The following is a 57,671-nucleotide window of genomic DNA, read 5'->3' as shown; positions in this document are numbered from 1 at the left end:
GCACTAATATACCAGTGAAGATTGCCGGCAGTTAACTTTGAGGTGAAAATACTATATGCTGCTGTATTTGTATCCAGGATATAATATGTATCAAATGCATCTTTTTTCAACTTTTTATAAAGCACAGACGACATGTCAGAATAAATCACATCTCCATGTTCATCATATAGTACGTATCCTTCATTTTGACGATTTTTCATACTGTTGTTTTGTTGCAGGTAATACTTAAAACGCTCATTCATTTTATCTGAATCATTTCCCTTATCTGTTAAATGATCTAAACTGTCCTGTACCAGTTTTGATTCTAATGCATTTACTTCGATTTCATGGGCTGAAAGCTTTTGTTTTAAGGTTTCATCCAGCAGATGTCTCTGATTTTGATATAGCATGATCGTAGAACCAAGAGAAAAGACGATGGCAATGGTAGTAATACAGCTAAAAACAATTTTAGAAGAAAGCTTCATTACTTCACCTCCAGTAGATAACCGATTTTATATACCGTTTGAATATAATTATGCCAGTTTAGTTTCTTACGCAGTCGTTGAATATGTAAATCTAGTGTCCTGGTTTCCTCCACGCCTTCCTGTTCCCAAACCTTTTCATAAAGGGTTTCTCGATATAAAGCAATATTACGGTTCTGTACAAGATATAATAATAAATCATATTCTTTATTTGTTAAAGAGATGACTTTGCCATTTTGTTTGACAACATGGGATGATGTATAGATTACAATATCCAACACATGAATTTCTTCCAATCCTTTATGATATCTTCTTAGTACACTTTCTACACGTGCCAATAATTCATCAATAGCAAAGGGTTTTACCAGATAATCATCAGCCCCCATATGAAGCCCTTTTACTTTATCTTTTACACAGCCTTTGGCTGTAATGAAAATCACAGGAATTTTAAGAGGCTCCACATAGCTCATAAATTCATAACCATCAACTTTTGGCAGCATAATATCTAAAAGAATCAGATCAAAAGAGTGTTGCTCCACAAGATCAGCAGCAATCTCACCATCTTGTGCATAGGTGCAGGTATAGCCTGCTCTGGTTAAATTTAAAATCATCAAATCCGCAATTGCGCGTTCATCTTCTACGATTAATATTTTCATGTTTATCACCCTGTCATAGTATTTACGATGAATGTATCAAAGTTGTATCATTTCTATTTTACCATGATATGTGTATAAAAACACAAAAGGCGTGCATCTTAACAACAGGTGATAAGATGAACTATCAAAATAAAATACAAATGATCAATGAACAAATGCATATCAAAGAAAACTTTGATATCGTCAGAAAACCATTAAAGGTACAAGATACTTCTATGAGTTTATACTTTGTGGATGGATTTGCGAAAGATGAAATTCTAGAAAAGATGATGGAGTTTTTATTAAAGGCAGATATCAAAGATACCATACAAAAAGAAAGTGTACAAAGCTTCTGCGACCGCTTTTTATCCTACTTGGAAGTGGATGTACAACCTGATATGAAAACATGTATTACAGCTGTATTGAGTGGTTCCATTTTACTTGTTGTGGAAGGTTATGAAGAAGGAATCATCATTGATGCCAGAACGTATCCAACCCGCAGTATGCAGGAACCGGAAGAAGATAAAGTATTAAGGGGTAGCCGGGATGGGTTTGTGGAAACCCTGATATTTAATACTGCACTTATCAGACGAAGAATAAGGGATACTCGTTTACATATGGAATATACAAGTGTGGGAAGTGAAAGTAAAACAGATATTGTTTTATGTTATATGGAGCATCTGGTGGATCAAAAGATGTTAGCAGATATCCGTGAAAAATTAGCCAATATTCATGTAGAAGCTTTAACCATGGCACAGGAAAGCATTGCGGAAGCACTTGTTCCTCATAAATGGCTGAATCCTTTTCCAAAAGTACGATACACAGAACGCCCAGATGCTGCCAGCTCCAATATTCTGGAAGGAAAAATCGTTTTAATGATTGATAACAGTCCAAGTGTACTGCTGCTTCCAACCAGTTTCTTTGATTTTATCCAAGAAGCACAGGACTATTACTTACCGCCAGTGACTGGAAGTTATATGCGCATCATACGTATTCTGGTCTTTTTATTGACCCTGTTTGTGACACCTATCTGGTATTATTTCAACTGCAATCCAGATCTATGTCCTGCATGGTTTCGCTTTACACTCATTCAGGATACCATGAATCTGCCTGTAATCGTGCAGATGCTGGTGTTGGAATTTGGTATCACCGCTTTAAAAATGGCAAGCTTAAATACACCAAGCTCCCTTAACAGCTCCTTTAGTATTATCGGTGCATTGATCTTAGGTGATTTTGCGATAGACTCTGGCTGGTTGGCACCAGAAATCATTTTATATATGGCGTTTGTGGCGCTTGCTAACTTTACCCAGCCCAGTGTGGAATTAGGCTATGCTATCAAATTTATGCGTATCTTAATGTTACTATGTATCGCAATTGTACCACGTTTTGGATTATGGATTGGATTGATAGTTGTCCTCATTATTTTATGCAGTACTAAAACAATCACAAATACATCCTATCTGTATCCTTTGATTCCTTTTCATCCACATGATTTTAAGATGATTTTTGCGAGAAAGAAATTACGCAGTCGATATAAAAAGTAAGAAGAAATAATATTGACATTTGTTCGTTGCATATCTATAATATATTTACATAAGTTCGATGTATAACGAACAACTGTTGAGGGATAGATATATGAAAATAATGATGTATGCAATGAGAAAAACATTTCGTGCTATGATGAAATGGAAAAAAAGCTTGTTTATAATGATATTTTTTATGTGGGTAAGTGGTGTGCTTACTCCTTTTCTTCAGGTTTTGATGCCTAGTTTTTTATTATATCTAATAGAAACAGAAAGCTCTATTATCATGTTGCTATGGTTCGCATTACTATTTGGTCTTGTGACAGCATTTTTAGATAGTGTTTCCACATACTTAACACAGTTATATGATCCTAAGATGTATATTGTAAAATGTAAGCTGACGTTGGCTCTTTATGATAAAGCGATGAATACTCCTTATGCGCAAATGGAAGATATGGGATATCGGCAAAAATTAAATCGTGCGCAGAAAAATGGGATAGAATCAAATAATGTGGGCTTTGAATGTTTTATAAGAAATTTGATATTTCTATCAATTGCATTAACAGGATTTATATTATATGCTGCAGTATTTGGTTCTATTCAGATATGGCTGTGTTTTGTGGTGGTTTTATTATCTGTTTTCAGTATTTTTTTGATTAGCCGTGCACAAGCATATGAACATCAAAAGAAAAGTGAATATGCTATTGCCGATCAACAATTACAGTATTATCACCATAATGTAAAACTTCCTAAAAATGGTAAAGATATTCGGATTTTCCATATGCAGGATTATTTGATTCATAGAATAAAGAAATATCAGATAAAACGAATTCGTACCTTAAGTGATGTAGAACGAAAATATTTATATGCAAAACTTGGCACAACATTGTTATCTACAATACGCACGTTATTGGTATTTGGATATTTTATTTATCAGTTAATGCATGGTATGAGTATCTCAGCTTTTGTATTCTACACAAGTGCAGCTACAGCATTCTCTGGATGGATCAATCAAATTGTATCTTATTATAATGAAACCAAACGAGGAGCATTAGGAATTATTGATTATGAAGATTTTATGAATGAAGTGATACAAGATGACGAACAATGTATGAGTTTACCACAAGATGATTTAGAAATATGTTTTGATCACGTATATTTTTGTTATCCCGGGGCTAAAAAAGACACATTAAAAGATGTCAGTTTTACTGTCCATAAGAAAGAAAAAATTGGTTTAGTTGGCAGTAATGGAGCAGGTAAGACAACTTTAATGAAGTTACTATGTGGATTATATACACCAACGAAAGGACATATCTATATCAATGGAATCGATATACGTTATATCAAAAAAGAAGATTTATATTCTCATATCGCAGCAATCTTTCAAGATTCCAGTGTTATGGCATATTCTTTTAAAAAGAATGTGGCGTGTCTTCCCAAAAAACAAATTCAAATAGATAAAGTATTCGCATGTCTTGAAAAATGTGGATTAAAAGATAAAGTGGAAGCTTGTCTTCAAAAGGAAAATACGTATGTATCAAATATAATAAGTGAAGAAGGTACGATGTTAAGTGGTGGAGAACAGCAAAAATTAATGATGGCAAGAGCTCTGTATAAGGAAGCTAAAATATTAGTATTGGATGAGCCAAGCGCTGCTTTAGATGCACTTGCAGAAGCCTCACTATATGAAACGTATGAACAGGCAGCAAAAGAATGTACTTCAATTTTTATTTCTCATCGATTAGCTTCAACAAGGTTTGCAAATCGTATTTTATTGTTTGATGATGGAATTTTAAAAGAAGAAGGCAGGCATGAAGAATTACTTCAGAAGGATGGCTTATATAAAAAGATGTTTGATGCACAGGCCAGCTATTATCAAAAGGAGGAAAAGGAAGATGAAAGAACATATTAGAAGTATCATGACCATTTTAAAATTGATACATCAACAGCGTCCTTATACCTTATTACTTGGATTATCCTCTTCTTTTTTCAAATCTTTAGTAGCATATATACCTTTATGGTTTACATCATGGATAATCAATGTATTTACAGTACATGGTGTAAGTCAACAGCTGTGGGAACTTGTGTTCGTGTTAGCTGTTAGTATACTATGTTGTGAAGGTTTGCAATATATATTAGAATTTCGTCTGCATATTGCTGTAAAAGAACTTGAATTGCAATTAGAAAAAAATATTAGTGAGAAGGTTATGTATTTAGCCTATGATCGATTAGAAGATAAAGATAGTTTAGATATGATTGAAAGGGCAAAAGATGGATTATCACAAAGTGGTGGTGTCATTGCCATGATGTCACAATTTTCATCTTTGCTGGAAACTTTATTTACAATTATAATGTCATTGGCTTTGTTACTATATCTATTACAATGTCATAGTTCTAACATAAGTGGTATCTTTGCTTTCTTTGATTCTATATGGGCTGGGGCAATTATATTATTGATGTTGCTTGGTTATATTTGCTTTGGAAATTATCTATCTCGGAGTTTTGAAAAGGCTGGTCAAACATTTTTTGTTCAAAATACGAAATTAAGTCGTGAAAATGATTATTATTGCAATGAGGTTGCATTGAATTCAGCTATGGCAAAAGATATTCGTATTTTTCAAATGCAAGAAGCGGTTTTAGAAGAGATGGAACAACGTCAAAAGAAATCCTTAAAATACTTTACGATTTTTATTAAGCGCATTGCAGGATTGTTTACGGAAAGTGTTTTCTTTGGAAATATGATCAACACAATCTTTTATATGCTTATTATCATAAAGGTTTATTTTCATTCCATACCCATTGGCGATTTTGTAACATATGCAGGATCTATGGCAAAATTAAATAATGCAATTTCAACTTTTCCCATTATATATACAGATTTACACATGAAGGTTATCTATATGATGTATTATGATGAATTCTTAAAGTTGCCAGATCAAAGGATGCAGGATAAAAAGGCGATTCAATTAAATGAAGAATCCATTATTACATTTAATCACGTAAGCTATCGCTATCCACATAGTGAATCTGATATTTTAAAGGATATCAGCTTTACACTACAACCAAGAAAGAAAACAGCAATTGTAGGACAAAATGGTGCTGGCAAGACAACCTTAATCAAATTGCTATGTGGGCTATATAAACCAACAAGCGGGCAGATTCTGATTGATGGAACACCTGTTAATAGTTCTCAATTATCAGCCTTGCAAAATAATTTTGGCGTTGTATTTCAAGATTTTACACTATTTGATGGAATGTTAAAAGATATCATCACAAATCAAACAGCAGAAAATGAAGAGAAAATTCTTGCCGTTTTAAAACAAAGCGGTTTTGAAAAAAGTTTTCAAAAACTATCAGTTGGAATATATACAAACATTGGAATTCAGGAAAATGGTGTGCAACTATCAGGTGGAGAAGCACAAAAGGTAGCAATTGCTAGAGCACTTTATGCAAATCGCCCATGGGTTATTTTAGATGAACCAACAGCAGCTTTAGACCCTCTTTCAGAAATTGAAATCTATACACATTTGAATGATTTGATAAAGGACAAGTCCGCAATTTATATTTCCCATAGAATGAGCAGTTGTCAGTTTTGTGACGACATTATTGTATTAGATAAGGGGAAAATCATACAAAGAGGAACTCATGAAATGTTATATAAAGAGCAGGGGTTATATCAGAAATTATGGAATGCTCAAGCAGACTACTTTAAATAAGCGAATCAGAATGATTAAAAATAAAGTTAAACTAGGAGGATATAAAAAATGAATGAGGTAACCATCGCTTCACCTAATCTGTTTTATGAAAGTCTGTCATTTTTAGAACGTGCGTATCATAAAGAAATAGAGTATGATGGAAATGATTATGAACAATTGTATAAGAGTTTATCAGCGAAGCAATTATTTGATGAAAGAAAACTGCATCGTAAAATAAAAGCTGCCAAAGCATTACAAAAAAAAGTGTGTAAATCAGTAAATCTTACACAGGAAGAGATACAGTTATATTTCAGTAGTGAAGGAGGGGGAACACGTAGCATTGCCAAGGCCCTGGCAGCTGCATATATAGATTATCAATGTACAGATCTAGAATATATGAAAAAACAAGCATACGCATTATGTGATACATATGGCTATTCATTATTCTTGTTTGCATTTTGTAAAGAGGATATGCTGGAACAGGAAGAAATAGAAAATAAAGATGTTAATTTTATGACATTTTTAAAACAAAAAAAAGATATCAGTGATAGCGATAAATGGAAGTTGGCGATGATATGTCAAGATATTAAAGGATATCTACGCACCTTATTTGATTTATTGGAACCAGCTGTTCATATGATGGAAAAAGAAATCCAACTATATACTTCCCTCATAATAGATTTTCAAGCATATTTACAAACAATAGTTGATAAAGAAATGGAAGCAGGCAAAGAGATTTCTATCCAAAGTTTTTGTGATGATGCATTCATGGATAAAGAAAGTATTGATAAAAAAATTATAATTTCGCCATCGATTGCAGAATTAAATGCGATTACTTGGGTAAAAAATAATAAAATAGATCAGGACTCCTGTATTTATTTTATCGGAATACTGATGGATGACTCATATCATCGGGAAAACCATGTATTATCAAGAGAAGCATTGCTTCAAAATCTCAAATTACTATCTGATCATAGTAAATTTGAAATATTAAAGTTATTACGTCATAAATCAATGTATGGTCAGGAGATTTGTGAACAGTTAAATTTATCTAAAGCAACTATTTCGCATCACATGGCAGCATTGAGTAGCGCAAATTTCATTACAATACGAGAAGAAAAGAATAGATTATATTATGATATAAATGAAACCTTTATCAATGATTTGTTACAGCATTTGTCAAAAGAACTTCTTTGAAATTCATACGAAAAAGACTATATCTGACTAATTATCAGATATAGCTTTTTTATGAAGCCGTTGTGCCATCTTCACAGATAACATCGTTTTTTTAGAGATTTCTTCAAAAGTCATTCCCTGATCATAAAAACGTTTTACTACTGCACTTAATGGTTCAGAAACTTCAATAATATGAAAATCAGGATCATAAAAGCGAAGTCCTCTTTGGCCCCATGCATGTTCTTTGATACCATGTACATATACAATATCATTACGAGCATCTAAAAGTTTCACAAATTCATCCAAATCTTCAGTTTCAAAATACAATTCATGATCATTTCCTTTATAAATGATGTGATCATTTGTTTTTTGAATAAAATCTTTCCAACTATCCTTTGTTTGAAAAGAAATACCACCTGTCATTACAAAATTCGCATTAAAATCTTGAATTACCCGCAGACCAAAAACTTCTTTGTAAAACGCTTTGGTTTTCTCTGCATCATTTACAACATATAAGCAACCACAAAATTTCATAATATCGCCTCCTTGCTTTTATACTAACATTTTAAATGATTTGAAAATTGTAAAAATCAGACATGTTTCATCCTGTATTCTGCGTTATAATAAATAAGAAAAGGGCGTGAGCTGATATGAATGAAAAAATAATTAAAATGAGCATTTTTGATATTTTATGTTTGCCTGTATTTTTATACACTTATGAATTACTGCCTGTACTATTCTGGATTGTTTTGATTTTGGTCGATAGCTATGAAATAAAAGAAATTGATATCAAAGGAATCATAGGAACACTAGATGATATACAGAAAACCGATAAAAGAATTATGATTTTATCCGTGGGATATATGATTGGCATTGGTATCATTGCGTTTAAAAATTTTGCTTTGGCAGGTATTTTGATAGTAAATGAATTATTAGTTTGTCTTGTATCCATTGTGAATTTGAATAATAACGAGAATAAAAACGATAAATGATGAAAACAGTTTCTGTAAATTAGATGGTATATTGAAAAAATAACCATCTTTTTTAATACTTTAACCACTATGAAAACGTATTCATGAATTACGATATGTTCACGTTTTGTAAACAAAGTTAAAAAAAGGACTTTTTATTGTAAATTTTGCCAGAAATATATAGTTAATGCTTACATTTTCACTAAAAATGCACATTCTTTCAATTAGATGTAAAAATTTTCAATAAAATTGTGAGAAAAAGTATCAAAATTATTGTAATTTTGTGTGAAGTAGTTTATAATTAGGAACATCAGGAATGATAGGAGGGTAATTTTTATGAAGAAAATGTTAAGCCTGCTGCTTGTAGGGTTAATGGCAGTATCTATGACAGGATGTGGCAAATCATCAAGTAATGAAGATCGTACATTAATCATAGGTAGTGAAAAATTTAGCCAAGCTTTCTTAAATTCAGAAGCCTTGGGAAACAGCGCATATGACAAAAACGTTCGTGATATGATCTATGGTTATGAAACATATGCGGTTGACAGTAATGGGGAGTTTCAGTTAAATGAAACCGCTATTAAGAAAGTAGACACAAAAGAAGAAAAAGTAGGAGATGTTACTAATAAAACATACACATTCACTTTGAATGATGGATTGAAATTTAGTGATGGATCTGAAGTAACAGCTGATGATTATTTGTTCCATATTATGATTGCAGCTTCTCCAGAGTTTAAAGAAAATGGGGACTCAACTGGTGAATATTTGTATGGATACGCAGATTATCACAATGGAAAATCAAAGAATTTTAAAGGTTTAAAGAAAATCGATGATAAAACTTTCTCATTGACAATTGATGGAACTTTACTTCCATATTTCTGGGAAACTTCATTCGTTGCAGTACGTCCAGATAGTATGAAAACACTTGCTGGTAAAGATGCTAAATTAGAAAGTTCAGATGATGGTGTATCTTTTGTTGGCGATATGGGTGCAGCAGTTACAAAATGGACAACTGATGAAATGAAAAACCCTAGTGTATCTAGTGGCCCATATAAATTCGTTTCTTATGAAAACGGACAGGTTAAATTAGAAATTAACGAAAACTTTGCTGGAGATCCAAGAGGGGATAAACCTTCAATTAAAAATATCGTTTTAAAAGAAATCAACTCATCTACAGATATGGATACTTTGATTAAAGGCGAAATTGATATTTTGAATGATGCAATCGAAGGCGATAAGATTCAAAAAGGTTTAGAAGATAAAAAATTACAATCAGTTAACTTTGATCGTAATGGATATGGAACATTTGCATATAAATGTAATTTTGGTCCTACAAAAGAAGCAGAAGTACGTCGCGCTTTGAACTTCATCATCGATAAAGATGAATTAGTTAAAAACGTAACTGGTGGTTACGGTACTACATTGAATTCTGAATATTCTACTGCTCAATGGGTATATACAAAAGCTAAATCTGATTTAGAAAAGAGTTTGAAATATAACTATGCATTCTCTTTAGACAAAGCAAACGAACAACTTGATCAGTCAAGCTATCACTTTGAAAAAGATGGTAAGACACCATTTGATGCTGAAAAAGCTGCTAAGGGAGAAAAAGACTATTATAGATACAATAGTAAAGGTGAAATTTTACAGATCAATCATTTAGGAACTGAAAACAATGCAGTAACTGATAACTTAGAATTGATGTTAACTCAAAATGCACCTAAAGTTGGTATTAAATTCACATTAACTAGAACAGACTTTGATGGATTAATGCAGAATTACTATTTTGATACTCAATTGAAAGAATCTGAAAAGATTTATCACACATTTAACTTAGGAAGCAATTATTCTGATGCACCAGATCCATATTATGCTTCATTCTCTAGTGATTATGTAAATACTACAGCTAATGCTTATAGAATTGCTGATAAGAAATTAGATGCTTTAATGCAGGATTTACGTCACACTGTAGCTACTGATAGAGATGGCTTCTTGAAAAAATGGATTGCTTATGAACAGTATTATAACGAATTACTTCCAATGGCTCCATTATATGCAAACACATATTATTGCTTCGCTGATAAGGACTTAGAAGGATTTGCACCAAATTCATTCCAGTCAATTTATCAGACGATTAGTGCTTTAAGTTGGAAATAAAATATTTATTTATAAGTAACAACAATTTAGGGAGATAGTAAGGTAATCTTGCTATCTTCCTTGTTATGTTATAAAGGTAAGGAGGAATAAGATGCTTAAATATTGTATAAAACGTATCTTATCTTTAATACCGGTTGTGTTCGTAATTTCAGTTTTACTGTTTTCTATGATGAAATTAATGCCTGGTGATCCTATTAAATTATCTATTTCACCATCCGTACGACCAGAGTATTATGATGAGGTATATGAAGCACAGAAAAAGAAAATGGGGTTTGATAAACCAATCCCGATTCAATATGTTAATTGGGTCAAAAATACCGCAAGTGGTGATTTAGGAATGTCTATTACATATAAAGAACCTGTATCATCTGTAATTGCAAGACCAATGAAAAATACAGTTATTATGAATGTATTTGTTTTATTATTTTCTTTAACGATATCAATTTATGCAGGAATACGTTCTGCAATTAAAAAGGGGAAATTTATAGATCAATTCTGGCAAATTTTCTCGTTAATTGGAATGAGTGTACCAAGCTTTTTTATAGCTTTATGTTTAATTTATATATTTTCTTTTACTCTTAAAATTGCGCCATCTGGCGGAATGCCAATTGATACATCTGACATAGGTAGTTGGATTTACCATTTAGCTCTGCCTGTAGCTACATTGACGATTATGAATCTTGCAGGGACAATACGTTATGTTAGAAATGCAATGTTAGAGGCGCTAAGTGAAGATTATATAAGAACTGCTAGATCTAAAGGTTTAAGTGAAAAAGTTATTATTTATTCACATGCTTTTAGAAATGCATTGATTCCAATTGTTACAGTAGTAATTATACAAATTTCTACATTGTTCTCAGGATCTATGATTGCTGAGCAGGTTTTTGCTTGGGATGGTCTTGGAGTTGTTCTTATTACTGCACTTAACAAGCGAGATTTTATGCTAGTAATTGCATTAAATATGTTTTATGCTGTAATTTATTTGGTTAGTAATTTTATTTGTGATATTGTATATGCGCTTGTTGATCCGCGTATTAAATTAGATTAGGAGGTATAGGAAATGAATGATAATAAAAAAAGTACTTTTTCACGTTTAAAAGATTCCTTTACTTCTATGTTCAAACGCTTGTTTTCTCCAAAGGCAAGACAAAAGGATTTTAAAAATGTGTTAGAAGAAGAGGCGATCACATCACCTTCAAAAGTAGTATGGAAAAACTTCTTACATGATAAACTGGCAAGAATTGGTATGTTGGGTTTTGTTTTGATTCTGCTATTTTGTTTTTTGGGAAGTGTAGTAATGCCGATGAAAGATCCTGCTAAAACGGAAACAGTTTTAAAAAATATTCAACCAGGACGTAAAATTTTATCTGTAGATAGCGGTCTTGAAAAAAAAGGTATAGAAACGATAGGAAACGGTATATCTTTTTCAATTGGATTAGATAAAACAGGTAAATTATATACATGGGGAAGTGATCCTTCTGGTGTATTAGATATCCCATCAAATGTGGAAAATAAGAAAATTGAAAAACTTGCAGTTGGTGATAAACATGCAATGGTTTTAACTAAAAATGGTGAATTGTTCGCTTGGGGATTTAACAACTTTAATCAGGCTACAATTCCATCTGATATCAGAAGCTTAGCTAGTTATGAAGGTATCGAAGATATTTATGCTGGTGAAGGTTATTCTGGAATCATAACAAAAGAAAAGAATTTATATCTTTGGGGTAACGTTAAAGCTAGTAAATTAGATATTTTACCTAGCAATGTAAACGGTCATGTTAAAAAAGTAAATGGTAGTTCATTTAATATGGTTATATTATTAGATGATGGAACAGTAGCTGTCGCTGGTACAACAGGAAATGAAATCAGTGCAGTACCTGAAGAATTAACGAATGGAAGCGTAAATGTTGTTGATGTAAAAATGACTTTTAGAACTGGAATAGCATTAGATGATCAAGGTAAGATTCATGTATGGGGATCTACAGACAAAGGCATGATGAATGTTCCAGAAATTAACGAAAAAGTTGTACAAGTTTCAACAAATCGTAATGCTATGTATGCATTAGGAGAAAGTGGAAAAGTTTATGCATGGGGCGATAACACACTAAATGAATTAAATGTGCCTAGTAACTTAGTAGCTGAAAAATTGTATAGTGGTTTCTATCAAACTTATGCAGTTAATAAAGATGGAACTGTGACTGCGTGGGGTAATAAAGGTTATTTCATGGGAACAGATCAATTTGGACGTGATTTATTAACTCGTTTAATGGCTGGTGGTAAAGTTACTTTATTGGTAGGTTTCCTAGCATGTATTGTAGAAGCAATCATCGGAATGATTGTTGGAATGATCGCTGGTTTTAAAGGCGGCTGGGTTGACAACTTGTTGATGCGTATATCAGAAATTTTCTCTTCAATACCTTTTATGCCTCTAGTTATCACTTTAAGTGCATTCCTTGGGGTAAACATGGGAAGTAATGAAAAATTAATCCTGATTATGTTAATTCTTGGATTTATAAGTTGGCCATCATTAGCTCGTATCGTACGTGGACAAATTCTTATAGAAAGAGAAAAAGATTTTGTTTTAGCTGCGAGAGCTTTAGGTATTAAAGAATATGCAATTATCATTCGTCATATTCTTCCAAATGTTTTGAATTTATGTATTGTTAACGTAACATTAAGCTATGCAAGTAATATGTTGACGGAATCAGGACTTTCTTTCCTTGGATTTGGTGTACAGGCTCCAATGCCTTCTTGGGGTAATATGTTGGATGGTGCTCAACAGTCTGAAGTTATTCAGATGTATTGGTGGAGATGGATCCTTCCAGCAGTTTGTATTATGATTGCTGCCTTCTCTATTAACTTAATAGGTGATGGTTTACGAGATGCTCTTGATCCTAAGGCAAATGAGAAGTAGGTGAAGTTATGAAATTATTAGAGATTAATAACCTTCATACTTATTTTGATACAAAACGAGGCTTAATCAAAGCTGTAAATGGTGTATCATTAAGTATAGAAGAAGGAAGAACATTAGGTGTCGTAGGTGAATCTGGTAGTGGAAAGAGCCAGACTGCCATGAGTATTTTAAAATTATTTGAATCAAATCAGAAGATTTATGAAGGCGAAATTTATTTTAATGGAAAAAAGATTTCAGAAATGTCTGAAAAGGAAATGACACATATCCGTGGAAATGATATTTCCATGATATTCCAGGAACCAATGACTTCTTTAAATCCAGTATTTACGGTGAACCGTCAGATATCAGAAGTTTTAATGTTGCATCAGAATTTAAATAAAAAAGAAGCAGAAGCAAAAAGCATTGAGATGTTAAAGGCTGTTAAAATCGCAAATCCCGAACAAGTAAATAAATCCTATCCATTCCAATTATCAGGTGGTATGCGACAGCGTGTTATGATCGCAATGGCTTTGGCTTGTAAACCAAAATTGTTAATTGCAGATGAACCAACAACAGCTCTTGATGTTACAATTCAGGCACAGATTCTTCGTTTAATGAATGAATTAAAAGCAGAAACTGGTACATCTATCATGTTCATTACACATGATTTAGGTGTTATCAATCAGATGGCAGATGATGTTGCTGTTATGTATTGTGGTCAGGTAGTAGAAACTGCTCCTGTTGATAATATTTTCATGGAAAGTGAGTTTATTCATCCATATACTGAAGGATTATTAACATCCATTCCAAGATTAAATTCTGATAAAAACAAGCGTCTTGATGCGATTCCGGGAAGTGTACCTCATCCATTGGATTTGCCAAAAGGATGTAAGTTTGCACCTCGTTGTAAATATGCAACAGATAGATGTAAACAGGAAGAACCTCAATTAACAGCAGTTAATGCAAAACATGCTATTCGTTGCTTCTATCCTGTAAAACGAGGAGGGAAAGAATAATGGAGAAACAAAAGCTGATCAAGTTGCATAATCTTCGTCAGTATTTCCCTGTGAAGAAAAGCAGCATTTTTGATAAAAATCAATTGTATGTAAAAGCAAATGATGGAATTGATATCACAATTCATGCAGGTGAAACTTATGGGCTGGTAGGTGAATCTGGATGTGGTAAATCAACACTTGGACGTGTATTATTACAGTTATATACGCAAACAAGAGGAAATACGATTTATTATGGTAGAACCATCTATGAATACCAGCCAGATTATGTTGCAAAAGATATTAAAAACTTAAGTAAGCTAGTATCTACTTATAAAAAAGCCAAAGCGGAAGTAAAACCTGATGATCCTAATCACACAAGTGCTGACAAAGCAGATTACTTATATCAGAAAGTCGCAAGAATTGCTGGTGGATTAATGCTAGATGCTGATTTAAATACAGCTTCAAGTTTATTGATGGAAGAATATAAAGCTGGATGTCATCTTGCTGATCTTAAAAAGAAAAAAGCGAACGCTTCTGAAATCGACCAAGCAGAAAAAGCTTATGCTGATGTACGTAATAAATTAGATGCTAGAAAGAATAATTTACGTACTATGGAAGGCTTTGCAGAAGCTGAAGAACTGTGGGATGGTGGTATTGATTTAACACAGTTAAATAAAGAAGAAATGCGTTTATTGCGTGAAGACTTGCAGATCATCTTTCAGGACCCATATTCTTCATTAAATCCACGACTAACCGTTGGTCAGATTATTTCTGAACCTCTTGTTGGGCAGGGAAAATTCAAAAAAGGTAGTAAGGAATTAGAAGAATATATCTTACAGGTTATGGGAAAATGTGGATTAGAGCCATATTTCATTCACCGTTATCCTCATCAATTCTCTGGTGGACAAAGACAGCGTATTGGAATCGCCCGTGCATTAGCTTTAAATCCAAAGTTTATTGTCTGTGATGAAGCGGTATCAGCATTAGACGTATCTATTCAGTCACAGGTGTTAAACCTATTACAGGATTTAAAAGAAGAACAGAATTTAACATATATGTTTATTTCTCACGATTTAAGTGTTGTTAAATATATTTCTGATCGAATTGGGGTTATGTATCTTGGTAATATGGTGGAAAGTGCTAAAGCAGAGGATATCTTCAAAAATCCTTTACATCCATATACAGAAGCATTATTAAATGCAATTCCTACAACAGATATTAACAATAAAGAACTACAGATTTTGGAAGGGGATATTCCAAGTCCTGTAAATCCACCAAAAGGATGTAAGTTCCATACACGTTGTAAATATGCAACAGAGCGCTGTCGTCAGGAAAAACCTGCATGGCAGGAAATTGAACCAGAACACTTTGTTGCTTGTCATTTAAGGAGTAAATAACGTGTTTTCAACTCGTAGAAAGATTAAGGAAAAATATGGGGATAACGAAAAGTTTTCTGATAAAAGGAATAAACTTGATGTAGAAAAAGGTGATATCCCTGCGATGATGATTGCGGCATTTGTCACACTGGTGATACCAGTTATATTGATTTTATGTGTGATTTTTGCAATCGTTTGGTTAATATTTTTACGTTAATAAAAATTAGAATCGCAAAATTTAGCTGATAATAGCTATATTTTGCGATTTTTTTATGACAAATTTTAAAAATCTAAAAATAATTTAGGATTTTTGCCTCAAAAATACGTATATATATAAGTGTAGTGAGGTAATGATTATGAACAATAGAGAAAGTATTATGAATTATTTAGCAAAGATTTATCACAAAGGAATCATGGAACGGGAAGATAAAGAAATATGTAAAGATTTTGACGAAATCATGGAAAAAATGCCTCCTGTTTTATCTATGATATTGCAAAATGATTATCTTTCCCCTGTAGAAGAAGGCTGGTGGAAATATCTGTATTCAAAAAGTAAGTATTACAAATTGAAAAATATCGCAATCAACGCATTCTTTGATTGCTTATACTTGTGAAAAATGTTATCATTTAATATAGAGGTAAGGTCATGTAAGGGTATGCAATCAAATGATTTTACCAAAGTTTTATACTTTTTTATAGGTATTTTATAGCAAGAGGAGGATGTACTTATGTTAAAAGGTATTGCGGCATCAGCGGGTGTTTCCATTGCGAAAGCTTACAAATTGGAATCTCCAAAAGTAGAAATCGTTAAAAAAGAAGGAAACCCTGCAGAAGAAATTGAAAAATTCAATGCAGCGCTGGAAAAAACTAAAAAAGATATTGAAGGCGTAAAAGAGAGAGCAGCTGTTCGTTTATCAGATGAAGAACTTGCAGTATTTGATGCTCACTTAATGATGGCAGGTGACCCTGAATTTGCAGCACAGATCGTTGGAATGATCGAAAACGACAAAGTAAATGCAGAATATGCAGCAGATACAGTTGCTAATCAGATGGTCGCTATGTTTGAATCAATGGATAATGATTACTTCCGTGAAAGAGCAGCAGACATCAAGGATGTTACATATCGTTTGAAATGTAATTTGTTGGGCTTAACAATCCCTGATTTAAGCGCTATCAGCGAAGATTCTATTATCGTTGCTTATGATTTAACTCCATCAGATACAGCACAGTTGAATGAATATGTAAAAGGATTCGCAACAAGCATTGGTGGTAAAACAAGTCACTCAGCAATCATGGCAAACTCTTTGGAAATTCCAGCAGTTGTTGGATGTGGAGATATTTTATCTGCAGTAAACCACGGAGATACTTTAGTTCTTGATGCATTAGATGGTGAAGTATTTGTAAACCCTGATGAAGAAACAATCAAAAAATATGAAGCAAAAGCAAAAGCTTATGCTGAAGAAAAAGAAGCATTGAAGGTTTTGGTTAACGCAAAATCTATTACAAAAGATGGACACCAGGTAGAATTAGCTGGTAACATCGGTGGATTCAAAGATGTTGAAGGCGTATTGAAAAATGGTGGAGAAGGCGTTGGATTGTTCCGTACAGAATTCTTGTATATGGACAATGATCACTTCCCAACAGAAGATGAACAGTTTGAAGCATATAAAGCCGTATTAGAAGGAATGCAGGGACGCAGAGTTGTTGTTCGTACATTAGATATCGGTGGGGATAAGAAACTTTCTTACTTCACATTCCCAGAAGAAATGAACCCATTCTTAGGATATCGTGCCATTCGTTTATGTTTAGATCGTACAGATATCTTCCGTACACAGTTGCGTGCATTAATTCGTGCGAGTGTTTATGGTAGATTATGTATCATGTTCCCAATGATTGCGACTGTAAAAGAATTCCGTGATGCAAAAGCAATCTTCAATGAAGAAAAAGCAAAACTGATTGAAGAAGGTGTTCAGGTAGCTGATAACATTGAAGTTGGTATGATGGTAGAAATTCCTGCAGCAGCTGTAAATGCAGATAACTTTGCAAAAGAAGCAGACTTCTTCTCAATTGGTACAAATGACTTGATTCAGTACTCTATGGCAGCTGACCGTATGAGTGAACATGTTTCTTACTTGTATCAGCCATATAACCCATCTGTACTTCGTTTGATCAAAATGACAATCGATGGTGCTCACAAAGAAGGTAAATGGGCTGGTATGTGTGGTGCCATGGCTGGTGAACCATATGCAGTACCATTGTTATTAGGTATGGGATTAGATGAATTCTCAATGTCAGCTACTCAGATCCTGAAAGCACGTAAGATGGTCACAAGCTTAGATAAGAATGAAGCCGCAAAACTTGCTGAAGAAGCATTGAAATTAGCTACAGCAGAAGAAGTATTAGACCTTGTTAAAAAAGCAGTAGACTAAAAAATATTATATATAAAAGCTATAGCGTATGCTATGGCTTTTTTTGTGCATGATAAAAGATCGTATAAAGAAGATGATAAAACATCTTGACAAAAAGTATTAGACAATGGTAATATAAACACAGTTAGCTTAGGCTAATTTATATTTTGATTCAATAGTTAGATTAATCTAACTTATAAAGAAAGGATTGATATAGGATGTCATTGATATTTGCGGATATAGGAAAAGAACATATAATCAAAAAAGTAGGAGGAAGTCCTGAAGTAAAAAAGCATTTAGAAAATCTAGGTTTTGTTGTTGGTGGCAATGTCACAATCATAAATGAGTTAGCTGGTAACATGATTGTAAACGTAAAAGAAGCCAGGGTTGCGATTAGTAAAGAGATGGCTCGCAAAATCGTAATATGATATGGGAAGGAGAAAACATATGAGAACACTTCGACAGGTAAAAAAAGGTGAGAGCGTTAAAGTAGTAAAACTTCGTGGTGAAGGTGCTGTGAAAAGAAGAATTATGGATATGGGAATCACAAAAGGTGTAGATATTCTACTTCGTAAAGTAGCACCGCTCGGCGATCCTATAGAAATAACAGTACGTGGATATGAATTATCCCTGCGTAAAGCAGATGCGGACATGATTGAAATTGAATAAATACCATGAGGCAAAAGCCTTTTATTTTAAGACGAAAGTTAGCTTAGGCTAATCTGAAAGAGAGGTATAAAATGAACACAAAAGAAATAAGAATCGCACTTGCAGGAAATCCAAACTGTGGCAAAACAACATTGTTTAATGCATTAACTGGTTCCAATCAGTTTGTAGGAAATTGGCCAGGAGTTACTGTAGAGAAAAAAGAAGGAAGATTAAAGAAACATGAAGGTGTCATAATTACGGATTTACCTGGTATCTATTCCTTGTCACCATATACACTGGAAGAAGTTGTCGCAAGAAATTATCTTCTTAATGATCATGTAGATGTAATCTTAAATATTGTAGATGGTACCAACCTGGAACGAAATCTGTATCTGACAACACAATTATGCGAACTTGGTATTCCTGTTGTTATGGCAATCAATATGATGGATATCATCAAGAAAAATGGCGATCGAATAGATGTTTTAGAATTATCAAATAAACTAGGTATTCCCATTATTGAGATTTCAGCTTTAAAAGGTACAGGCATCCAGAATGTAAGCGATGCGGTGATAAAGGCCACAGCATATGGAAAAACAGCTTCTCATCATACATTTTCTGATGTTGTAGAACACGCTTTGGCGCAGATTGAAGAAGTGGCATTACACGATATGCCAGAGGAAAAACAACGCTGGTATGCATTGAAACTGTTTGAACGTGATGAAAAGGTACTTTCAATATTAAAATTAAATGCTTCTATCAAAGCACATATTGAAAAAGATATACAAAATGCAGAAAAAGAGCTGGATGATGATGCCGAATCTATTATCACAAACGAACGATATCTCTATATATCATCCATTATTCAAAACTGTTATAAAAAGAAAACCAGAGGAAAACTTACAACCTCTGACAAAATAGATAAAATTGTGACCAATCGATTCTTAGCTTTGCCAATCTTTGTGATTGTGATGTTTTGTGTTTACTATCTTTCTGTATCCACCATTGGTACATGGGCAACGGATTGGGCAAATGATGGCTTGTTTGGTGATGGTTGGCATTTATTAAGTATTGGAAGTCATGACTATGATGAAGCAATCACAAATTATGCCGAAGAACATGTGTGGACACCACCATTGATTACAATAATAGATCAGGCTGTATCAGCGGATGTGACAGGCGCTAAAGAAATGAAGAATGCGATTATCCAGCAGGATTATTCAGCATTTGATGAAGCCTATCATACTTATACAGACGCCTTTACAAAAGCCGGATACGATCTTTCCCAAATGTATAATGCTGTTTTAGGAGATGATGTAAACGGGGTACCAGAACCTTCAGCGTATGGTATCTGGATACCAGGTATTCCTGTGATGATGAATCAGATATTAGAAAGTATCCATACAGCATCATGGCTGCAAAGTCTGATCGTGGATGGCATCATTGGTGGAGTAGGCGCTGTCCTTGGTTTTGTGCCACAAATGATCGTATTATTCTTATTACTTGCATTCTTAGAAGCTTGTGGCTATATGTCACGTATTGCATTTGTATTAGATCGCATATTTCGTAAATTTAATCTTTCTGGGAAATCTTTTATCCCGATGCTGATTGGCACAGGATGTGGGGTGCCTGGGATTATGGCTTCCAGGACCATAGAAAATGAAAGTGATCGCAGAATGACAATTATGACGACTACCTTTATCCCATGTGGCGCAAAACTGCCAATTATCGCAATGATTGCGTCTGCATTATTTCATGGCGCATGGTGGGTAGCACCAAGTGCTTATTTTATAGGCATTGCCGCCATTGTGATATCAGGGATCATGTTGAAAAAAACACGTATGTTTGCGGGAGATCCTGCACCATTTGTGATGGAACTTCCATCTTATCATATGCCAACGCTTACTCATTTGTTACGCTCTATGTGGGAGCGTGCATCCTCCTTTATCAAAAAGGCAGGTACCATTATTTTACTGTCATCTATCGTGATATGGGCTGGTTCTGTGTTTGGTATGGTCAATGGATCTTTTGGTTTTGATTTAGATATGGAATTAGAAAACAGTATGCTGGGAATGCTTGGCAATGTAGTAAGCTGGATATTTATACCGCTTGGCTTTGGGAACATTAAAGCAACAATTGCGACGATTATGGGACTTGTCGCCAAAGAAGAAGTTGTCGGAGTATTTGGTGTTCTTGATTTTGAAGGCATGAGTCAGTTGGCAGCGTATTCCTTCTTGTGCTTTAATTTATTATGTGCACCCTGCTTTGCGGCAATCGGTGCGATTAGAAGAGAAATGAACTCCGCTAAATGGACACTATTTGCGATAGGTTATCAATGCAGCTTTGCATATGCTGTTTCCCTGATGATTTATCAATTTGGATCACTATTTACAGGAGAAGGACATATGTCTGGATTGATCTTTGCGACTCTGATATTCTGTTTTATGATATACATGCTATTTAAACCATATAAAGAATTTATAAAACCACGTAAAACCATACGGGTTTAAGGAGGTATGGACATGCATTTATTATTTGATTATTTATCAACATTGATTGTATCGTTATTATTAATTGGACTAGTTGTTTTAATCATATATCGTATGAGAAAAGACAAAAAACAGGGAAAATCCTGCTGTGGTGGGAATTGTGGACATTGCCAAATGGGTTGTCACCATCATGACTCAAACATATAATGTGTGTAAATGAGTGATAAGAAGTGAATTATCCTGCAATAATACAAAACATTGCTAAAAATGACAAGATATTACTTTTCTAATAAGATATAATAGAAGTTGTAATAAGCACGAAGCAGGAACAAACAGCTTCCAACTAATAAACCCTGTATTTGGCATAACATGACCATGAGTTCAGAGGTTGTTTGTACTTACTATGTGAGGATAGTAAGTGGAATCCTATGATTTGTGCAAAGAAATGATTCTTAATCCCTTTCGAGAATCATTTTTTTTATGCTTTTTTTATGATACAATGAAGGCATGTGGAAAGGGATGTTGTCATGAAGAAATTATGTCTGGTCTTTTTTTTATTATGTCTGAGTTGTTTTGGATGTACGGCTTCTAACACAGAAGGCAATAAAGAACCTATTTATTTTTTATTTGCGACGCCTTTATCCAATCATACTTTATGGCTTCAGGCCAAGCAGGGAATGGAAGATGCATGTAAAGAACTAAAAATCTATTGTGATTGGAAAGGACCAACAGGTATTGATACAAAAGAAATGGAGAATGTGATTCTGGCAGGCATTTTACAAAAATGTGATGGCATTATTACACAGGGAGTGATTGATCCTTCTTTGATTGAACAGGGGAAGAATCAGGGAATACCTTTTGTACTGGTAGATTCAGGAATCAAAGACAGTAAGCCATTAGCAACCATCACAAAGGACTTTGATCAACAGGCAGACCTTTTATTAGATGATATAGAAAAAACGCTTGGAAAGGATGAAAAACTGTATATTGGCATACAGGTATCCCAGTTAAGCTTTGATCTTGCTCAGGGACAACTCCATGCAGTAGAAAAAGTATTTCAAAAACATAAAGGTGGCTATGAAATCATCGCCATCAGTGAATCCAAGTCAGATAAACTGCATGCCAGAGAAGAATGGCAAAAAGTATTAAACAAGAAAATGAATGTCGCATTAAACTTTGCAGGAGAAGGTGCGGCAGGCTGTATAGAAGCAATGAATGATGAAAACAGCAGTAAAGATTTGCTCGTATATGGTGTAGATGATATGAAAGATACTCTGGCATTTATCAAAGAAGGAAAGGTAAAAGGAAGTGTTGTCACCAGCTTTTATAATTATGGATATGAAGGTGTAAAAATTCTATATGATGACATTGTGTATGGAAAAAATCCAGAAAGCTCACAAATTGGAGCGAAGCTGATGCTGATCAATAGTGACAATATCGCATCTTATAAACAAATCAGGTGATTCTATGAAAAAGAAAAGTTTTAAAAGAACAATTTTCAGCTATAACCTGTTGTTAATTTCGATTCTGTTGATTGTGACAGGTATGTATATCATCATCAACCATCACACCCTTCAAAAATATAATGCCACTTATACCGCTTATAACCAGTTGAATAAATTCTATACTAACGTAAAGCTGATGAATGATTCTTTTCAGGGATATCTATATAATCCAAGTGATGAGAATTATCAATTATACAAAGATGCGAAAAAAGAGAGTTATCAGAATTTAGAAAATATCCAGGAAAGTTTGGACAATATGGATATCGAATGGCGTTTTACATCACTTAGAAATATGTTAGATGCCTATGTAAAACAGGCAGATATCGTAAAAAAAGAAAACATGCAGCCCAATGATACTTTTAATGAAGCATATGAAACATTAACAACCTATTATGCGTTGATTGATCATACCAATGCAGATAGCTATGGATATCTGACACAGGATATGCAGGTACAAAAATCAGCAGTACATAAATATCAACAGATCGTACAGCTGGTCACTTTGTTTCTATTATTATATGTAAGTATCTGGATGGTATATTTCTCCATTACAACGCTTCGTTCTTTAACAGACCCAATTGATAAAATTATCAAGAATATGAATCGTATCAAACAGGGGACATATGATTTAACACAGATTTCTAATGTGAATACCGAAATGAATGCCTTATGTATTGAATTAGAAGATATGGCAGGACGTGTGCAGGAGAATATCAGCTACGCAAAAGAAAAGGCCGAACTGGAAAAACGGGTGCTGGAACAGCAAAATGAGAATCTGAAGAAAGATGAGCTGCTTGCGCAAAGTGAATTAAAGATCCTGCAAAATCAAATCAATCCTCATTTTTTATTTAATACCTTAAATATGATATATAAAATGGCGTATCAGGAAGGAGCCATGCAGACAAGTGAATTAATGGAAAAAACCAGCCAGCTGCTTCGTTATGGATTAGACAGTGCCAATAAAATCAGTGATTTACATAAAGAATTAAAAGCTATTGAAAACTATAACTATATTCAGGAAAAACGTTATGGCGGACGTATTCATTTTCTAATTGAACAAGAGGAGGATGTAGAAAACATCGCTATGCCTAGTATGATACTACAGCCCCTTGTAGAAAATGCTGTTACCCATGGATTAAAAGATGTCACAGAAGATGGAGAAGTTAGTATAGAAGTAGGAAGCTATCAGGATGAGGTCATCATTAGTATCGCTGACAATGGTGTGGGAATATCTCCACAAAAATTAGAAAAACTGATATTAAATGATTTTCAGGTAGATGAAGATGAACGCAGTCACTTGGGACTTTATAATGTCACTAAGCGATTAAAAGCATTTTTTCACGATCGTGTAAAAATCATTGTGGACAGTGATATCGATTGTGGTTTTGAGATAACGATCAGAATCAGAGAGGGAGAAGATGTATGATAAAGATAATGGTCATAGAAGATGAGAAAATTGAACGTGAAACTTTGGTAAAGATTTTAGAAGAACATATCCCCAATGTAGAAGTGTGTCAGGCGATGAATGGAGAAGAAGCGCTACAGCTATATGAAAAAAAACAGCCCTCCATTATATTAGCGGATATCAATATTCCTAAATTCAGTGGTTTAGAGGTAATTCGCCGGATTCAATCTTATGGAAAGGATTGTGAATTTTTGATTTTATCTAGTTATGATTATTTCGCATATGCACAAGAAGCAATTCGCCTAGGGGTTGATGATTTTATCTTAAAGCCATATAATATTGCGGATATGTTACAGGCGGTAGAAAAAGTCATGGAAAAGCAGAAAGTGAAGAGTGTAGAAAAACAGACCAAAAATGAGTTGTTAGATAAACTTGAAAAATATACCCCGATCATGGAGAATGAATGCTTCTATAAGATCATGTCTAATGAAGATGATTTATCATTGAAACAGGCATTGTTATTGCTGGATAAACAAATTGTTTGTGGTTTTTGTATCGTAGGAACCAAGGAAGATGTACAACAGGATATGAAGGCTTTCTTTTATCAAGAGGATAATCGTATCATTACCGGGAAATTACATGGAGAATATATCACTTTTATATTTTTAAAACACTGGTTATTCCCTAAGGAAAAGGAAAAACTACATCAGAAATTTGAAGCATGGAAACAAATAGATCCTGCCTTACAGGTGGGCAGTATTGAAGAGGATATTCATATTTATGAATCATATCGTAAAGCTAAAAATAATACACTGGCTCAGTTTGCAAATGATCAAAAAGAGCCACAGAACAATGGCAATAAGGATGAATTGATACAGAAAATGATACAGGCATTTGATGATATCGAAGAAGAGAAGGTAAAAAAATATACACTTGATTATACCCAATCATTATTAGCGAGTGAAAAAGCCGTAATGGAAGAAGATATCCAACAGCTGATGGATTCTATATTTATACATCTAAAAGAAACCTATGCTGATATGGAAATATCACCGATTGCTCCTATACAGCTGAGCGCTACCTCTTTTCAGGAAGTGAATTTGTTTATACATATGAATATTATGAAATATTATCAGGATATGCTATCGTATCGATTCAAGAATACCAATCATCTTGTTCGTCAGGCTTTAAAATTCATTGATGCCAATTATCGGCGCCCTATCACATTGAATGATATGGCAGAAGCTTTGGATGTTTCTCCCTTTTATATTAGTAAGCTGTTAAATACAAGTATGAAAAAAACGTTCACAGAGCTGGTCAGTGAACGTCGTGTAGAGGCAAGTAAAGAACTGTTGAAAACCAACAAAAGAATCAAAGAAATCGCTTATGAAGTTGGTTTTCAGGGGCAGAACTATTTTACAAAAATCTTTAAGAAGTATACCGGAGTTACACCAAAAGTATATAAAAATACTTTTGAAAAGGAAGAAATCTAAAAAAATTTCTATAAATAACAACAATTTACTATATTTTTGTTGTATAATAATAGTTGCAGATAAGACCAATCATACTATCTGCAATACCATAATGTAAGGTTGTTACCAGCCAACCTTAAATTAATCCTTTTTCTTTAAAAAAGTTCCCGCTTCTCCCAGAGCGGGGCTTTTTTATTTTACCTCGACATTGAAGAATAATGCTTTGAAGCGTGGATCTGCTTTCAAAGCTTTTTTTATTTCAGGTGCCAACGTTTTTTCATCATCTGATGAAAATTGCAATCCAATGCCCGCTTTCTTTTCAAAGTGGATGCTTTCATGATATGCTTCTACAAATGATATGATTTCATTTTGCATTAGCGCACAATTGATTACGATCATGATCTATTCTCCTTTCTGTATTTCTTTTGCAACATAGCTGGTTAATAAATCAGCAAATACCAAAAAGAAAACCTGATTTTCTAAATATTTATGCATATTCTGGTTTCTGCTGTTAGGCAGCCAAATCACATGTTTTGCATATTTCTTTATAGATGTTTTATCATTCATGGTAATTAGAATGATGGAAACTTCTCTATCTTTAAATTCATCAATAAATTCCTTGGCACTATCACCTTCTGCAGTAAATAACAGTACGACGTCTTCAGAAGTAATAAAATGTTTGATTTCATGTCGATCATCAGCATTAAAGGCAATGGATGGTTTCGCCAGTTTCAACATATTATATTGAAATGATTGTGCAGGTAAATAACTTTTGTGCATACCAATCGTCACAACATTTCTAGCTTGTGCGATTTCTTTAGCAATCATCTGTAAATCATCATCTTTTAACACATTGCGCATTTGCAGTATAAGATTGCTGTAAGACTCTAAAATACTTTCGCTGCCGCCTTCATTTGTTAATGACTGTTTTTCACTTCGATAAATATCGAATTTAAATTCACTATAAGATGGATAACCCAGCTTTTGGATAAAACGAGTTAATGAGGCTTGTGAGATGCCATATTCTTTCGCAAGATTTGTAATGGTTGCGTTACGGAAAATTGCATCCGCATTTTTTGTGACCAGATCTACGATATGCAGATCGGTTTTTGTAAACGAGCTTTTCTTTAAATCAATTAATTCATAAGGATTCATTTTTCATCACCAGATTCATCATAACTGATTCGTTTGTTTAAATCAATATAAATATCTCATTTAGCTAGATTAATGATTTTTTGAATGAACTTATCAGCTTCTCCAATTTGAAGTCTTGAATTAAATGTTTCAAAATATTTTCCATATTCTTCTTCAGGGACAAAATAGTTACAATAATTTCCACTATAACAGATAAAAATGACAATTTTATTTGGAAAAGCCGCTTTTATTTTTTTTCCAAATGCGCTTAAAATATCCCCAGGTAAAGTAATTATCATGATGTTACCATAATCGATAATCAATGAACGAAGTTGCAAGGTAAACTTTCCCATAGCTTCTTTGATATCACATTTATGTAAAAATAAATCTTTCATGGGATTTGTATCATCAGCTTCAACACGTTTTCTAATCGATAAATGAATTGGATCATTTTTAAAATCAGATGTACTATCGTATGCGATATCTTTAAGTTCACATTGATCTAAAGTGATGTTTTCTGTTGTTTTTTTCTGGTTATATTGTTGGAGAATCGCGTGCGCAATCTGATCTAAATCTTCATGACCATCTCGATAAAATCTGGTGGAAACATCTCCACATGTGCCATTACTGATAAAAACAGGAGCTTGTAGTTGTTCTTCTAATTGATTTCGTACATGTCCTAATAAATCAGCACTCAATAAAAGATTATTGCCATTTAGTAATGTAGGATGTGTACTGATATTTACAAAGCTTCCGATTAATTGATTGTTATGAAAGAATTTTAATACATGAAATGATTTATCACTCCAGCCATCTTTTACATTACGATTGCCATATAGTCCATCTATCATACAAGTTTCATATTGTAAAGTACTTATTTGCATGTGCTGATGACAATATAACAGATCTTTTTTTATTTGTTCTTTTAGGTTTTGGGTCAACGCTGTTTCAGCCGGAACCGATTCAAATGTCAATTTAAAGTAACAGGGGGCTGAATGTGTATGAATACAGCTGATGATGATTTGATGCTTTGCAATACCAATAATCTTAGATACTTCTTCCTGAATTTCTTCTACAAAACTTTTTTCAAGACAAATACAGTCAATCATCGCAAACAGTATCACTTTTTGATCAACTTCTAAACTCATATAATTCACCTGTATAGGATCTAAAACTCCAGTACTTTTTTGTTTTCTATCGTAACCACCCATTCTGCAAGATCTATCAGGAGTTACATCCCGTTTAAAGAAACTAGTCTTCATACTTTTATCTCTCCTTTCTTCACTAATATTAAAACACATGAAAAAGCAAAATGCAAATATAATTCAAAAAATTAAAAAAAGTATTGAATGGTTCATTCAAATATGCTAGACTGTAATTGTGGTTGGAAGCGATAACATTTCTTAGGTGCACATAAGAAGCGTTATCAAATAACCGATTTAGGAAACTTCAGCAAATAGCTGGAAAGGAGAGAAAGGATTTTTATGTCTGAATCAAAACAAGGAATTATGGATAGATTCCAGGGGTTTATGGAAGAAAAAATATTGCCGTTCGCTACAAAACTGGGAAATCAGCGTCATATGGCAGCCATTCGTGATGGGATGTCTATTTTAATCCCATTAACAATTATTGGAGGTCTTGCAATGATACTTGCTATTCCTCCAGTACCTGCTGGATTAGAAAATACAAACTTCTTCAATGGATTATTATTAGGCTGGCAGTCTTGGGCTGCAACCTATAACGCAACACTGATGATACCTTATTACTTAACGATTGGAATTATTTCTATATACGTTGTAGCTGGTGTATCTTATCGTTTGGCAAAATCATATGAAATGGATGGTATTAATAATATGATTGCCGCATTGCTTGTATTCTTATGTATCGCAGGTTTTCCTGATGGAGCAACGATCCAGGCAGGTCAACTGGGTGCTGGCGCAATGTTTACTGGTTTATTAATTGCGATTATTGTTGTGGAAATCAACCGTTTCTTTATCAAAAAGAATATTTGTATTAAGATGCCTGCAGCAGTACCTCCAAATGTTGCCGCACCATTTAACGTATTATTACCATTAGGATTTAATGTTATTTTATTTTTATTCTTAAATATGTTAAGTACTGATCTTACTGGTGGTGGATTAACAATGCTGATCTATAAATTATTCCAGCCATTGATTTCAGCATCAGGAAGTTTACCAAGTATTTTACTGATCAACTTCTTAATGACAACCTTCTGGTTCTTTGGTATTCATGGTGCAAACATGGTTTCCGTAGTTGTTAGTCCAATAACAACAATGGGATTGGCTTTAAATGCTGATGCATATGCAAATAATTTACCTTTACCACAGATTTTCTCTGGTGCAGTCAATAGTGTGTTTGGAAACTGGATTACCTATACGGCAATGTTAATCGTCATGTTGTTGATGTGTAAATCTGCACAGATGAAGAGTGTATCTCGTGTTGCACTGATACCTACTTTGTTTAATATCAATGAACCAATGATTTTCGGTATTCCTACAGTATTAAATGTATTTACATATATGCCATTATTGATCTGTTCCATGTTAAATTTCTCTGTAGCATATTTATTGATGGACGCAAATATTATTGGACGTTTCTTTGTGACATTGCCATTTACAGTGCCAGGACCTTTACAGGCATTCTTGGCAACGATGGATTGGAAAACGATCATTGTATGGTTTGCGCTGCTGGTTGTTGACTGCTTTATTGTTTTCCCATTCTTGAAAACATATGATAAACAGCTGCTGGCAAAGGAAGCACAGGAAGAAGCATAAAACGAAAAAGGGCTCAGCTTGCTGGTAAGCTGGGTTCTTTATTTCTGGGAGGTAATTATGGAAATTGGTATGATTTTATTAAAACAAATCATTATGATGTTTATATTCATGTTGATTGGTGTAATGCTTTATAAACGTAAAAAGCTTACCGTACAAGGCTCTAAAGAATTTGGAAACTTATTATTATATGTAGTGATTCCACTTGTGATCATAAAAAGCTTTTGCGTAGAAAAAACGGATATACGGGTACAGGGATTGTTTTTATCCGCTATGCTATCTGTATTATCCTTATTACTTGCGATAACGATATCTTATCTATTATTCAAAAAGGTTCATCCATTAGATAACTTTGCGTCCTGTTTTTCTAATGCCGGATTTATTGGTATTCCATTGGTACAAGCCGCAATTGGTGAAAATGCAGTGTTTTATATAGCCGCATATATTGCTTTGTTAAATATCTTGCAATGGACCTATGGCTTATTTATTATGACACAGGATCAACAAGTTATTTCATTTAAAAAACTGTTCATGAATCCCATTGTGATATCTACCATCCTTGGTTGTGTAATTTTCTTTTGCAAGCTGCCGATGCCGGAAATGGGAAATACCCTGTTACAGGCAGTTGCTGGGTTAAATACTCCTTTGGCTATGTTGATTAGTGGCGTATATTTGGCACAGATATCATTTTTATCCATGTTTCATGATAAAAAATTGTTTTTTTCAAGTATGGTACGATTGCTGATTATACCATTGTTTACATTATGTATGATGCGCTTATTTCCATTTATATCTAAGGAAATACGTTTGGCCATCCTAATCGCCGCAAGTGCGCCGGTAGGCAGTAATATCGCAATTTTTGCTTCTTTATATGATAAAGAATATTTATATAGTGTCAAAACGATATGTTTATCCACAATATTATCAATGATTACACTACCATTTATTATCACAATTGCCCAAAGCTGGCTTTAAGAAAGGAGATCACAATGAAATTAATAATCAATGCAGATGATTTTGGCTATACCAAAGGAGTAACAGAAGGCATTATTTATGGATATAAGAATGGAATCATACGCTCTACTACCGTATTAACGAATATGCCATATATCGCTTATGGTGCAGAATTGATTGAAGATTTACCTGATTTGGGAATGGGGGTTCATTTAACCTTGACACTTGGTAAATCTTTAACCGGTGCACCCTCTTTAACATTAAACAACGGATATTTTAAAAATAAGAAGCAATTCTATGAAACACTTGATCAAATAAAGCCTGAAGAAGTATATGAAGAATTTAAAGCGCAAATAGAAAAATTTATTGATATATTTCATAAAAAACCAGATCATCTTGATTCTCATCATAGTGTACATGATGCAAAAGGAATGTTGCCTATATCAGAAAAACTGGCGAAAGAATATGCTCTTCCAATGAGAAGATATTCTGATTTCACATTTGTGACAGGATTTTATGATCAAACTGCTACGGTTGAAGCTTTGATTTCTTTACTTGCATCACACAAGGAAGAAAATATTGAAATTATGACGCATCCTGGATATTGTGATTTAGAATTATATCGTTCATCAAGTTATCATACAGCTCGTGTAAAAGAATTGGATGTTTTATGCGATAAGCAGTTGATAAAATTTATTGAACAACACCACATCCAACTTACGAATTATGGAAACCGATAGATAACTTCAGGGATTGAATCTTTGAAAATCGTTTTTTATTTATCATATTAAAATATTGAAAAATAATTCAGAAAAATATCATCTAAAAAAATAGCGCAATTCCTTTTTCACAAAGGCTTGCGCTATTTTTTTATTTTGTTAATTCTAAGAATTCATCAATACGTTTGGCAGCTGTATCCAATGCACTTCTCCAGAAGTTGATATCTGTTAAATCAATATCCATGATATCAGCTACTTCTTCCACATCCATCACTGTTGTGGCTTTTAGCATTTCACGATATTTATCCACAAAGGCATCGCCCATTTCCTGATATTTTACAACTAGACCTCTTGCGAATAAACCGCCAAATGCATAAGGGAAGTTATAGAAATTCAAATCAGCAGAATAGTAATGTGACTTATTGATCCACATATATGGATGCAAATATTCTGGATCAAGTCCATCTCCATACGCTTCTTTCTGTGCTTCCAGCATAATGTTTTTTAATTCTTCAGCATTTAAGAATTCATTTTTACGTCTTTCAAATACTTCCTGTTCAAATAAGAAACGAGAATAGATATCACACATAATCTGAGTTAAATCCTGCAGCTGTGTTTCAATTAATACGATTTTTTCATCATGATCAGCAGCATCAATTGCCGCATTCATAATGATATTTTCATTAAATGTACTTGCTGTTTCTGCCACTGGCATTGAATAATCCCAATTTAATGGACGGTGATCTTCAATCATCAAGCCATGATAAGCATGTCCTAGCTCATGCGCCAGCGTCACAATATCACCTAATGAGCCATCATAATTGGTTAAGACACGGCTTTGTTTCACAAATGGAAGGTTTTCACAGAAGGCGCCACCGACTTTTCCTTTTTTCGGATAGAAATCAATCCATGATTCATCAAATGCACGCTCCATCATATCTGCCATATCATCCGCAAATGGTCTGAAATGATCTAACAGATATTGTTTTGCTTCATCGATACTATAACGTTTATGATTTTCACCAAGTGGTGCAAATAAATCATACCAAGGAAGCCCATTTGCATGTCCCAGTAATTTTGCTTTCTGTTTTAAATATGCATGAAATTTAGGGAAATATTCTTTCATCGCTGTAAACATGGCATCTAATGTTTCTTTTTTCATACGGGATTGATGTAACGTCATATCTAATGGGGAAGTATAGCCACGTAATTCACTAATCGTATTTGCTTGTCCTTTGATACTGTTTAAAGCAAAAGCAATACTATCTTTAACCTGTTCATAAGAAGTAAGTTCTGCTTCATAGGCATCTTTTCTAACCTGTGGATCTCCATCATAGGCAAGATTTCTTACAGCGGACAGATTACTGTCTTCTCCACGATATACCACATTCATGGTAGAAGTCACAAATTCACGCAAGTTAGACCAGGCACTGCCGGCATTTAAATCCATCTTGGAAATGACATCTTCCACTTCATCACTCAACTGATATTTTGCATCACGTTTCGTGCTTTTCAATAAATAAGCATAAGCATGCAACTGTTCATTTTCTTCGATATAAGCATCTAATGCTTCTGTTTCCGCAATATAGCGGTTAAAGATAGAAATCGCTTTACTGATAGAAGCAGTCAGTGCCATCAAACGTGTTTGATAGTTTGAAGTTTCTACATCTGTTGTATCCGTGCTTTGACGCAAATTCACATATACGAATAGCGGATATTCTAATAATTGTAAACGTTCTAATAAATCCATCATGGTACAAAGTGTTTTCACTTCATCATCGCGAGTCAAAGATTTGCTGTATTCTTTGATTTCATTAATTAAATTTGTAAGCTTATCCAGATCCTGTGTAAATTCAGGATCATCGTATCCTTTATACAGGATATCTAACGACCATTCTTTCATAAAAAAACTCCTTTTTTTCATCATTTTCTATTATATCACGGATGAATAGAAATATGCGCTATGATAAAGAAGTTTTTCTGGCATGTACATAAATTAAATAAGCAATCGTGATCAAAAAGATGCTGTAAATGACAATCACCGGTAATGAAACCGTGACAGCTTCAAATAAAGTAATAGAACCAAATAACAGAAAGAAATAAGAACTGCCTACTTTTACAGTATTTTGACTTACATGTGAGAATATTAATTTACCCGCAAAGATACCAATTAGATTTGCAAGGAATAAGCCGAAAGCACCACCCAGAAAGACAGCCATATGTGCATCCATATGATCAGCCGCAAGGGCAACGGTCGCAAGTTGTGTTTTATCCCCTAATTCCGCAAGCATAAAGGTAAAAGCAATGGACAATACAGGAAAACGAACGGAAATATCTTTTCCTTCCTCCTCTTTACCATCTCTAAGATTCCATAAGCCAAAACCCAAAAACATCATCGCAGCTGCCATTTTTACAACTTTGATAGGAATATAATCACCAATTAAATCACCAGCGCATACAGATAAAGCAGATATCATACAGATACCAAGTCCCATTCCAATGACTACATTGCGCGTCTTATAACGATTGCATAAGGCCATCATCATAAGCTGTGTTTTATCTGCCATTTCGGCAAGAAATACTAATATAAATGTATGAAATAACATGTTATCACCAATAAAGCTTATGTGCTGATTTCACAATTATGTCTTTTTTTGACGGGACAAAACAAGATTAATTTTACTAAATATTCTAAAAATAACTATTATACACTAATATATGATACAATAAGAATGATTATTTTTAGGAAGGGAAATGATAATATGAAGGAAAAGGTGCTGTTGAAAACAAATCTATTTATATGTATCATCATCATTTTGGGATTTTTCATAACATCAATTATCAGTTATCATTCAAATAAACAGATTTTTCAAAAAGATATTGAAGAGGTATCTAATCTGACATCGGAAGGGATTTATCATAACATTGATACAATCTTCTCAAAACCAATCAATGTATCCATGACGATGGCGAATGATGTGTTATTAAAAGATTTCCTTGGTGAAGAAGCTTTGAAAAAAGATGATGATTCTTATATTAAACAAATGCAGGATTATTTAAATGCATATCGTATAAAATATGGTTATGATTCTGTTTTTCTGGTATCAAAAGAAACAAGCAGATATTATTACTACAATGGTCTTGATCGTATTTTAACAAAAGATAATCCAGAAAATGAATGGTATTATGATTTTTTAAACAGTAAAGCTGAATATGACATTAAAATCGATAATGATGAAGTCGCAAATGCAAACAATGATATCACAGTGTTTATCAACTGTGCCATTAAGGGAGAAAATAAAGAAACAATTGGTGTTGTTGGTGTTGGATTTCGAGTAAAAAACTTACAAAATTTATTGGCAAAATATGAAACTGAATATGGTATTGATACGTATTTGATCAATGCACAAGGCACAATAGAAATATCTTCCACAGACACGGCATATAAAGAAAAAAATATTTTTCAAAATGATGTCTTTCAGCAGCTAAAGAAGGATATATTGAATAAAGATTCCAATATGCAGGACTTTTGGTATCATTCAGGTAAAAGAAAAGGATATTTAGTCAGTCGCTATATTGATAATCTAGAATGGTATCTATTGATTGACCATGATACTTCACAATTACAGGCGAATTTAAACAGCCAGATCATTGGAGGATTCCTTGTTATTATTGCGGTATCACCTGTGTACTGGTCATTATTACCAATATCATTAAAAAATATAACCATACGATTGTGCGTATGACTCAGAAACATGAAAAAGAACATCGAGATATCTTTCAAAAAGCAACGGAACAAATGTTCCAGAATATCATTGAATTGGATATCACACATAATTGCTTTGGCAATATTGAAACAGAAGAATTCTTTGAAGATTTATGTGTACCAAAAGGAACCCCTTATGATGAGGCATTAAAAATTGTTGCTAGAGAACAGATTAAAGAAGAATATCAGGAAGGATATATAAAAACATTCAGTCCGGAAAATGTGTTAGATGCATATAAGAACGGCATAGAATCATTGACCTATGATTTCATGATTAGTGATGATGGTATAAGATATTACTGGATGCGTATCACTGCCCGTATCTTCACATGGGAAGAGGATAATTCCGTTAGAATGTTCTCTTATCGTCAAAATATTGATGCTCAAAAGACACAAGAGAAAAAACTGTTGGCAAATCTTGAACGAGATCATTTGAGTTCTTTATATAATAAAAAGACAACACAGGATAAAATCATCCAGATGCTGCATCAGCATCCTGAACAATTATTCGCATTCTTTATCTTAGATATTGATGCATTTAAACTGGTTAATGATCGTTTTGGACATGCAGTAGGAGATCATGTAATCGCAGATTTTGCGCATATTTTGAAAAATCAGTTTAATGAACAGGATATCGTGGGAAGAATTGGCGGCGATGAATTTGTCGCATTCATACCAGTGCATAATTATGAACAAGTGGAAAGAAAAGGTGCACAATTGGTAAAGGTTCTTCATCACAATTATCTGGAGAAAGACGTCGTTTGTCCAATATCCACAAGTATTGGTGTAGCGATAGCACCTGATGCAGGAACTGACTTTGAACAATTATATAAAAACGCAGACCGCGCGTTATATCAAACAAAGAAAAACGGTAAAAATGGTTTCACCATTTATCATAAAGAAAATTCATAAAATATACGAAAAGTAGAATGATTTAGTGAAATTATACAAATCATTCTACTTTTTTTGTTCATTTATGACCTTACAAATCTAATAATTGTTTATTATCACATATACATCACATTGTAAATAGTTTTTTTTGACATAATTTTTCTTTTTTTATTTTACCTATGCTATATTTTTTGTGAAAGGATACAGGAGGGAACATCTATGAAAAAAAGTAAAAGACGAAGGAGTATGATATATCATAAAGTGTGGAAATCATTTGCATGCTTTTTTATCATTATGCTAATGGTTTTATCCATGATGCCAAACAATATGTTGTTTGCAGAACCAAATAGTGATATTGAACATACAACGGAAACCACCGACGAACCACAGGAGGTTCAACAAGAAGAACAAGAACCAGAAAAAGAATTAAGAGGGGCACAAGATTTAAGCAAACAAACAGAACTGTTAAATTGGCAGATCGACTCAATTCTTGTAAAAGGAAACGAAGAAAAACCTGCCATGATCAAATCCAAAGATGATATTCTGGATTTAAGTAAAACAGATGCAGAAACAATCAAAGAACTGCAACTGCTTTTTACACTTCAAATATCTGAAGTAACGGATGAACATTATCTTCAAAAAGGAGATACTTTATCCATTACGTTGCCAAAAGAATTCGTGATTGATGAAGTAAAAGAGCCAGTCGCAATTTTTACATATGATCAAAAAGTATACGAGGAAAATGGATTACGTGAAGAAGATAAAAAGATCCAGATTGGCGAATATACGTTAGATAAAGAACATATCTTGCATATCACATTCACACAAGCTATCACAAAAGAGGATATGAGTGAAGTATTTGCGATACTCCCTATTACATTCTCTTTACCAAAGGATCAAAAAGATTTAACAACCATCACTTTCCCATTACAGGAAGAAAATAAAAATCTTTCTATCCTTTTGCCTGTCCAGAAAACAGAAGAAGTAAAGAAAGAAGAACCAAAAGAGGAACAGCCAAAAGAAGAACCAAAGACTGAACCAACAAAAGATGAACCAGTTTCTGATGATAAAACAGAAGCGAACACACAACCAAAAGAAGAAACAGTTGAGAAAACAGATAAAGAAAAACCAACGGAAAACGTTAAAGATGAAGTGAAAAAGGATGGCAATTTAAAACCAAATACTACCATTAAACAAGCTTTAATCAGTACAGTGCGTATTTTCCCATCAAATGTACAGGATAAAATCTTACAGACGTTAGCATCAAGCAGTCCTTATAAACAAACTTTTGTAACAGATTTGCCAGATGGGTTTGAATCTGTGAAAATCAGTGTTATAAATAAGAATGGCGGGTATACAATTACTAGCAAGGATAAGACAGTAAAATTCAGTATTTCTGCTAGTTTGAATGATGATTTTTTATATGAAACTTTTGAACAAGTTTTAGGATTTCCAGGTGCACCGGTATTATCAGATGATTATGATGCATATGAAAAAGCAGTAAGTGATTTTCTTAATACACCAGAAGTAATAGCGAAAATTGCTAAATTAGAATATACCTTTGATTTAGGGGATAATTTCGTTAGAAAAGATGTTGATAGCGAAGAAAAACCAAATGAATTAAAAAACCAAGATGGAATTAAAATTGGAGGGTATTGGATTGAAGATGGTGTAGTACATATCAAGTTTGATTATGAAATGTATAAATCACAAGGAGTTTTTGCTACTGCTAATGTTGAAGCAGAACTAAATAGTGATGTAGAATTAACTGATAAACCAAAAGATGTAGAATTTGAAAATGAAAAATTAGTATTAAAAGAAATAGGTAGTTCTGATGGTGAAGATGGTTCATCATCTGTTCCAAAATATTCTATTGAAAAAGACGCACCATTAAGTGTAATAGAACCTAAAATAGAATATACAATTGATTTGAAAGCAAATGACTCTAAAGAAACATTAGTTGGAAAACAATTAGTTGATAATATTCCTTCAGGTTTAAAAGTAAAAGAATTAATATGTAAAACAGATAATCAACCTAGAGATTTTAACTTAGTAAAAGATCAACAAGGAAATGTCATTGAGCCACAACAGTTAACATATAAGATTCCTGCTGAAGATATTCTTGAAAATTCTACCACTGCATCATATAAGGTAGTTTTAGAGCTAAATGAAAATACTTATCAGTCATTAATTAATAATGGCTCTCTTGATCAAACATTTATGAACAAAGCATCTTTGATGGATGAAGATATGAAAAATGATTTGGCTACATCTGAAGAAGTTTCAACAAAAATGAAAGTCTACTTTTTGAAAAAAGATGGACAACAACAAGATGTAAATGGTACACGTTTTAATTGGACAATAACAGCTAATACCAAACTTCCAACATTTAAAGAAGGATATTTAGTTGATACATTTGTATTCTCTGATCATAAACTTTTATCTGGTACGTCTATCACTATAGGAAATGATTCTTATCCTATCGATGATCTTGAAAAAATAGAAAATGTTAAAATTCCATTTGGAGAACTAAGTGTAGAAAAAATCAGGAAAGATATATGTGAAAATGTCCGTAGATATAAACCTTTCTATTATATTTATGATAATGGAAACAATAATGATTATGAAGATGATGAGCAAAAAGAAAAACAATTCGTCTTAATTATTCCTTTTGATAAATATCATGGTGGTGATGACAGTAAAGAAATAAAAGTACGTTATAATACTGAATTAAATTTACATGGTAATTCCATGAGTGATTTTTTAGAAAAATATCCTAACGTAATAGGAAATAAAAATATAGGAAATATTGTTAATCTATTATGGGAAAATACAGATGGAATAGGACCTAATCCAGTTCCATGGGATGATGTTACATTTAGTAAAGATGTGAATACAAATATTGATGTAATGCAAAAAAAAGGTATCAGCTATGATCCATTGACCCAGAATGTTGTTTGGCATTTAGAAGTCAATAAAATGGGTGCTGAAGTAAAAGCATTAAATGGAACAGATGTTACCATAGATGACATGTTTCCAAAAGGTGCTTATGATTTAAGTACTTTTGAAATATCTTATACAGAATATGAGCGTGCAACTTCAACAAAAATTGATGAAAAGAAGCTTGTATTGAATAGTGATTATACATTTACTGATGCAGATACTTCAACAAAGAAATTAACAATTAAGATGCCAGAATTATCGGATAATCAATATCGCGTTTATCGAATCCAAGCAGTTTTAAAAGATCCAAATGTTTTATCTGTACAAGGAAAAGGCATAGGAATTGTCAATAAAGCAAAAATTAATGCAACAGTAAATGGTAAGAATGTAAACACTATTACAGAAGCTGAAATTAAAATAGATAATACATTGATTATTAAAGATGCAGTAGGTGGTTATGATTATAAAAATCATTTATTCAAATGGAAAGTAACTGTAAATCCAAATAAATTAGATATCAAAGATGCATTAGTAACTGACACCTTAGAAAAAAATACTAGTTTTGATAAGCTTGAAAGTGTGAAAATAGTAGATCGTAATGGTAACGAAACTACAGAGTCATTGAGTCCAGATGTAGGTACTGATGTAGTAAAATTTGATCTAAACGATATTTCAGGAAAGACTTATATTTTAACATTTACAACGCAATTAGATAATACGGATGTGTTAAACACAATATATAAAAAAGATAGTTCTGAAGATAAAGCTGAATTGAATAAAGATAAAATATTTGAAAATAATGTTGTTTTAACAGGAAAAATTATAGGTAGTGAAGATGTTGCACCAGTCGAAATCACGAATGCATCAGATGCAGCTAATGTTCCAGTAAAACCAAATAGAATGGATAAGGGTGGTATCTATAATCCAGATGATGGTAGTATTGCGTGGACAATTTATATTAATAAAGGACATGCAAATTTAAAAGGTTTAAAGTTTGTTGAAAATTTAAAACTGGATGATAAACCGTTAATACACGAATTAGATCAAGATAGTGTGAAAATTCATCAAATACAGATGAATCCAGATGGAAGTATTAATACAGAAAATAAAACTGATGTAACGGATCAATTAAAAAATAGTATCACGATTGAGGGTTATGAAAGTTTCTCTATTGATTTTGGTGATCAGGATAATAAAAATACTTATATGCTTACTTTTACTACTTATCTAAATGAAGCTGCAACAGGAGCAGAAATAGCAAATGAAGTTTATTTAGATGATGGAAAAGGAAACCAAGTTGACAATTCTAATACAAGTGATGGTGGATATGATGGAAGCTATGATTTTAAGGATATGGCGCAAAATAGCCCTAGACCTAAGGTTGCGATTCGTAAAGTAAGTAGTAATAGTACAAATATACCAAATAATGCTAATTTGTTATTGAATGATGCTAAATTTCAGATATCTGCATATGAAATCACGAATCGAAGTGATAGCACTTGGAAAATAAATAGTACTCCAATAAGCAAATATACGAAACTTAATCTATCAACAAAAGGTATGGCTTATTTTCTAAATATTATGAATAAGGACAATATCGTATATAAATTAGAAGAAACAGAAGCACCTTTAGGATACATAAAGAATGCAGAACCAGTTTATTTTTACTTCATGGATATTGCCACACATTCTGATGATGAATTGAATAAAGAGTTTTATATTGATAATAGAAAAGTCATTAATATTCGTTATGGTAAAGCCGGTGATAAAATTGAACCAGTGCATGAAATTGTTGTTGAGAACACTCCATTAGATACAGCAAAATTCTCATTCACAAAACAAATTCCAGATACTTTAAAGAAAGATGGAACAGTTGCAAATTATAAATCAGCTGGGGAAGGATATAGTTTCTTACTTCACGGTACTGGAGATTTAAATGGGAAAATTAAAGATCGCATATTTCATACAGATAACAATGGACAAGTTACAATTGATGCACTTGATCCTGGAACGTATGAATTAACTGAAATTAAGTCAAATACTTATTACAACGTTGGAGGAAAATTCAACTTAACTGTTTCAATAGATAACAACAGTAAATATAATTTTGAACTACAAAATGGTACAAATGCAAACGGTTTAACGTATGATCAAACGAATAATATTCTGAAAAACGATTATGTTAGAGGAAATCTTATATTTAAAAAATTTGTACAATATCAAGATGGTGAAGAAGCTGATCATAATATTGTAAAAGGAAATCAAGAGCCATTAGCTGATGTAGAATTTACTTTAACAGCTGATACTTCAACTACTACAAATGCTGGTTATGCAAATACAGCAACATCAGGCGATGATGGAACAGTTACATTCGCAAATATACCTGTAGGTGAATATACGCTAAAAGAAATAAAGAAAGATGGATATGATGAAAATTCTAATGAATATAAAGTTACTGTAAAAGAAGTGGAAGATAAAAATAATAAACTTTATGATGATAATGGAACAGCGTATAATGGAAAGAAAGCAGAGATAAGTATTAATCCTTTATTGGATACTGCAAATAATAACAATAGTACATTATACAATACACCTGAAAAAGGGACTGTAACGTTAACTAAGGTTATGAACAACAATGACACAGGTTTAACTGGTATTGATGATAAAACTTTAGAAGGTGTTGAATTTGGTCTATATCGTAAGATTAATGGTATTGTAGCAAGTGAACCAGTATATAATGCCACTTCTGATTCTTTAGGAAAAGTGGAGTTTGTTAATGTAGAATATGGTGATTACGTTTGTAAAGAAATAACGGATTTACCAGATTTTGAAAAATATACATCTGAAATATCAATGAATCGTGGAGAAGTTACCTATGATGCAAGTATACATACTTTTAGCTTGAATTTAGGTAATGTACAAAATCAATTGTACAAAACAAATGTGAAATTCCATAAACAAGATCAAGATAACAATTCATTAAGTAATGTGAAATTTAAACTATATCGAAGAAGTTCAGAGGCAATCACTAATACATCTACACTTACTGAATTACGTGTATCAGATGATATTCGATCTTATTATCCATATTTGAATAATGAAGTTTCATCAGATGATAATGGTGATTTCACTTTATCTAATATACCTGTAGGTGATTATTTATTAATTGAAAATAGTGGAGTAAGTGATTTACAGGATGACCATAATAAGGTCGCAATCCATATCAATATCACAAAAACAAGTGTTGATGTGAAATTTACTGATACCTTTAAAGAAACTTTAACTAATGATCATTATGCTTCAGTTGATGAAAGTCAATGGAGTAGTATTAACTCTACTAACAAAACTTATAATATTGTGAATCAACGTAAATTCGCACAAATACAAATCAATAAGATATATGGTGAATTAGATGGAAATAGCTATACTAAAAAAGATTATAGTCAACCATTAGCTGGCGCCAAATTCTTGATATCTACTAGAAATGAAAATAAAACTACACCACTTATCTACGCCACTACAAATTCTAATGGTAATTTTGATTATAAAGATGGAAGATTAATAGGTAAAGATGAAAATGGAGAACAAATCAATAAACGTCTATATTATGGAAGCTATACAATTAAAGAAATATCTACAGTAAATGGATACGAAGTTGTACAAGATGAAGTAGATTTTGATTTAAACGATGATAGTGATACAGCTTCTCATGGTGGTACTGCATGGCTAGTGAACGAGGGTAAAAATCAAAGTGAAATTACTGTTAGTAATTCAAATGATCAAACATTTATTGATCCTATTATACGTTCTAAGGTTTCTTTGACGAAATTAGGTAATAGTGGACAACCATTGACAGATGCAGAATTTACTGTAAAAGATGGTAATACAGAAGTTGCTTATCTGACATATAAAGACGGTAATTATGTATTAACAAATAGCAATGGAAATCAAACATTGGATGAGAAAAAAGGAAATATCCCATATCTATATAAAGATGGCGATGTATATAAACTATTATCTGGAACATATCAAGTAGAAGAATCTAAAACACCTGCTGGTTATCGTAAAGGAAGTTTCCAATTAAATATTTCAGATACAGATGGAACAGTTACGTTAAGTAATCCACAAAATTGCGATATTGATGAAACAACTAATGAAGTCACAGATTTACCTATTATTCTGCATATTGAAAAACAAGATTTATCAAAAAATGAATTAACTGGTGCTGAATTTAGTATTAAAGGTGAGTTTGTGGATGGTGAAGGAACAAAAACTTTATCAGATGCAATTAAACTTCAATTAAAACCTAATGTTGAGTACACTATCATAGAAACCCAAGCACCAAATGGTTATATAATGTCGGATAAACAACCAATTATAAAATTTGATGAAACTGGTAAAGTAAGTATTGAAAATAATGCAGATAATACGATTGCTTTAAAAGATAATACTGTGATATTTAAGAACGCTCCAATTCAAATTGATCTGTTGAAAAAAGAAAAAGATACAAATAAAGTATTAGCAAATGCTGAATTCACATTAAAAGGTACATTTGCTAATACTACTGAATCAGAAATTACAGGGTTAAAAACTGATGATGAAGGAAATCTTTCTCTATACAGCTCTAACTGGAATTTGATTGGCGGAAATAAATATACATTAACTGAAACCAAAGCACCTGATGGATACATTCTTGCACCTGATATTACATTTACAGTAAAAAAAGATGGTACAATTACGGATATTTCTAATAGCTCTACTACTACTGATGATAAAAAAGTTATCGTAGAGAATACTCCAATTACAGCATCACTTAAGAAAATCGATGCAACAAATAAGCAACCTATAGAAGCAACATTCAATTTATATGATGTTACTGCAAAAACTAATAAAGAATTTACTACGGTGAATGGTTTATATGATTTTAAATATCTAGTTCAAGGACATACATATCAGATTACAGAAGTTGTAACACCTGTAGGTTATGAAGTTCCAAAAGATCCAGTAAAAGAGTTTACTGTTCAGACAGATGGTACTTTAAAAGTTGGAGATAGTACTATCGAAAATAATCTGATTGTAATTGAGAATATTAGAAAGACTGGAAAAATGGAATTGATAAAAGTTGATAGTGATAAGAAAACAGTGTTAGAAGACGCAGAATTCACATTAACGGGACCAAATAAATATTCCAAAATATTAACAACGAATAAAGATGGAAAAATATCAGTAGATAATCTTTCATGGGGAGAGTATACATTAGTAGAAACCAAAGCACCAAATGGTTATAAACTTGATGCTAAAGAACACAAATTTACTATTGATAGTAAAACGCTTTCTGTAAGTTCCATAGATGGTGAAGTTCTCACAAATCAAAAGAATAGTGTAATTATTCAAAAAACGGATATGAATAGTAATAAATTATCCGGAGCTACTTTCTCAATTAAAGATGTTACAGAAGACTTTGATGCTGATGAGCATAATAAATTGATTGAAAGTGTTTTGAATGATCAAGATTCACAGGTTATAACATTAGAAGGTGTTTTGATTGGTGGTCATACTTATGAATTATCTGAAACCAAAGCACCAGATGGCTATCAACGTGTAGTTGACACTGTACGATTTAAAATGAATGAGTATGGAGCAATCAAAAACGTTGGTACATGGGATGAGCAACATTTCGTTTTAAAAGCAAATATGATTACTGTAAAGGATAATCCAATTACTGCTACATTAGTAAAGAAAGATGATAAGAATAATCTACAAAGTGGTGTTGAATTCACTATTAAACCAGCGGAAGACTCAAAATTTCTTAAAACACCTGAACAACAGCCTTTAATCACAAATGATAATGGTGAAATTGTGTTGGATGGTTATCTACTACAAGGAAATACCTATATCGTTCATGAAGAAAAAGCGTTGAATGGTTATTCCTATGAAGAAGACCGTACATTAACTGTAAATGAAGATGGTATCGTTTCATGGAGTGTTAATGGTAAAGAAATGGATAATGTATTTACAGATCATGCATTGAAGTTTGATATTGTGAAGGTGGATGATGCTGGAAACAAGATTAAAGATAAATTATTCAAACTAACGGATTCAGATGGTAATGAATGGGCAGTTATTAGCAATGCTGAAGGTGTATTGATTGATCGTAATAGTAGACAACCTCTTGCAAAAGAATTAGCAGCTGGTAAATCTTATACGCTGGAAGAATCCAAAATGGAGAATAGTCCATATATCAATTTACATAGTGCAATCACCTTTGATATTACACGTCAGGGAACTCTTGATAATGTGGAATATCATAAAAGTGATAACGTGGCATTATCTAAAGACTCTCTACATTTACAGATCACCAATGTACAGACAACCGCAAACTTTAAAAAAGTAAATGCTAAAGGAGAAGTAGTTGTTGGCGCAAAACTTGCAATATATGCGGACACTAATGGTGAAGCAGGAAATGAAGAACCATACAGCTGGACAACGGATAAAGATATTCATACAATCAAGATGTTGCCACAGGGTACATATTGGTTGAAAGAAGTAGAAACACCTTATGGTTATATCACTGCAAATCCTATTCAGTTTACTATGGATGGAAAAGGTGAACTGAGTATAAATAACAAAGAAGGTTCTGTTGAAAACCAGACGATTATCATGACAGATGAGCTTGTGAAAGGGCACGTTAAGATTGAAAAACAAAGTGATCAGGGTGTTGCTTTATCTGATGTAGTCTTTGATTTATATCATGCAGATGGTAAATTGATTGCACAAAATCTTACAACAGATAAGGATGGCAATTGGTACAGTGAAGGCTCTAAAGAATTATCAGCTGGACTAGAAGCAGGTAAATATTATATTCAGGAAACAAAGACACAGGATGGATATCAGTTGCCTGAGAATAATAAAACATTCTTCACTATTGCTGGCAAGGATACAGCTGGTATAATTACACAGCCTGACGTAATTAGCGTAGAAGTTAAAAATCAGCCATATCAAAGAACACTTCATATCGTGAAGAAAGATATCGAAGATGACGCTGTGATTCCTAATACAATGTTTACATTACAAAGAATCAAAGATGGTAATGGTAAAGAGGTTACAGAAGATGTGATGACGAAGGTAACTGGTGAAGATGGTACATTATCCTTTACAATGAATCAGAAAGGTACATATCGCTTAAGTGAAACAACACCTGCAAATGGTTATGTTCTAGGAAAAACACCTTATGTGAAAGAATTTGTATTAGATGATACAAGTGCTGCTTCTATTACCTTAGAAGAGGGCAATACGATTTATAATGAACGTGCGACTGGTGTAATGCAATTGGTAAAAACAGATGATCTAAGTAAAGAAGCATTAAATGGTGCGGTATTTACACTATATCAGGGTGATAAAAAACTTGGTGATTTCACTACAGGAAATAGTTATGCGAAAGATGCATCCGGTAACTGGAATGCGGAAAGTGGAGAAGAAGGCAATCTGAAGATTTCTGGATTGTCATGGGGTGATTATGTCATTAAGGAAACAAAAGCCGCAGATGGATATCAGCTGGAAAACAACGAAGCATCCTTTACAATTGGTAAATCAGGCACGGACATGATTTTGGAAGTTAGCGATATTGCAATTACCAATTTACGTACAAAATTCACATTCAAGAAACTTGCGACATATGTGGAAAGTTGTTCCGATGAAACATTAGGTACAGGCGCATTGCCTGGCAATTCCACAAAAATATTGCAGGGTGCTGAATTTAGTGCATATGATGAAACAGGTAAACTGTTCGCAAGTGCAATTAGTGATGAGTTTGGAAATGTAACATTTGAAAAGATGCTGGCAAACCATACATATACCATTAAAGAAACAAAGGTTCCTACTGGTTATATCGATCATAAATCTGTATATCAGGTACATATTGATGAAAACGGTCAATGTGGTGAATTGATAGATACTTCTGCAAATAAAGCAGTAAAAGAAGTTATCAATGATTTACAGCGTACAGATATCGTATTGAAAAAAGTAAGTGAAACCAATCCGGATAACATGATTCCAAATTCTGTTTATGGATTATATCGTATGCCAAAGACTAGATTCTTCAGATCAAGAAATGTGGATGCTGAACCACAATTGATCGCAACCGCAAAAACAGATCAAAATGGTATTTTACGTTTTGAAGGTGTATTGATGAATCAGGATTATATGATTAAAGAACTGATTGCTCCAGATGGCAGTCAGCGAAGTGAACATCCAATCACCATCACCTTTGCGATGAAAAATGGAGAAGTTGTTCTTACAAACTTTGACGATGGAAAAGGTACCGCAAAACTGGATGAAGAAGGCAATATCGTATGGTATGAACCGGATGTTATCGTAAGTTTTGATAAAGTGGATGAAAAAGGTAATCCGCTTGCGAATGCAACCTTAGAATTATTAGATAAAGATGGTAACGTTGTAGATACATGGACAACAGATAAAGAAGCACATGTAGCTATCAATTTATTGAAGGCAGGCGAGCAGTATACATTAAAAGAAACCAAAGCACCTGCTGGATATACACTGGCAAATGATATCAGCTTTATCGTAGAAGAAAAGGATTTAGGACCGAATGAACAATTTGTTCAAAAGGTCACAATGCAAAATACACTTACCAATTTGATTGTTGAAAAACATGATAAAGACAGTGGTAATGTATTAGAAGGTGCACAATTTGTTATCTATGATACGCATACCATGGAAGTTATGAAGGATTATGCGGGTAATGAATTGAAGTGGACTTCAAAGGGTATGGATCAATTTGTCGGAGTACCGGCAGGGGATTATATCCTGAAAGAAACTATGGCACCAGATGGTTATCAATTAGCGAAAGACCTTGCCTTCACATTAACAGAAAATGGTGTATTGCTTGTGGATGGCAAAGTCGTTGATAAACTTGTTGTTGTGGATGAGCGAAAAGTGGATGAAGTGATTACACCAACGCCGCCAGTTGACACAGGTGATCAAACGCAGGTCAATATGTATCTTGCCATGTTGTCTGTATCTGTGATGGCACTAGGTGTCTTGATCAGAAAATTATGGACATTGAATAGAAAGGCTTAAATGAAAAGGTTCTGATATAAACATATCAGAGCCTTTTTTGAATATAGAAAAAGCTGTATCACAATAAGTGACACAGCGCTTAAGCTTTATTCTTGAATGTAGGCCAATACCAGTTTCATAGTGGCTTCTACACCTTGATAATGTGTACGCTCCATACCATGGCTTGCGTGAACACCCGGGCCAATTAAAGCACCACGAATGTTGTTTCCACCTTTTAATGCTGCACTGACATCGCTGCCATACTGAGGATAGATATCTACAGCATATGGCAGTTCGTTTTTCTTTGCTAAATCGATTAATTTGCTGGTCATTTCATAATCATATGGACCACTGGAATCTTTTGCACAAATGCTGACATCGTATTCTGTACATGCTAAGTCAAGACCAATACATCCCATATCTACAGCAATTAATTCATCTATTTCTTCTGGAATCCATGACATGCCATGACCGACTTCTTCATATGTACTCATCATAAAGATACAATCATATGCAGGTGTGATATTTTGATCTTTCAGTTCTTTTAATACACCAGTCAAAATCGCCACACTAATTTTATCATCTAGGAAACGGGACTTGATAAAGCCGCTGTCTGTGATGGTTACTTTAGAATCATATGCCACAAAATCACCGTTAGCAATACCCAGTTTTTCTACATCTTCTTTTGTTTTTACTACTTCATCAATTCTGACTTCCATATTGTCAATGGTGCGTGGTGTTTTGCTGGCATCTGGATATACATGTACAGCAGGTGTTGTACTTAATATCGTACCTGTATATACTTCGCCATCTCTTGTATGAATATTACAATATTCTCCATCAAGAGTTGGAAGCATTGGTCCGCCAACAGTGGTTAATGCAAGATAACCATTTGATTTAATAGAGCGTACCATAAGTCCCAGCGTATCACAATGGGCACAAAAACCAATGGTTTTTTCACTGCTTTGTCCTTTTACATACACCAGCAGGTTGCCCTTTGCACTGCGTTTGGTTTCATAGCCAAGTGCAGTGACTTCTTTCTCCACAAAGTCAATGGCTGCTTTCGTGTAGCCACTTGGACTGTCGATGTGCAACAGCTCCTTTGCAAAATTCAATACATAATCCTTATTCATAAATATCCTCCTTGTTTATAGCTTAGCTAAGGCTTGTTTTAATTCATTCTGACGATTGACACATGCATATTGTTCATTTAACAATTGATCTTGTAAAGATGTAATCGTTGATAGACAATCACGTAAGGCTTTTAGATTTTTATCAATTTTTGATTGTGCCATGATATCAAAAAACATATTGTCAAAGAAAATATCAGCACCGGATAACCAGCCTTCGATGGATACATCAGGTAATTCTACCTGTTTGACATCATTGACTTCTTTTTGAAAACGATGCAGATTTTCGGATAATTCCGCAATCTTTTTCTGTGCCCCGTCAATATGGGAATGTTTGATTATGGAACTCATCATACCACCACCAAACATATCAATAGTACCCCATGTTGAAGCATTTTCCATTTCTTTGACTGCGGCTTTTAACTGGTCTGTGACCACATATCCGGCTTCAATGGCTTCCATTAATTCTTTTTCCATCAATTGTTCTTTTTCTAAACGATGATACAGTTCTTTGGCTTGTTCACTGTGTTCTCCATGCATCGTATCTTCCATCTGTAAACGATATAATGCTTCTCTAATAGCATCTTCCTGTTCGATTTCTTGTGTACATTCTTCTAATTTTCTTTGTAAGACTTCCGCTTCTTCCTGCAGCTGCTTTACCTGAATGCTTGCCTGTAGTGCTTCACGTTCTTCCTTGGCAAGACGTTCTTCTTTATCATGGGAAAACCATGCAATGACATTTGATAAAGAGGCATGCTGAAGCTTTTCAACATCACGGTTTTCTTTCTTCAATATTTCATAAGCAATCAAAAGCTTCGCATCATTTTCATCAATACGCTGTTGAAGCTCCACCTGATAATCCTTTAAAGATTCTATTTTATGTAAACGATGTTTCAATGCGGTTATTTTTTCATTCATAAATTTCTCCCATTATTTACTGATGTAGACACCATCCTGCTGATCGATTTCTTTTACTTTGACACGAATGACTTCCTGTAAAGAGCTTGGAATATTTTTACCAATATAATCTGCGCGAATCGGCAATTCACGATGTCCTCGATCTACCAGAACAGCTAATTGTATTTCACTTGCTCTGCCAAAATGCATGATCGCATCCATAGCAGCTCTTACGGTTCTTCCTTTAAACAACACATCATCCACCAGTACGACTTTTTTGCCTTTCACAGGCATTTCTAAATCAGGAATCGGATAGGCTTCTTCCAAATCATCCCGCCAGTGTGAAACATCCAAAGCATAACAAGGGACTTTACAATCTTCAATATGTTCAATCATATCACATAAGCGGTTGGCTAATATTTCACCACGAGTCTTAATACCAACGAATACTACATCATTGACGCCTTTGTTATGTTCAATGATTTCATGGGCAATACGTGTCATAGAACGACGCATGCCGATTTCATCTAATATTTCTTTTGTTTCCATGTATCCTCCATTTTAAAACAGATCCAGCAGTTCATCCTTGCTCATGCGGGTAATGATACCCTCATTGCTGGAAATGATTGATTCACTTAAATCTTTCTTCAAATCTTGTAAATGTAAAATCTTTTCTTCTATAGTATCCTTCGCAATCAGTTTAATGACCTGTACATTGTTATGCTGTCCAATACGATATGCACGATCGGTTGCCTGATTTTGGGCAGATACATTCCACCATGGATCAAAGTGAATAACAACCTCTGCACTTGTTAAATTCAATCCAGTACCTCCGGCTTTTAATGAAATTAAGAAGATACAGGTATCATCATGGTTAAAGGCATTGACCATCTGTTGACGTTTGATCTTTGGAGTCGATCCTTTCAACAGGTAATAAGGAATATCCGCATCAATTAATTCTTTTTCTAACAGGGACAATAAACTTGTGAACTGTGAGAATAATAAAATCTTTTTGCCAGATGCACGACAGGTTTCTATATATTCCATGCAGGCACGAATCTTGGCACCGACACCTTCATAGTTTTCATATAATAAACGAGGATCACAACATAGCTGACGAAGTCTTGTTAACATGCTCAATACCATGATACGACTTTGAGGTAAGCCATGTTCCTTCATGTTTTCCTTTAAATCCTCTTTCATCATTGCGACATTCGCAAGATATAATTTACTAGCTTCTTCATCCATTTCTACCAGCATCGTATGTTCACTCTTAGGTGGTAATTCTTTTAATACATCCTTCTTCACACGACGTAAGATGAATGGTTCTACCAAACGTTTCAATTCTTTTAATGTGACAGGATCATTTTCTTTTACGATAGGATATTCATAATATTTTTTAAAATATGGATAAGTATACAGATATCCTGGCATCAGATAATCGAAGATACTCCATAATTCTGCCAGTGAGTTTTCAATCGGCGTACCTGTTAATGCAAAGCGGTGTACGCTTTGCATTGCCTTGACACTTGTGGCATTCTTGGTGTTATGGTTTTTGATATATTGTGCTTCATCCAATATCTGATATTGAAACAAGATATCTTCATAGGCTTCTACATCACGTTTTAAATAATCATAAGAAGTAATCAAAACATCATAATCTCTACTGTTGGCAATCTTTGTTTTACGATCTTCACTGCTTCCTGTAATAATCAGACTGGTAAGTGTTTCAGAGAATTTTTCTATCTCACTTTGCCAGTTTAATATCAAAGAGCTTGGACAGACAACCAAAGACTGACTTTCTGGATGATGGGCTTTTTCATCTTCCAAAAGTGTGATGATCTGTATAGTTTTACCAATTCCCATATCATCTGCCAAAATGCCACCAAAGCCATAATCAGACATGGTTTTCAGCCAGCGGAAACCTACTTTCTGATAATTACGCAAAATAGATTTTAAAGAATCCGGTACTTTGTAGTCCGCATCCTGAACGTTTCTGATACCACGCAGGATATCCTTAAAGCTAGTATCACGATCAACTTTGATCATATTGACTTCTTTCATACTAGAATCTAAATATAAAGAACGATATTTATCTACTTTGATGACACCACTGCTGATTTCTTTTTCTTCTACATGCATACCATCAAGGATGGAACTTAATTCGGATAAGGCACTGTCCTCTAGATTCACAAAAGAACCATTCTTCATACGATAATATTTCTTATGCATACGATAGCTGGACAATACATCCTGTAATTCATCAATTGGGAAGTCAAAGGTATCAAAATTGATTTCCAATAAATCACTTTCAATACGTACACCCATACTGATATTGACGCTTTCACGAATTTCCAGCTTTTTGAATTTATCTGTAGCATAGATATCACACATACTGTTTAATTCTTCAAATCCATGCTGTAAGAATTCATAAATCGCATCCTGAGAATTCTCAATATAGGCAATGCCTTCATTGGCATCAATTCTTGTCATATATTTTGTAAATACCAAACGAACGGCGATCTCTTCATTGAAGTTTCGTGATGTGGATAACATATCACAGGAGAAAGCGTTATATTCATCTTTACCATAGGTATAAATCAATTTGGCACTGATGACATTGTTTTTTGGCATATCAATATATACCTTGCATTCTAATGGCAAAGGCGCAAATTCAGAAATATCCACACCATGAAAGCTCATCATGGAACGAATATTCATCAATACATTATTAAAGAACCCTGGCATTAAATCTTTGCTTAATACGAAGGCGCCTTTTTTCTCCAGAAAGGCCTTTAGAAATGGTGTTGCCTTTTTACTATATTCTTCATCACAACGATGTAAAATGTTATCTTTTAATATATAGGTGTGCGTTCTGCCTTCTAAGACACGATAATCTAAATCAGGTAAAGAAATCTGATACATTCCTTTTTCATCTATTTTCACATCTACATGAAAATCGGGATTTTGATCAACGAATTTCACATTGATCAGATTTTTTTCTTTACGACGCTGCATGACATCCTTTCCTGCATACATCATAAAGAATTCATCCAGGGCATCTTTTGTCAGACATAAATTCCTTGCCTGTGGTGCACTTTTCAATGCTTCTTTACTATTGAAATAATAGGTATCATGTTCATGTGCTTGTAAGAACTGAATCAAAGGAATACTTTCTTCATCAAAGCTATGAATGTTATGCAGAAATTCCAGCTCTTTGCCATATCCCTTTTTTACATTATGTTCTACATCATATAGAAACTGCGAGATATCTTTGATAATATATTTTTTGGTATTTCCAATCTTTAATGTCACAGCTAGAATTCGTTTCTGACGTAATTCAAATACTGGTTCTAAATGAACAGCATTTTTTAAATTCATTGCCAAAGAGGTATACACCAATTGCTCCTCATAGGCATTCATCAAACGAATAGCTATTGGATCCTGCATTGTTTTTATCGGAGCCTGTTCCACTTTACGAAGCTCTTGATCGGTTTGTATCTTCAATAATACAGCGACACAATGCGGGCAAGACGCAAAATTTTTCTGGTGTGCAGGGCAGTTGCATATATGGGCACGTACCAGATAATCATCCTTATCGACAGACATATTGACTTCATAGTAATGCTTCTGATCCTTTACTGTCGCATTGATCAATATGATTTTATCATTAGAAAAATCATCAATATCCAAAGAAACGATGGCATTTTCTTCCATCAATTGTTTGCCTTTTTCAAAGACTTCTTCTTCGATTGCGAAATCTTTTATCTGTGCTGTTGTAAATTCCATGTAATCACCATGCTTTCCGTTATCTTATTGTATCATTTTTTATGAAAAAATGCTCGTATTTGTTGTATAATGATTCAAGAAAGAACGCATAATTTTTCTTTGGAAATCATAAAATGTCAGTTCTTGTAAAAGCAGAAAAGTATTTTGCATATATTTGAAGGGGAATTACATAATGAAACAACAGAAAATCAAAATTTCAATACTTGTGATATTGTTATGTATCATTTTAGTTCTAATAAGCATCTGGAAAATCACCAATAAAGAAACTACGAAAGCTTTTATGGCAGCTCCCATCGATCGTATCAGCCAAATACCAAAGAAAGAGCCAACACTGTTATCTATGCTGAAAACGGCCACAAAGCCAATGGGGTCCACGATGTATGTTTATGGTGGTGGCTGGAATGAAGCAGATACGGGTGCAGGAAAAGAAGCAGTCAGTATAGGATGCAGTCCTGAATGGAACACATTTTACCAATTGCAGGATCAAAATTATGATATAAATGTAAGCAGCTATCAGATTCATGAGGGATTAGATTGTTCTGGTTATATTGGATGGATTTTATACAATACCTTCCATACATTAGATGGAGAAGAAGGATATGTGATGAAAGGGGAAGATATGGCCAAGGTATTCTCACAAAAAGGATGGGGAACATATATACCTAAAAGTCAGGTGAAAGACTATCAGCCCGGAGATATCATGAGTAGTGATTGTGAAGATTGTGCCCATGTCTATATGGTCGTTGCCAGTTGTGATGATGGTAGTATTCTATTATTTCATAGTTATCCCCAGGGGGTACAGTTAAATGGTACAGTGGATAAACAAGGGAATCAAGAAAGTGAAGCTGTAAAACTGGCAGAAAAATATATGCGTCAATATTGTCCTGAATGGACAAATAAATACCCATTAGAAATACTGGATAAAAAGTTTTTGACACATTATGCTCAGATGCGCTGGGATACCACAGATAAAGGAGTCATTACAGATACTGAAAAAATAAAAGAAAAAAGCGCAGAAGAAATCCTGCAGCTGATATTCTCATAAGAAAGGAGTGGTTTTTATGCATACAAAAGATTGTATCATGACAAAAGATATAAAACAGGAGGTGTATCGTAATCAAAACCGCACGCAAAAGTTAATGGTGTTGTTTCCAGGCATGGGATATACCTGTGATAAGCCATTATTACACTATGCAAAAGCATATGGTTTTCTCAAAGGATATGATATTTTGTGCATCAATTATGGCAAGATGACATTTGATAAAACAAAAGTCTTATCATCCATTGCACCTGCATATGAAATCGCAAAGGAAGCCTTAAATATGATGAATATAACCAATTATGAGAAAATTATATTCATCAGTAAAAGTCTTGGTACAGTTGTGGCAGGACAGTTGTCTAAGGAATATGCTATGGATATTCAAAATATCTTCTTAACACCTTTAAAAGAAACGATACCTTATATGGAAAATAGTGAAGATGTGACCATCAGTGGAGATCATGATCCCATGTTATCAAGCGATGATTTACAATTGATTCAAGAACAACCGATTACATCCTTTCTTTTTCCAAATACCAACCATTCCTTAGAAGTGGAAAAAAATCCTGTTCAAAGCATTGATTATTTGCATCAAGTGGCAAAGATTTATGAAAAGATATGCGTATAAGGAATCTGGAAAATGAAAGAAACTATTGTAATCGATACGCAGTTTGATTTTACATCAGATTCACCAAGATATTGGGATCATTTCTGGGAAAACCGAGATGGATTAGGCGTAGGCAACAGTGATCCGGATGTCAGTAGTAAAACACTTCAAAAATATCATCAGATATTATGGAGTAAGCCTTTACCTAATGGAGAATATATGGATTTAAAAATTGGTTCTGGCAGTCGATATTTGACATGGAAAGAGTTTCGTTTTGGGAGTGATTCCATTACTGCCAGTTTTCGTTATAAAGATTATAAACTGATGAAAGAAATTGATAAAATGATACCTGATTATCACAGCTTTATGGAAGACTTTATCAGAAAAACATATACGATTGGTGGAATGATGATATTTCCTAAAAGACGTGGTGGAATCAATCAGGCAAGAGGTTTTCATGCGCAAATAAGAGATCGATGGGATTTGACATTAGAATGTATTAGAAAGTATTATCTTCATGAAAAAGCCCTTTGTATGATACTTTGCAGGCAGATAAGGATTTTTTTGATCTGTTTGTGGATTTTAAAGGGTTCGTTGATTTTTTCTATTTACAGGATTGTGTAAATGAAAAGGAGGATTCTATTATTTTCTGGTTTAAAGATGATGGCTTTACTGGAAAAATATTGCCTGAAACTGTAGATGAGTATGTGTTTTGGTTAAATCATAATCTGGAATTTGTAAAACGTAGAAATATAAGAATCCAAAAAGCGATAAAGAATAAGTGAAGTTGATACACTTTTTCTTTCGCTTTTTTATTGTATATCACTTTTATTATAGTATAATAAAAGTGGTGATGCTAATGAATAATCAAATATTAAAAGATGTGAAGAAACATCATTTATACAACATCATGAACGATTTATTGATTCATAAGGATGCAACAATGTCTGAACTTATTAGGCGTACTGCATTATCACAGCCAAGTGTAAGAAATATGATACGACTGTTGGAGGAACATGCAATGATTCAAGAAATTGGAAATGATGCATCCAATGGAGGGCGTTGTCCTACACGTTTTGCGATACAGAAAAAAGACTATCGTATTTTATGTATTTACGCACAAACAAAAGGCATGTGTTATCAGCTGATTCATTATGATAAGCTGATAATGGAAGGAACATGTGGTCAAAAAGATGATGAGGCAATGGAATCTTATGTATTAGATTTGATTCATACACATGCGATAGATTGTTGTGTGATTGCTGTTGATGGAATTGTGAAAGATGATCAATATATCACAGATCATAAGGATACATTTGAACATCATAAATGGGTAAGCAGCTTAAAGAAACGGGTACAACAAATACCTGTTTATTTAGAAAATGATGTCAAAGTAATGCATTTAGGGCAGTACTTTCATGAACCAATCTCACGTTCTTTCTATTTACATATCAATGAAGTCGGCATAGGAAGCTCTTATATGGAATTGGATATTCCCCTTTATGGTGCGAATGGTTTATTGGGGGAAATCGGATTGATCCCTATACGGGCACAGTCATTAAATCAACGCATCCGTTCATGTCAAACACAGGCACAATTCAATGAAGAAATGCTAACTTTACTTAGTATGATCATCACAATGCTGGATCCTAATCGTATCTATATATCACTGCAGGTCACATGGGCATATGAAGAAGAAACCATAAAAGATATGTTGAAACGATATATCCATATACCCTTGAAAAACAATATTCAAGTTGATGATGATTATCAAAAACGATTATTTGAAGGCATGGTTTATATTGGTATACAAAATATAATGAAGGAGAAAATAGAAAGACTATGAAAAAAACATACAAAGCGATTATTTATGATATTGATGGTACCGTGTTAAATACGCTGGCAATGAATATGTATCCTTTGATGAAAATCATTAAAGAAGAAACAGGGGAGGACTGGACTTATGAAGAAGTTTTAAAATTTGCGGCTTATCCTGGAATGAAAGTCATGGAGGAATTAGATGTAAAAGATAAAGAAAAGACATATGCCAGATGGGTACAATATGTAAATGAGTATGAAGAAGGCGCAACCTTATATGAAGGCATGGAAGATGTATTAAAAGG

41 protein-coding genes and 3 pseudogenes (2 of these 44 cut by a window edge) are annotated in these 57,671 nt (G+C 33.6%); 32 read left to right on the top strand and 12 right to left on the bottom strand.

Features of this window, described 5'->3' with window-relative positions; genetic code table 11:
- Both DW761_RS14390 and DW761_RS14385 read right to left on the bottom strand, forming a co-directional pair.
- Nucleotides 1-464, bottom strand: the 5' end (the start) of a protein-coding gene (locus DW761_RS14390) for a sensor histidine kinase (protein WP_117518536.1). Its footprint begins 961 nt before the window's first position; the window shows 464 of its 1,425 coding nt (coding positions 1-464); it begins with the start codon at nt 462-464; the stop codon falls past the left edge of the window.
- On the bottom strand, nt 464-1,117 hold the full coding sequence (locus tag DW761_RS14385; protein ID WP_117518535.1) for a response regulator transcription factor: 654 nt from the start codon (nt 1,115-1,117) through the stop codon (nt 464-466). Before DW761_RS14385 ends, DW761_RS14390 begins: the two co-directional genes overlap by 1 nt.
- A gap of 116 nt (nt 1,118-1,233) precedes the next feature.
- Here DW761_RS14385 and DW761_RS14380 point away from each other — a divergent pair, with 116 nt between their 5' ends.
- The 4 genes from DW761_RS14380 to DW761_RS14365 all read left to right on the top strand — a co-directional run bounded on the left by DW761_RS14380 (nt 1,234) and on the right by DW761_RS14365 (nt 7,511).
- Nucleotides 1,234-2,640 carry a spore germination protein gene (locus DW761_RS14380; RefSeq protein ID WP_117455475.1) on the top strand — a complete coding sequence of 469 codons (1,407 nt, stop codon included), beginning with the start codon at nt 1,234-1,236 and terminating at the stop codon, nt 2,638-2,640.
- Nucleotides 2,641-2,731: 91 nt separating this feature from the next.
- Nucleotides 2,732-4,531 carry an ABC transporter ATP-binding protein gene (locus tag DW761_RS14375; RefSeq protein WP_117455473.1) on the top strand — a complete coding sequence of 600 codons (1,800 nt, stop codon included), beginning with the start codon at nt 2,732-2,734 and terminating at the stop codon, nt 4,529-4,531.
- Nucleotides 4,515-6,335, top strand: a complete 1,821-nt coding sequence (locus DW761_RS14370) for an ABC transporter ATP-binding protein (protein ID WP_117518534.1) — start codon at nt 4,515-4,517, stop codon at nt 6,333-6,335. Before DW761_RS14375 ends, DW761_RS14370 begins: the two co-directional genes overlap by 17 nt.
- Before the next feature lie 48 nt (nt 6,336-6,383).
- Complete coding sequence (locus DW761_RS14365) at nt 6,384-7,511, top strand: metalloregulator ArsR/SmtB family transcription factor (RefSeq protein ID WP_117518533.1); 1,128 nt, start codon at nt 6,384-6,386, stop codon at nt 7,509-7,511.
- A gap of 27 nt (nt 7,512-7,538) precedes the next feature.
- Here the strand turns inward: DW761_RS14365 and DW761_RS14360 are convergent, their stop codons facing one another.
- Nucleotides 7,539-8,024, bottom strand: a complete 486-nt coding sequence (locus DW761_RS14360) for a VOC family protein (protein ID WP_117455467.1) — start codon at nt 8,022-8,024, stop codon at nt 7,539-7,541.
- A gap of 116 nt (nt 8,025-8,140) precedes the next feature.
- On the opposite strand from DW761_RS14360, the gene DW761_RS14355 reads away from it, so the two are divergent.
- The 17 genes and pseudogenes from DW761_RS14355 (at nt 8,141) to DW761_RS14280 (ending at nt 25,830) form a co-directional block, all read left to right on the top strand.
- On the top strand, nt 8,141-8,482 hold the full coding sequence (locus tag DW761_RS14355) for a hypothetical protein (RefSeq protein WP_117455465.1): 342 nt from the start codon (nt 8,141-8,143) through the stop codon (nt 8,480-8,482).
- Nucleotides 8,483-8,797: 315 nt separating this feature from the next.
- Nucleotides 8,798-10,618 (top strand): ABC transporter substrate-binding protein, encoded by a 1,821-nt coding sequence (locus tag DW761_RS14350; protein WP_117518532.1) that lies wholly within the window; start codon nt 8,798-8,800, stop codon nt 10,616-10,618.
- 91 nt (nt 10,619-10,709) lie between these two features.
- A complete protein-coding gene (locus DW761_RS14345; protein ID WP_117455462.1) occupies nt 10,710-11,666 on the top strand; it encodes an ABC transporter permease in 957 nt (318 codons plus the stop codon).
- Nucleotides 11,667-11,678: 12 nt separating this feature from the next.
- Nucleotides 11,679-13,532 (top strand): ABC transporter permease subunit, encoded by a 1,854-nt coding sequence (locus DW761_RS14340; protein WP_117455460.1) that lies wholly within the window; start codon nt 11,679-11,681, stop codon nt 13,530-13,532.
- A gap of 8 nt (nt 13,533-13,540) precedes the next feature.
- Nucleotides 13,541-14,527, top strand: a complete 987-nt coding sequence (locus tag DW761_RS14335; RefSeq protein ID WP_117455458.1) for an ABC transporter ATP-binding protein — start codon at nt 13,541-13,543, stop codon at nt 14,525-14,527.
- Nucleotides 14,527-14,799 (top strand): annotated as a pseudogene (locus DW761_RS21885) (ATP-binding cassette domain-containing protein); the annotation flags it as partial. The gene DW761_RS14335 and the pseudogene DW761_RS21885, both read left to right, overlap by 1 nt.
- Before the next feature lie 402 nt (nt 14,800-15,201).
- Nucleotides 15,202-15,903: pseudogene (locus DW761_RS21880) on the top strand (ABC transporter ATP-binding protein); the annotation flags it as partial.
- 1 nt (nt 15,904) lies between these two features.
- The gene (locus DW761_RS14325; RefSeq protein ID WP_117455454.1) at nt 15,905-16,099 is read left to right on the top strand and encodes a hypothetical protein; all 195 of its coding nucleotides are present in this window, start codon (nt 15,905-15,907) and stop codon (nt 16,097-16,099) included.
- A 139-nt stretch (nt 16,100-16,238) separates the two neighbouring features.
- Complete coding sequence (locus tag DW761_RS14320) at nt 16,239-16,496, top strand: MG284/MPN403 family protein (RefSeq protein ID WP_117518530.1); 258 nt, start codon at nt 16,239-16,241, stop codon at nt 16,494-16,496.
- Nucleotides 16,497-16,610: 114 nt separating this feature from the next.
- Nucleotides 16,611-18,311, top strand: a complete 1,701-nt coding sequence (gene ptsP / locus DW761_RS14315) for a phosphoenolpyruvate--protein phosphotransferase (RefSeq protein ID WP_117455450.1) — start codon at nt 16,611-16,613, stop codon at nt 18,309-18,311.
- A gap of 197 nt (nt 18,312-18,508) precedes the next feature.
- The gene (locus DW761_RS14310) at nt 18,509-18,718 is read left to right on the top strand and encodes a FeoA family protein (RefSeq protein WP_117518529.1); all 210 of its coding nucleotides are present in this window, start codon (nt 18,509-18,511) and stop codon (nt 18,716-18,718) included.
- A gap of 19 nt (nt 18,719-18,737) precedes the next feature.
- On the top strand, nt 18,738-18,959 hold the full coding sequence (locus DW761_RS14305; RefSeq protein WP_117518528.1) for a FeoA family protein: 222 nt from the start codon (nt 18,738-18,740) through the stop codon (nt 18,957-18,959).
- A gap of 71 nt (nt 18,960-19,030) precedes the next feature.
- Complete coding sequence (feoB, locus tag DW761_RS14300; protein ID WP_117518527.1) at nt 19,031-21,448, top strand: ferrous iron transporter B; 2,418 nt, start codon at nt 19,031-19,033, stop codon at nt 21,446-21,448.
- Between the two features lie 12 nt (nt 21,449-21,460).
- Nucleotides 21,461-21,634, top strand: coding sequence for a FeoB-associated Cys-rich membrane protein (locus DW761_RS14295; protein WP_117455511.1), 174 nt, complete (start codon nt 21,461-21,463; stop codon nt 21,632-21,634).
- A gap of 320 nt (nt 21,635-21,954) precedes the next feature.
- Entirely contained in the window at nt 21,955-22,890 is a 936-nt protein-coding gene (locus DW761_RS14290) for a substrate-binding domain-containing protein (protein ID WP_117455513.1), read from the top strand.
- 4 nt (nt 22,891-22,894) lie between these two features.
- Nucleotides 22,895-24,358 (top strand): sensor histidine kinase, encoded by a 1,464-nt coding sequence (locus DW761_RS14285; protein ID WP_117455515.1) that lies wholly within the window; start codon nt 22,895-22,897, stop codon nt 24,356-24,358.
- On the top strand, nt 24,355-25,830 hold the full coding sequence (locus DW761_RS14280; RefSeq protein WP_117455517.1) for a response regulator transcription factor: 1,476 nt from the start codon (nt 24,355-24,357) through the stop codon (nt 25,828-25,830). Before DW761_RS14285 ends, DW761_RS14280 begins: the two co-directional genes overlap by 4 nt.
- Nucleotides 25,831-26,001: 171 nt before the next feature.
- Here the strand turns inward: DW761_RS14280 and DW761_RS14275 are convergent, their stop codons facing one another.
- From DW761_RS14275 to DW761_RS14265, 3 genes are read right to left on the bottom strand one after another with little or no spacing between them, the layout of a single operon-like run.
- On the bottom strand, nt 26,002-26,208 hold the full coding sequence (locus DW761_RS14275; RefSeq protein WP_117455519.1) for a hypothetical protein: 207 nt from the start codon (nt 26,206-26,208) through the stop codon (nt 26,002-26,004).
- Between the two features lie 3 nt (nt 26,209-26,211).
- A complete protein-coding gene (locus DW761_RS14270; RefSeq protein WP_117455521.1) occupies nt 26,212-26,964 on the bottom strand; it encodes a MurR/RpiR family transcriptional regulator in 753 nt (250 codons plus the stop codon).
- A 56-nt stretch (nt 26,965-27,020) separates the two neighbouring features.
- Entirely contained in the window at nt 27,021-28,205 is a 1,185-nt protein-coding gene (locus DW761_RS14265; RefSeq protein WP_117455523.1) for a hypothetical protein, read from the bottom strand.
- 222 nt (nt 28,206-28,427) lie between these two features.
- On the opposite strand from DW761_RS14265, the gene DW761_RS14260 reads away from it, so the two are divergent.
- From DW761_RS14260 to chbG, 3 genes are read left to right on the top strand one after another with little or no spacing between them, the layout of a single operon-like run.
- A complete protein-coding gene (locus DW761_RS14260; protein ID WP_117455525.1) occupies nt 28,428-29,738 on the top strand; it encodes a PTS sugar transporter subunit IIC in 1,311 nt (436 codons plus the stop codon).
- 57 nt (nt 29,739-29,795) lie between these two features.
- Entirely contained in the window at nt 29,796-30,710 is a 915-nt protein-coding gene (locus DW761_RS14255; protein ID WP_117455527.1) for an AEC family transporter, read from the top strand.
- Nucleotides 30,711-30,724: 14 nt separating this feature from the next.
- Nucleotides 30,725-31,429, top strand: coding sequence for a chitin disaccharide deacetylase (gene chbG / locus DW761_RS14250; protein WP_117455530.1), 705 nt, complete (start codon nt 30,725-30,727; stop codon nt 31,427-31,429).
- Nucleotides 31,430-31,559: 130 nt separating this feature from the next.
- Here chbG and DW761_RS14245 read toward each other — a convergent pair whose 3' ends face one another.
- Together DW761_RS14245 and DW761_RS14240 are read right to left on the bottom strand one after the other, a co-directional pair.
- Complete coding sequence (locus DW761_RS14245; protein ID WP_117455532.1) at nt 31,560-33,311, bottom strand: M3 family oligoendopeptidase; 1,752 nt, start codon at nt 33,309-33,311, stop codon at nt 31,560-31,562.
- Nucleotides 33,312-33,369: 58 nt separating this feature from the next.
- On the bottom strand, nt 33,370-34,014 hold the full coding sequence (locus DW761_RS14240; RefSeq protein WP_117455534.1) for a TMEM165/GDT1 family protein: 645 nt from the start codon (nt 34,012-34,014) through the stop codon (nt 33,370-33,372).
- A gap of 156 nt (nt 34,015-34,170) precedes the next feature.
- On the opposite strand from DW761_RS14240, the gene DW761_RS21205 reads away from it, so the two are divergent.
- From DW761_RS21205 to DW761_RS14230, 3 genes are all read left to right on the top strand, one after another.
- Nucleotides 34,171-35,154, top strand: a complete 984-nt coding sequence (locus DW761_RS21205) for a cache domain-containing protein (protein WP_199485639.1) — start codon at nt 34,171-34,173, stop codon at nt 35,152-35,154.
- Nucleotides 35,151-36,086, top strand: a complete 936-nt coding sequence (locus tag DW761_RS21200) for a GGDEF domain-containing protein (RefSeq protein ID WP_199485638.1) — start codon at nt 35,151-35,153, stop codon at nt 36,084-36,086. Before DW761_RS21205 ends, DW761_RS21200 begins: the two co-directional genes overlap by 4 nt.
- A gap of 198 nt (nt 36,087-36,284) precedes the next feature.
- Nucleotides 36,285-48,107 (top strand): SpaA isopeptide-forming pilin-related protein, encoded by an 11,823-nt coding sequence (locus tag DW761_RS14230; RefSeq protein ID WP_117518526.1) that lies wholly within the window; start codon nt 36,285-36,287, stop codon nt 48,105-48,107.
- Nucleotides 48,108-48,193: 86 nt separating this feature from the next.
- On the opposite strand, the gene DW761_RS14225 is transcribed toward DW761_RS14230, so the two are convergent.
- From DW761_RS14225 to DW761_RS14210, 4 genes are read right to left on the bottom strand one after another with little or no spacing between them, the layout of a single operon-like run.
- Nucleotides 48,194-49,219, bottom strand: a complete 1,026-nt coding sequence (locus DW761_RS14225) for a M42 family metallopeptidase (RefSeq protein ID WP_117455541.1) — start codon at nt 49,217-49,219, stop codon at nt 48,194-48,196.
- A 15-nt stretch (nt 49,220-49,234) separates the two neighbouring features.
- Nucleotides 49,235-50,134, bottom strand: a complete 900-nt coding sequence (locus DW761_RS14220) for a hypothetical protein (RefSeq protein WP_117455543.1) — start codon at nt 50,132-50,134, stop codon at nt 49,235-49,237.
- Nucleotides 50,135-50,146: 12 nt separating this feature from the next.
- Complete coding sequence (gene pyrR, locus DW761_RS14215) at nt 50,147-50,662, bottom strand: bifunctional pyr operon transcriptional regulator/uracil phosphoribosyltransferase PyrR (protein ID WP_117455545.1); 516 nt, start codon at nt 50,660-50,662, stop codon at nt 50,147-50,149.
- Between the two features lie 12 nt (nt 50,663-50,674).
- Entirely contained in the window at nt 50,675-53,902 is a 3,228-nt protein-coding gene (locus DW761_RS14210) for an SNF2 helicase associated domain-containing protein (RefSeq protein WP_117518525.1), read from the bottom strand.
- 172 nt (nt 53,903-54,074) lie between these two features.
- Here DW761_RS14210 and DW761_RS14205 point away from each other — a divergent pair, with 172 nt between their 5' ends.
- The 5 genes and pseudogenes from DW761_RS14205 to DW761_RS21480 all read left to right on the top strand — a co-directional run.
- Nucleotides 54,075-54,947, top strand: coding sequence for a hypothetical protein (locus tag DW761_RS14205; protein WP_117518524.1), 873 nt, complete (start codon nt 54,075-54,077; stop codon nt 54,945-54,947).
- Between the two features lie 16 nt (nt 54,948-54,963).
- Entirely contained in the window at nt 54,964-55,569 is a 606-nt protein-coding gene (locus DW761_RS14200) for a hypothetical protein (protein WP_117518523.1), read from the top strand.
- 12 nt (nt 55,570-55,581) lie between these two features.
- Nucleotides 55,582-56,333: pseudogene (locus DW761_RS14195) on the top strand (DUF6994 family protein).
- A 74-nt stretch (nt 56,334-56,407) separates the two neighbouring features.
- Nucleotides 56,408-57,394 (top strand): ROK family protein, encoded by a 987-nt coding sequence (locus DW761_RS14190; protein ID WP_158553817.1) that lies wholly within the window; start codon nt 56,408-56,410, stop codon nt 57,392-57,394.
- Nucleotides 57,391-57,671, top strand: partial view of an HAD-IA family hydrolase gene (locus DW761_RS21480; RefSeq protein WP_117518520.1) — the start only. The gene runs 937 nt beyond the window's last position; the window shows 281 of its 1,218 coding nt (coding positions 1-281); it begins with the start codon at nt 57,391-57,393; its stop codon lies off the right edge, out of view. Before DW761_RS14190 ends, DW761_RS21480 begins: the two co-directional genes overlap by 4 nt.

Source organism: Absiella sp. AM29-15, from assembly GCF_003434225.1.
Classification (GTDB): Bacteria; Bacillota_I; Bacilli_A; order Erysipelotrichales; family Erysipelotrichaceae; genus Hoskinsella; species Hoskinsella hominis.
This window is presented reverse-complemented; position numbering and strand designations above follow the sequence as displayed.

Bases quoted from the DNA above. Each gene is read 5' to 3' on its own strand.
- DW761_RS14245 (WP_117455532.1), bottom strand. From the start codon at position 33,311: ATGAAAGAATGGTCGTTAGATATCCTGTATAAAGGATACGATGATCCT.
- DW761_RS14270 (WP_117455521.1), bottom strand. From the start codon at position 26,964: ATGAATCCTTATGAATTAATTGATTTAAAGAAAAGCTCGTTTACAAAA.
- DW761_RS14275 (WP_117455519.1), bottom strand. From the start codon at position 26,208: ATGATCGTAATCAATTGTGCGCTAATGCAAAATGAAATCATATCATTT.
- DW761_RS14295 (WP_117455511.1), top strand. From the start codon at position 21,461: ATGCATTTATTATTTGATTATTTATCAACATTGATTGTATCGTTATTA.
- DW761_RS14355 (WP_117455465.1), top strand. From the start codon at position 8,141: ATGAATGAAAAAATAATTAAAATGAGCATTTTTGATATTTTATGTTTG.
- DW761_RS14265 (WP_117455523.1), bottom strand. From the start codon at position 28,205: ATGAAGACTAGTTTCTTTAAACGGGATGTAACTCCTGATAGATCTTGC.
- DW761_RS21205 (WP_199485639.1), top strand. From the start codon at position 34,171: ATGAAGGAAAAGGTGCTGTTGAAAACAAATCTATTTATATGTATCATC.
- DW761_RS14335 (WP_117455458.1), top strand. From the start codon at position 13,541: ATGAAATTATTAGAGATTAATAACCTTCATACTTATTTTGATACAAAA.
- DW761_RS21200 (WP_199485638.1), top strand. From the start codon at position 35,151: ATGACTCAGAAACATGAAAAAGAACATCGAGATATCTTTCAAAAAGCA.
- feoB (WP_117518527.1), top strand. From the start codon at position 19,031: ATGAACACAAAAGAAATAAGAATCGCACTTGCAGGAAATCCAAACTGT.
- DW761_RS14255 (WP_117455527.1), top strand. From the start codon at position 29,796: ATGGAAATTGGTATGATTTTATTAAAACAAATCATTATGATGTTTATA.
- DW761_RS14385 (WP_117518535.1), bottom strand. From the start codon at position 1,117: ATGAAAATATTAATCGTAGAAGATGAACGCGCAATTGCGGATTTGATG.
- DW761_RS14350 (WP_117518532.1), top strand. From the start codon at position 8,798: ATGAAGAAAATGTTAAGCCTGCTGCTTGTAGGGTTAATGGCAGTATCT.
- DW761_RS14370 (WP_117518534.1), top strand. From the start codon at position 4,515: ATGAAAGAACATATTAGAAGTATCATGACCATTTTAAAATTGATACAT.
- DW761_RS14345 (WP_117455462.1), top strand. From the start codon at position 10,710: ATGCTTAAATATTGTATAAAACGTATCTTATCTTTAATACCGGTTGTG.
- DW761_RS14310 (WP_117518529.1), top strand. From the start codon at position 18,509: ATGTCATTGATATTTGCGGATATAGGAAAAGAACATATAATCAAAAAA.
- DW761_RS14320 (WP_117518530.1), top strand. From the start codon at position 16,239: ATGAACAATAGAGAAAGTATTATGAATTATTTAGCAAAGATTTATCAC.
- DW761_RS14365 (WP_117518533.1), top strand. From the start codon at position 6,384: ATGAATGAGGTAACCATCGCTTCACCTAATCTGTTTTATGAAAGTCTG.
- pyrR (WP_117455545.1), bottom strand. From the start codon at position 50,662: ATGGAAACAAAAGAAATATTAGATGAAATCGGCATGCGTCGTTCTATG.
- DW761_RS14225 (WP_117455541.1), bottom strand. From the start codon at position 49,219: ATGAATAAGGATTATGTATTGAATTTTGCAAAGGAGCTGTTGCACATC.
- chbG (WP_117455530.1), top strand. From the start codon at position 30,725: ATGAAATTAATAATCAATGCAGATGATTTTGGCTATACCAAAGGAGTA.
- DW761_RS14205 (WP_117518524.1), top strand. From the start codon at position 54,075: ATGAAACAACAGAAAATCAAAATTTCAATACTTGTGATATTGTTATGT.
- DW761_RS14210 (WP_117518525.1), bottom strand. From the start codon at position 53,902: ATGGAATTTACAACAGCACAGATAAAAGATTTCGCAATCGAAGAAGAA.
- DW761_RS14220 (WP_117455543.1), bottom strand. From the start codon at position 50,134: ATGAATGAAAAAATAACCGCATTGAAACATCGTTTACATAAAATAGAA.
- ptsP (WP_117455450.1), top strand. From the start codon at position 16,611: ATGTTAAAAGGTATTGCGGCATCAGCGGGTGTTTCCATTGCGAAAGCT.
- DW761_RS14230 (WP_117518526.1), top strand. From the start codon at position 36,285: ATGAAAAAAAGTAAAAGACGAAGGAGTATGATATATCATAAAGTGTGG.
- DW761_RS14380 (WP_117455475.1), top strand. From the start codon at position 1,234: ATGAACTATCAAAATAAAATACAAATGATCAATGAACAAATGCATATC.
- DW761_RS14305 (WP_117518528.1), top strand. From the start codon at position 18,738: ATGAGAACACTTCGACAGGTAAAAAAAGGTGAGAGCGTTAAAGTAGTA.
- DW761_RS14285 (WP_117455515.1), top strand. From the start codon at position 22,895: ATGAAAAAGAAAAGTTTTAAAAGAACAATTTTCAGCTATAACCTGTTG.
- DW761_RS14360 (WP_117455467.1), bottom strand. From the start codon at position 8,024: ATGAAATTTTGTGGTTGCTTATATGTTGTAAATGATGCAGAGAAAACC.
- DW761_RS14200 (WP_117518523.1), top strand. From the start codon at position 54,964: ATGCATACAAAAGATTGTATCATGACAAAAGATATAAAACAGGAGGTG.
- DW761_RS14240 (WP_117455534.1), bottom strand. From the start codon at position 34,014: ATGTTATTTCATACATTTATATTAGTATTTCTTGCCGAAATGGCAGAT.
- DW761_RS14260 (WP_117455525.1), top strand. From the start codon at position 28,428: ATGTCTGAATCAAAACAAGGAATTATGGATAGATTCCAGGGGTTTATG.
- DW761_RS14290 (WP_117455513.1), top strand. From the start codon at position 21,955: ATGAAGAAATTATGTCTGGTCTTTTTTTTATTATGTCTGAGTTGTTTT.
- DW761_RS14340 (WP_117455460.1), top strand. From the start codon at position 11,679: ATGAATGATAATAAAAAAAGTACTTTTTCACGTTTAAAAGATTCCTTT.
- DW761_RS14190 (WP_158553817.1), top strand. From the start codon at position 56,408: ATGAATAATCAAATATTAAAAGATGTGAAGAAACATCATTTATACAAC.
- DW761_RS14280 (WP_117455517.1), top strand. From the start codon at position 24,355: ATGATAAAGATAATGGTCATAGAAGATGAGAAAATTGAACGTGAAACT.
- DW761_RS14375 (WP_117455473.1), top strand. From the start codon at position 2,732: ATGAAAATAATGATGTATGCAATGAGAAAAACATTTCGTGCTATGATG.